51 protein-coding genes (1 of these 51 cut by a window edge) are annotated in these 54,903 nt (G+C 71.0%); 25 read left to right on the top strand and 26 right to left on the bottom strand.

Features of this window, described 5'->3' with window-relative positions; all coding sequences use genetic code 11:
• Positions 1–169: 169 nt before the first annotated feature.
• Together J2X55_RS16505 and J2X55_RS16500 are read right to left on the bottom strand one after the other, a co-directional pair.
• Entirely contained in the window at positions 170–1,249 is a 1,080-nt protein-coding gene (locus J2X55_RS16505; protein ID WP_115918967.1) for a VIT1/CCC1 family protein, read from the bottom strand.
• Between the two features lie 532 nt (positions 1,250–1,781).
• On the bottom strand, positions 1,782–4,031 hold the full coding sequence (locus J2X55_RS16500; protein WP_309824712.1) for a DEAD/DEAH box helicase family protein: 2,250 nt from the start codon (positions 4,029–4,031) through the stop codon (positions 1,782–1,784).
• Positions 4,032–4,303: 272 nt separating this feature from the next.
• Here J2X55_RS16500 and J2X55_RS16495 point away from each other — a divergent pair, with 272 nt between their 5' ends.
• The 3 genes from J2X55_RS16495 to J2X55_RS16485 all read left to right on the top strand — a co-directional run bounded on the left by J2X55_RS16495 (position 4,304) and on the right by J2X55_RS16485 (position 6,304).
• Complete coding sequence (locus J2X55_RS16495; RefSeq protein WP_210112892.1) at positions 4,304–5,164, top strand: SGNH/GDSL hydrolase family protein; 861 nt, start codon at positions 4,304–4,306, stop codon at positions 5,162–5,164.
• Positions 5,165–5,169: 5 nt separating this feature from the next.
• The gene (locus J2X55_RS16490; protein ID WP_309824711.1) at positions 5,170–5,847 is read left to right on the top strand and encodes a hypothetical protein; all 678 of its coding nucleotides are present in this window, start codon (positions 5,170–5,172) and stop codon (positions 5,845–5,847) included.
• Between the two features lie 154 nt (positions 5,848–6,001).
• On the top strand, positions 6,002–6,304 hold the full coding sequence (locus J2X55_RS16485; protein ID WP_309824709.1) for an antibiotic biosynthesis monooxygenase: 303 nt from the start codon (positions 6,002–6,004) through the stop codon (positions 6,302–6,304).
• Positions 6,305–6,338: 34 nt separating this feature from the next.
• On the opposite strand, the gene J2X55_RS16480 is transcribed toward J2X55_RS16485, so the two are convergent.
• Complete coding sequence (locus J2X55_RS16480; RefSeq protein ID WP_309824707.1) at positions 6,339–7,145, bottom strand: RNA methyltransferase; 807 nt, start codon at positions 7,143–7,145, stop codon at positions 6,339–6,341.
• 472 nt (positions 7,146–7,617) lie between these two features.
• Positions 7,618–8,820 carry an amidohydrolase family protein gene (locus tag J2X55_RS16475; RefSeq protein WP_309824705.1) on the bottom strand — a complete coding sequence of 401 codons (1,203 nt, stop codon included), beginning with the start codon at positions 8,818–8,820 and terminating at the stop codon, positions 7,618–7,620.
• A gap of 153 nt (positions 8,821–8,973) precedes the next feature.
• Between J2X55_RS16475 and J2X55_RS16470 the strand changes: the two genes are divergently transcribed.
• A complete protein-coding gene (locus tag J2X55_RS16470; protein ID WP_309824704.1) occupies positions 8,974–9,822 on the top strand; it encodes a Sir2 family NAD-dependent protein deacetylase in 849 nt (282 codons plus the stop codon).
• 119 nt (positions 9,823–9,941) lie between these two features.
• Here the strand turns inward: J2X55_RS16470 and J2X55_RS16465 are convergent, their stop codons facing one another.
• Entirely contained in the window at positions 9,942–10,781 is an 840-nt protein-coding gene (locus J2X55_RS16465; protein ID WP_309824703.1) for a PaaX family transcriptional regulator C-terminal domain-containing protein, read from the bottom strand.
• A gap of 108 nt (positions 10,782–10,889) precedes the next feature.
• Between J2X55_RS16465 and J2X55_RS16460 the strand changes: the two genes are divergently transcribed.
• The 3 genes from J2X55_RS16460 to J2X55_RS16450 all read left to right on the top strand — a co-directional run bounded on the left by J2X55_RS16460 (position 10,890) and on the right by J2X55_RS16450 (position 14,813).
• On the top strand, positions 10,890–12,380 hold the full coding sequence (locus tag J2X55_RS16460; protein WP_115918707.1) for an FAD-dependent monooxygenase: 1,491 nt from the start codon (positions 10,890–10,892) through the stop codon (positions 12,378–12,380).
• Positions 12,377–14,137 (top strand): AMP-binding protein, encoded by a 1,761-nt coding sequence (locus tag J2X55_RS16455; RefSeq protein WP_309824701.1) that lies wholly within the window; start codon positions 12,377–12,379, stop codon positions 14,135–14,137. The genes J2X55_RS16460 and J2X55_RS16455 overlap by 4 nt, the downstream gene beginning before the upstream one ends.
• 64 nt (positions 14,138–14,201) lie before the next feature.
• Positions 14,202–14,813: a flavin reductase family protein gene (locus J2X55_RS16450; RefSeq protein ID WP_115918711.1), complete on the top strand. Its 612-nt coding sequence runs from the start codon at positions 14,202–14,204 to the stop codon at positions 14,811–14,813.
• A 150-nt stretch (positions 14,814–14,963) separates the two neighbouring features.
• Here the strand turns inward: J2X55_RS16450 and J2X55_RS16445 are convergent, their stop codons facing one another.
• The 3 genes from J2X55_RS16445 to J2X55_RS16435 are packed head-to-tail and all read right to left on the bottom strand — an operon-like array spanning position 14,964 to position 17,691.
• Entirely contained in the window at positions 14,964–15,773 is an 810-nt protein-coding gene (locus J2X55_RS16445; RefSeq protein WP_309824697.1) for a maleylpyruvate isomerase family mycothiol-dependent enzyme, read from the bottom strand.
• Positions 15,770–16,594, bottom strand: a complete 825-nt coding sequence (locus tag J2X55_RS16440) for a fumarylacetoacetate hydrolase family protein (protein ID WP_115918715.1) — start codon at positions 16,592–16,594, stop codon at positions 15,770–15,772. Before J2X55_RS16440 ends, J2X55_RS16445 begins: the two co-directional genes overlap by 4 nt.
• Entirely contained in the window at positions 16,591–17,691 is a 1,101-nt protein-coding gene (locus J2X55_RS16435) for a cupin domain-containing protein (protein WP_309824693.1), read from the bottom strand. The genes J2X55_RS16440 and J2X55_RS16435 overlap by 4 nt, the downstream gene beginning before the upstream one ends.
• Positions 17,692–17,888: 197 nt before the next feature.
• Between J2X55_RS16435 and J2X55_RS16430 the strand changes: the two genes are divergently transcribed.
• From J2X55_RS16430 to J2X55_RS16420, 3 genes are all read left to right on the top strand, one after another.
• On the top strand, positions 17,889–18,701 hold the full coding sequence (locus tag J2X55_RS16430) for an alpha/beta hydrolase (protein WP_309824691.1): 813 nt from the start codon (positions 17,889–17,891) through the stop codon (positions 18,699–18,701).
• Between the two features lie 244 nt (positions 18,702–18,945).
• Positions 18,946–19,350 carry a GNAT family N-acetyltransferase gene (locus tag J2X55_RS16425; RefSeq protein ID WP_309824690.1) on the top strand — a complete coding sequence of 135 codons (405 nt, stop codon included), beginning with the start codon at positions 18,946–18,948 and terminating at the stop codon, positions 19,348–19,350.
• 50 nt (positions 19,351–19,400) lie between these two features.
• On the top strand, positions 19,401–19,988 hold the full coding sequence (locus J2X55_RS16420) for a histidine phosphatase family protein (RefSeq protein WP_115918721.1): 588 nt from the start codon (positions 19,401–19,403) through the stop codon (positions 19,986–19,988).
• A 42-nt stretch (positions 19,989–20,030) separates the two neighbouring features.
• Here J2X55_RS16420 and J2X55_RS16415 read toward each other — a convergent pair whose 3' ends face one another.
• Genes J2X55_RS16415 through J2X55_RS16395 form a run of 5 tightly spaced genes read right to left on the bottom strand, consistent with a single transcriptional unit; the run spans position 20,031 to position 26,179 of the window.
• On the bottom strand, positions 20,031–20,855 hold the full coding sequence (locus tag J2X55_RS16415; RefSeq protein WP_309824689.1) for a CoA ester lyase: 825 nt from the start codon (positions 20,853–20,855) through the stop codon (positions 20,031–20,033).
• Positions 20,852–21,319 (bottom strand): MaoC family dehydratase, encoded by a 468-nt coding sequence (locus J2X55_RS16410; protein WP_115918725.1) that lies wholly within the window; start codon positions 21,317–21,319, stop codon positions 20,852–20,854. Before J2X55_RS16410 ends, J2X55_RS16415 begins: the two co-directional genes overlap by 4 nt.
• Positions 21,316–22,491, bottom strand: coding sequence for an acyl-CoA dehydrogenase family protein (locus J2X55_RS16405; RefSeq protein ID WP_309824688.1), 1,176 nt, complete (start codon positions 22,489–22,491; stop codon positions 21,316–21,318). Before J2X55_RS16405 ends, J2X55_RS16410 begins: the two co-directional genes overlap by 4 nt.
• Positions 22,488–24,518, bottom strand: a complete 2,031-nt coding sequence (locus tag J2X55_RS16400) for a biotin carboxylase N-terminal domain-containing protein (protein ID WP_309824716.1) — start codon at positions 24,516–24,518, stop codon at positions 22,488–22,490. Before J2X55_RS16400 ends, J2X55_RS16405 begins: the two co-directional genes overlap by 4 nt.
• Before the next feature lie 14 nt (positions 24,519–24,532).
• Positions 24,533–26,179, bottom strand: coding sequence for a carboxyl transferase domain-containing protein (locus J2X55_RS16395; protein ID WP_309824687.1), 1,647 nt, complete (start codon positions 26,177–26,179; stop codon positions 24,533–24,535).
• A gap of 177 nt (positions 26,180–26,356) precedes the next feature.
• On the opposite strand from J2X55_RS16395, the gene J2X55_RS16390 reads away from it, so the two are divergent.
• Entirely contained in the window at positions 26,357–27,040 is a 684-nt protein-coding gene (locus J2X55_RS16390) for a TetR/AcrR family transcriptional regulator (protein ID WP_309824685.1), read from the top strand.
• Between the two features lie 561 nt (positions 27,041–27,601).
• Here J2X55_RS16390 and J2X55_RS16385 read toward each other — a convergent pair.
• The 3 genes from J2X55_RS16385 to pdhA are packed head-to-tail and all read right to left on the bottom strand — an operon-like array spanning position 27,602 to position 31,241.
• Positions 27,602–29,068, bottom strand: a complete 1,467-nt coding sequence (locus J2X55_RS16385) for a dihydrolipoamide acetyltransferase family protein (RefSeq protein WP_309824683.1) — start codon at positions 29,066–29,068, stop codon at positions 27,602–27,604.
• Entirely contained in the window at positions 29,065–30,108 is a 1,044-nt protein-coding gene (locus J2X55_RS16380; RefSeq protein ID WP_309824682.1) for an alpha-ketoacid dehydrogenase subunit beta, read from the bottom strand. The genes J2X55_RS16385 and J2X55_RS16380 overlap by 4 nt, the downstream gene beginning before the upstream one ends.
• Positions 30,105–31,241, bottom strand: a complete 1,137-nt coding sequence (gene pdhA, locus J2X55_RS16375) for a pyruvate dehydrogenase (acetyl-transferring) E1 component subunit alpha (protein WP_309824681.1) — start codon at positions 31,239–31,241, stop codon at positions 30,105–30,107. Before pdhA ends, J2X55_RS16380 begins: the two co-directional genes overlap by 4 nt.
• Positions 31,242–31,415: 174 nt before the next feature.
• On the opposite strand from pdhA, the gene J2X55_RS16370 reads away from it, so the two are divergent.
• Entirely contained in the window at positions 31,416–31,889 is a 474-nt protein-coding gene (locus J2X55_RS16370) for an Lrp/AsnC family transcriptional regulator (protein WP_056232426.1), read from the top strand.
• A gap of 206 nt (positions 31,890–32,095) precedes the next feature.
• Here J2X55_RS16370 and J2X55_RS16365 read toward each other — a convergent pair whose 3' ends face one another.
• Positions 32,096–33,088: a DMT family transporter gene (locus J2X55_RS16365; protein WP_309824677.1), complete on the bottom strand. Its 993-nt coding sequence runs from the start codon at positions 33,086–33,088 to the stop codon at positions 32,096–32,098.
• 71 nt (positions 33,089–33,159) lie between these two features.
• On the opposite strand from J2X55_RS16365, the gene J2X55_RS16360 reads away from it, so the two are divergent.
• Positions 33,160–33,720: a CGNR zinc finger domain-containing protein gene (locus tag J2X55_RS16360; RefSeq protein ID WP_309824676.1), complete on the top strand. Its 561-nt coding sequence runs from the start codon at positions 33,160–33,162 to the stop codon at positions 33,718–33,720.
• A gap of 1 nt (position 33,721) precedes the next feature.
• Here J2X55_RS16360 and J2X55_RS16355 read toward each other — a convergent pair whose 3' ends face one another.
• Positions 33,722–34,594, bottom strand: a complete 873-nt coding sequence (locus J2X55_RS16355; protein WP_309824674.1) for an alpha/beta hydrolase — start codon at positions 34,592–34,594, stop codon at positions 33,722–33,724.
• Between the two features lie 188 nt (positions 34,595–34,782).
• Between J2X55_RS16355 and J2X55_RS16350 the strand changes: the two genes are divergently transcribed.
• From J2X55_RS16350 to J2X55_RS16335, 4 genes are all read left to right on the top strand, one after another.
• Entirely contained in the window at positions 34,783–35,517 is a 735-nt protein-coding gene (locus tag J2X55_RS16350) for an exonuclease domain-containing protein (RefSeq protein WP_309824673.1), read from the top strand.
• 201 nt (positions 35,518–35,718) lie between these two features.
• The gene (locus J2X55_RS16345; protein WP_309824671.1) at positions 35,719–38,097 is read left to right on the top strand and encodes a M1 family aminopeptidase; all 2,379 of its coding nucleotides are present in this window, start codon (positions 35,719–35,721) and stop codon (positions 38,095–38,097) included.
• 662 nt (positions 38,098–38,759) lie between these two features.
• On the top strand, positions 38,760–40,400 hold the full coding sequence (locus tag J2X55_RS16340) for a DUF222 domain-containing protein (RefSeq protein ID WP_309824667.1): 1,641 nt from the start codon (positions 38,760–38,762) through the stop codon (positions 40,398–40,400).
• A 612-nt stretch (positions 40,401–41,012) separates the two neighbouring features.
• Positions 41,013–41,837, top strand: a complete 825-nt coding sequence (locus J2X55_RS16335; RefSeq protein WP_220338166.1) for a carbon-nitrogen hydrolase family protein — start codon at positions 41,013–41,015, stop codon at positions 41,835–41,837.
• 252 nt (positions 41,838–42,089) lie between these two features.
• Here the strand turns inward: J2X55_RS16335 and J2X55_RS16330 are convergent, their stop codons facing one another.
• From J2X55_RS16330 to glgA, 3 genes are all read right to left on the bottom strand, one after another.
• Positions 42,090–42,341 carry a type B 50S ribosomal protein L31 gene (locus J2X55_RS16330; protein ID WP_013586710.1) on the bottom strand — a complete coding sequence of 84 codons (252 nt, stop codon included), beginning with the start codon at positions 42,339–42,341 and terminating at the stop codon, positions 42,090–42,092.
• A gap of 126 nt (positions 42,342–42,467) precedes the next feature.
• Complete coding sequence (locus tag J2X55_RS16325) at positions 42,468–43,250, bottom strand: ABC transporter ATP-binding protein (protein ID WP_210112915.1); 783 nt, start codon at positions 43,248–43,250, stop codon at positions 42,468–42,470.
• 88 nt (positions 43,251–43,338) lie between these two features.
• On the bottom strand, positions 43,339–44,529 hold the full coding sequence (glgA, locus tag J2X55_RS16320; RefSeq protein WP_115918753.1) for a glycogen synthase: 1,191 nt from the start codon (positions 44,527–44,529) through the stop codon (positions 43,339–43,341).
• Positions 44,530–44,605: 76 nt separating this feature from the next.
• Here glgA and glgC point away from each other — a divergent pair, with 76 nt between their 5' ends.
• The gene (gene glgC, locus J2X55_RS16315; protein ID WP_103209774.1) at positions 44,606–45,850 is read left to right on the top strand and encodes a glucose-1-phosphate adenylyltransferase; all 1,245 of its coding nucleotides are present in this window, start codon (positions 44,606–44,608) and stop codon (positions 45,848–45,850) included.
• 167 nt (positions 45,851–46,017) lie between these two features.
• Here glgC and J2X55_RS16310 read toward each other — a convergent pair whose 3' ends face one another.
• Positions 46,018–46,491, bottom strand: a complete 474-nt coding sequence (locus J2X55_RS16310; RefSeq protein WP_115918755.1) for an S-ribosylhomocysteine lyase — start codon at positions 46,489–46,491, stop codon at positions 46,018–46,020.
• A 166-nt stretch (positions 46,492–46,657) separates the two neighbouring features.
• Complete coding sequence (locus tag J2X55_RS16305) at positions 46,658–47,140, bottom strand: Lrp/AsnC family transcriptional regulator (protein WP_309824665.1); 483 nt, start codon at positions 47,138–47,140, stop codon at positions 46,658–46,660.
• Positions 47,141–47,265: 125 nt separating this feature from the next.
• Here J2X55_RS16305 and J2X55_RS16300 point away from each other — a divergent pair, with 125 nt between their 5' ends.
• The 3 genes from J2X55_RS16300 (at position 47,266) to J2X55_RS16290 (ending at position 49,348) form a co-directional block, all read left to right on the top strand.
• On the top strand, positions 47,266–47,814 hold the full coding sequence (locus J2X55_RS16300) for an alpha/beta hydrolase (protein WP_309824664.1): 549 nt from the start codon (positions 47,266–47,268) through the stop codon (positions 47,812–47,814).
• Positions 47,815–47,910: 96 nt separating this feature from the next.
• The gene (gene serB / locus J2X55_RS16295; protein ID WP_309824663.1) at positions 47,911–48,552 is read left to right on the top strand and encodes a phosphoserine phosphatase SerB; all 642 of its coding nucleotides are present in this window, start codon (positions 47,911–47,913) and stop codon (positions 48,550–48,552) included.
• A gap of 118 nt (positions 48,553–48,670) precedes the next feature.
• Positions 48,671–49,348 carry an alpha/beta hydrolase gene (locus J2X55_RS16290; protein WP_309824662.1) on the top strand — a complete coding sequence of 226 codons (678 nt, stop codon included), beginning with the start codon at positions 48,671–48,673 and terminating at the stop codon, positions 49,346–49,348.
• 76 nt (positions 49,349–49,424) lie between these two features.
• Here the strand turns inward: J2X55_RS16290 and fabG are convergent, their stop codons facing one another.
• Positions 49,425–50,135 carry a 3-oxoacyl-ACP reductase FabG gene (gene fabG / locus J2X55_RS16285; protein ID WP_309824660.1) on the bottom strand — a complete coding sequence of 237 codons (711 nt, stop codon included), beginning with the start codon at positions 50,133–50,135 and terminating at the stop codon, positions 49,425–49,427.
• A 134-nt stretch (positions 50,136–50,269) separates the two neighbouring features.
• Here fabG and J2X55_RS16280 point away from each other — a divergent pair, with 134 nt between their 5' ends.
• The 4 genes from J2X55_RS16280 to J2X55_RS16265 all read left to right on the top strand — a co-directional run bounded on the left by J2X55_RS16280 (position 50,270) and on the right by J2X55_RS16265 (position 52,607).
• The gene (locus J2X55_RS16280) at positions 50,270–50,947 is read left to right on the top strand and encodes a DUF4190 domain-containing protein (RefSeq protein ID WP_309824659.1); all 678 of its coding nucleotides are present in this window, start codon (positions 50,270–50,272) and stop codon (positions 50,945–50,947) included.
• A gap of 113 nt (positions 50,948–51,060) precedes the next feature.
• Complete coding sequence (locus J2X55_RS16275; RefSeq protein ID WP_309824658.1) at positions 51,061–51,426, top strand: DUF3099 domain-containing protein; 366 nt, start codon at positions 51,061–51,063, stop codon at positions 51,424–51,426.
• Complete coding sequence (locus J2X55_RS16270) at positions 51,423–51,629, top strand: hypothetical protein (RefSeq protein WP_115918771.1); 207 nt, start codon at positions 51,423–51,425, stop codon at positions 51,627–51,629. The genes J2X55_RS16275 and J2X55_RS16270 overlap by 4 nt, the downstream gene beginning before the upstream one ends.
• Before the next feature lie 78 nt (positions 51,630–51,707).
• Entirely contained in the window at positions 51,708–52,607 is a 900-nt protein-coding gene (locus tag J2X55_RS16265) for an SURF1 family protein (protein WP_309824657.1), read from the top strand.
• Between the two features lie 90 nt (positions 52,608–52,697).
• Here J2X55_RS16265 and J2X55_RS16260 read toward each other — a convergent pair whose 3' ends face one another.
• Together J2X55_RS16260 and J2X55_RS16255 are read right to left on the bottom strand one after the other, a co-directional pair.
• Positions 52,698–53,135, bottom strand: a complete 438-nt coding sequence (locus J2X55_RS16260) for an HAD family hydrolase (RefSeq protein WP_309824656.1) — start codon at positions 53,133–53,135, stop codon at positions 52,698–52,700.
• A 236-nt stretch (positions 53,136–53,371) separates the two neighbouring features.
• Positions 53,372–54,903, bottom strand: partial view of an ABC-F family ATP-binding cassette domain-containing protein gene (locus J2X55_RS16255; RefSeq protein WP_115918977.1) — the 3' portion only. 67 nt of this gene lie beyond the right edge of the window; 1,532 of the gene's 1,599 nt are visible here — the last part of the coding sequence; its start codon lies beyond the right edge, outside the window; it ends in the stop codon at positions 53,372–53,374.

Genomic DNA, 54,903 nt, shown 5'->3' with positions numbered 1-54,903 from the left:
ACAGCCGACGAGGCGCCAACGCTGAGCCTGCCGCTCGCAACGGCAGCCGGGCTCGCACACGCACACATAAACGCGATCCGCGACCATAAACGCGCTCTCCCCGCGTTTCTGCGCGTCGATCGCGTTTATGCGCAACGAAACGCCTCGATAGGCCCCGCGCGGGGCAGAATTAGGCCGCCGACACCCCGAAGAGCAGGCCCAGCACGTAGGTCACCGCGGCGGCGCCGAAGCCGATCGCGAGCTGACGCAGGCCGCGCTTGAGCGGCGAGGCACCCGAAAGGAGTCCCACCATCGCGCCCGTGCCGAGCAGTGCGACACCCACCAGACCGAGGGCCAGAGCGACCGCCGCGAGACCCGACATCCCGAAGATCCAGGGCAGCACGGGGATGATCGCGCCCGAGGCGAAGAACAGGAAACTCGACAGGGCCGCGCCCCACGCGCTGCCGACGACGTCGTGAGACGACTCGCCCGGGGCCGCCGCGGCGGGTGCGGTGCCGTCCTGGGCAGCGGTGACGACCTCGCGAGCCTTTTCCAGTGCGGCGTCGGGGTCCATCCCGCGGGTGCGGTAGACGAGCGCGAGCTCGTTGGCATCCAGATCGAGATGAGGAAGAGCCGAGTCGGCGAAGTCGCTCTCTTCGGTGGCTTCGAGCAGCTCCCGCTGCGAACGCACCGACACGAACTCGCCGGCGCCCATCGACAGAGCTCCCGCCAGCAGACCCGCGATCCCGCTGAAGAGCACGAAACTCGGGGCGACGCCGGTAGCCCCCACACCCATGACGAGGGCGAGGTTCGAGACGAGTCCGTCGTTCGCACCGAAGACGGCGGCACGGAAGGTTCCCGACAGGCGGCGGCGGCCGCGGGCCGCGAGACCGCGCACGACCTCGTGGTGCACGCGCTCGTCGGCGGCCATGGCGGACGTGGCGTAGGGCTCGTCGGCGTAGGGCGAGCGGGCCTCGGCGTTCTGGGCCAGCGCGAGCACAAAGATCGAGCCGAAACGGCGCGCCATCCAGGCCAGCAGGCGGGTTCCGATGCCGGGCTGCGGCAGGCGCTGCGGCTGTTCGCCGAGCAGATCGATCCAGTGCTGCTCGTGGCGCCCCTCGGCCTCCGCGAGGGCGAGGAGGATCTCACGCTCCTCTCCGCTGCGACGCGAGGCGAGCTCGCGGTACACGCGCGCCTCGGCGCGTTCGTCCACGAGGTAACGCGCCCAGCGGCGGCGATCGCGGGCGGTGGGTGTGGCGGGGGTCGTCACGAGGGCTCCTTCGGGTCGCCCACCACCGTACTGAGGCGGATTCACCCCGTCGGGCGCGTCGACCCACACTGACAGCATTTCGGGGCTCCGAAGAGCGGAATTCCGCGGATGCCGAGACCCCGACGCCAGCATTTCGGGACCGCGAAAGCGGCTCAGCGTCACCGGTGGGCCGGCGAATCGCACCATGCGCGGTGCGGCCGGGGTGATCGACACGGTGCGCCGTGGTGACGCCGCAGCGTACGCAACTCCTGAGTTCCGGGCCCAGCGCCCGCGGCGACGCGGTCCGGACCCGGTCCTCCCGGGGGGCGACGGAAATCACCGACCGGCGGGTCGAGCCGCGCGGCGAGCATTTCAGGAGTTCCGTACACCCGCGGCGGCGAAGTCCGGAGCCCGATCCTCCCGGTGGCGGCGACGGGAATCACCGACCGGCGGGTCGAGCCGCGCGGCGAGCATCTCGGGAGTTCCGTGCACTCGGGGCGGCTCCCCGGGCCGATGCGCTGCCCCGGTGCAGTGCGCCGAGCAAACCCGCGCCTCAGGAATGCACGCGCTTGCGCAGCACGTCGATGCGAGCCTGCAGTTGCGCCACCGTCGCGTGCGACACCGCGGGGCCGCCGCAGATACGCCGGAGCTCGGCGTGCACGAGGCCGTGCGGCTCGCCGCTCTGGCGCGCGTACAGCCCGACCATGGTGTTCAGCAGCTGCCGCTGCTCCTTCAGCGTGCGGTGCAGGGGCGCCGGGAGGCCGCCGTCGTCGACGGAGGCCGGCTCGACGCCGCTCTCCTTCTCGTTCGCCTCCCGGGTGGAACGGTGGCGCGACTGCCGCGTCGCGCGCGACATGAGCACCTCGTGCACCTGCTCGGGTTCGAGAAGGCCCGGGATGCCGAGGAACTCCTCCTCCTCGACGGTTCCCGGAACGGCCAGCTGACCGAACTCCTGCCCGTCGAACATCACGCGGTCGAAGTGCGCGAGAGAGCCGAGGGCCTGATACTCGAACTCCTGCTCGAGCGCGTCGGAGGCTTTGTCCTCGCGCTCGGCGGCATCCATCATGTCTTCTTCGGCGTTCCACTGGTCTTCCGCGTCGCTGTCGCGGTCGAGCGCGTGCTCGCGCTGCGCCTCCATCTCGCCGGCGAGGGCGAGCAGCTGCGGAACGTTGGGGAGGAACACGCTCGCGGTCTCGCCGCGACGGCGCGCACGCACGAAACGGCCGATGGCCTGGGCGAAGAACAACGGGGTCGAAGCGCTCGTGGCGTAGACGCCGACGGCGAGGCGCGGCACGTCCACGCCCTCCGACACCATGCGGACCGCGACCATCCACCGGCTCGTGCCCTTCGAGAACGTCTCGATGCGGCCCGAGGCCTCCGCCTCGTCCGAGAGGACGATGGTCACCTTCTCGCCGCTGATGTCCTCCAGGATCGCGGCGTAGGCGCGCGCGGCGGTCTGGTCCGTCGCGATGACCAGGCCCCCGGCATCCGGGACCGTTTCGCGTACCTCGGTGAGGCGCCGGTCGGCGGAGCGGAGAACCGCGGGGATCCAGTCGCCGTTCGGGTCGAGCGCGGTGCGCCAGGCCTGCGAGGTGATGTCCTTGGTGTTGTCCTGCCCGAGTTGGGCCTCCATCTCTTCGCCGGCCTTGGTGCGCCAGCGCATCTGACCGGCGTAGACGAGGAAGAAGACGGGGCGCACGACGCCGTCCTCGAGGGCGCGCTTGTAGCCGTACGCGTAGTCGGTGCGCGAGAGACGGATGCCCTTCGCGTTCGGGTGGTACTCCACGAACGGGATGGGCGCGGTGTCGCTGCGGAACGGCGTTCCCGACAGCAGCAGTCGACGCGTGGCACGGTTGTACGCCTCGCGCAGGGCGTCGCCCCAGCTGAGCGCGTCTCCGCCGTGGTGCACCTCGTCGAGGATGACCAGGGTTCTGGCATCCATCGTCAGACGCTGGTGCACCTCGGCCTTGACCGCGACCTGCGCGTACGTGACCGCGACGCCGTGGTACTGCCGCGACGGCGTCGCGTGACGGTTGGAGAAGAACGGATCGAGACGGATGCCGACACGCGCGGCCGCCTCGGCCCACTGGGTCTTGAGGTGCTCGGTGGGGGCCACGACGACGATGCGGTCGACGACGCGGCGACGCATGAGTTCGGAGGCGAGGCGGAGGGCGAACGTCGTCTTACCGGCGCCCGGGGTGGCCGCGGCGAGGAAGTCGCGCGGTCCCTTGCCCTCGCCGTCGGGCCCGTCGAGGCCGAAGTACAGGTCGAGCGCCTCGGCCTGCCACGCACGCAGACGCTGCGCCGTTCCCCACGGGGCGCGCTGCGGGAACGACGGCGACAGGTGCTCGGCCGCGAACGAGCCGAAGTGGGGCTCGACACCGTCGAGAGCCGGGTCGGGAATCGCCCCGGGGACCGGTTCGTCGGCGACGGGAGCGGTGGCGTGGGAGGGATCGACGAGCGGAGCCGGGTCGGCGGGGGCGGATGCCGGGGCGCTGGGGGTCGCGTACGCCGCGGGGCCGGGGGTTGCGACCGGGCCGGGGGTCGTGAGCGGGCCGGGCGTCGCGACCGGACCCGGACTCGCGACCGGGCCGGGACTCGCGACCGGACCCGGACTCGCGACCGGGCCGGGGCTCGCGACCGGACCCGGACTCGCGATCGGACCGGGGCTCGCAACGGGGCCGGGACTCGCGACCGGCTCGGGGCTGGCCGCGGGCCCGGGGCTGGCGATGCGGGGCGCCCCGTCGACCGGTGCTGCACCCGCCTGCGGGAGGTTCGGGGTGCGGGCTTCTTCTTCCAGCATCGAACCTCCATCCCTCGCGAGCGCGAACATCAACGATAGGCGCTCCGACCGCCTCACGTCGTCGCCCTGTGGACGGTTCCGCCGCCCCACCGGCGATAAACGCGATTCGCGCGGGGAAACACGAGGACAGAGCGTTTGTGCGCGCGGATTGCGTTTCTGCGCGCGAGCCGGGCACGGAGCCGGACGGACCGACGCCCGGCGGTTCCGGGGTGCGCGAAACCTCACCCTCACCGTGTGGGAGGCCGGGGGTACCGTGGAGGGCGGAGGTTTCGATGACACTCGATCCGCACTCGCCCCGCACCCCGTCCGCATCCGACAACCCCGGCCCGCACCCGTGGCGGCGCTACGTCGCCATCGGCGACTCGTTCACCGAGGGCATCGGCGACCCGCTGCCCGACGGCGGACACCGGGGGTGGGCCGACCGTGTCGCCGAAGTCCTCGGCGCCCAGGTCGACGACTTCGCCTACGCCAATCTCGCGGTGCGCGGCAAACTCATCGCGCAGATCATCGCCGACCAGATCGAACCGGCGCTCGCGCTCAAGCCCGACCTCGTCACCTTCTCGGCGGGCGGCAACGACGTCATCCGTCCCGGCACCGATCCCGACGCCGTCTCACGACAGTTCGAAGACGCCGTCCGACGCCTCCGCCGTGACGGCGCCACCGTCGTCGTCTTCACGGCGGTCGACACGGAGTTCACGCCGGTGTTCCGCGGCATCCGGGGCAAGGTGGCGATCTACAACGAGAACATCCGTGCGATCGCCGACGCCCACGACTGCGTCGTCGCCGACCAGTGGGGTCTGAAAGAGGTGCAGGACATGCGCTTCTTCGACGACGACCGGCTGCACTACAACTCCCTGGGCCACCACGAGGTCGCCCGCATGGTGCTGAGGGCGCTCAACGTACCGAACGAGCTCGAGCCGATGAAGGCCGAGACCCAGGCGATCACGACGTGGCGCGCCGCGCGCGAGAAAGACCTCGTCTGGGCGCGGTCGTACCTCGTCCCGTGGGTGCTCCGCCGCCTACGGCACCAGTCGTCGGGCGATCACATCCAGGCGAAGCGGCCCGAGCCGCTGCCGGTGGTGACGCTCGCCCCGGGTCGGGATGCCGCGGCCTCCCGCGAGACGCAGGTCTGACGCGCGTGGCTTCGCTCCCCGACGCCGTGACGACGCTGCTGCGCGCCGCCGACGCGAACTTGCTGCTGCGGGATGCGGAGGGATTGGTGGAGGTGCTCACCGGATGCGGCTGGACTCCCGACGTCGAGAGCGGGCGGTTCAGCACCGACGGCTGGGACCTACTGTCCTCGGCGTGGCCGCCGAACGTCTCGGTCTTCTTCGACGGAGACGACCACCCGGTGCGCGTGGCTGCCCTGGCGGTCGCCGCGGCGATGAAGGCCGAGCCCCACCGTTGGTCGTTCGATTCCGAGGGACCGGACTGGTCGACCTGGGCCGTCGACGACGCACGTTGGGACGAGGACGAAGTCGATTGGCTGATGTGGGAGGCGGAGGACGTGATGGTGTCCCTGTTCACCGCCGGTGAGACCCCTGCCGGGCCCGGAACGCTTCCCCCGCACCTGCACCTGGCGATCGGACGCGCCGACACCCCTTCCGAGGGACTCCCCCGCGACGATGAGCGCGCGCGGCGCGTGGTGCGCGAGGGCTCCGTGGTCGATCGGTGGTACCTGGCCGGAGAGCGCGAACTCCTTGAAGACGTGATCGAGGCACTCGAGAACGACCCCGACCCGCGGGTGCGCGCCGCCGCGGAGTCGGAGCGCTGGATCCGCGAGCGAGCGATCGACGGTCCCCCTCCCGCGGAGTGACCTCGGCCCCGTCCTTCGGAGCGGTTGTCGCCAGAAGGGGCCCGGGTGTGTTGTGACGCCCGAGCACGCGTCCCGAGAGCGACCTGGAGCCCCACGGCCTCGAGCGCCGCGAGAGCCGACGGTGACCGTGCACGGTCCTCGCTAACCTGCGTCCATGACCTTCGTGAACGCCGGCACGCTCGGCACCGAACCCGGCAGGCGCGACGAGCTCGTCGGCATCCTGACCCGCCGCAATGACGCCCTCCGGGCGCTGGGCTGCGAGCTGTACGAGGTGGGTACGACCGCCGAAGAACCCGACACGGTGTTCGTGGTCGAGGTGTGGCGCGACGCCGAGGCGCACCGGTCCTCGCTTCAGAACCCCGACGTGCGGGCCGCCATCGCCGAGGCCCGACCGCTCTTGAACGGCGAGTTCGGCGGGTTCCGGTTCGAGGTCGCGGGGTCGCCGCTGCGCGACTGAGGGGTTTCCGAGGCCTCGGCGGCGGTGATCGACCTCAGCGCAGCGCGCGACCCAGTTCCCACAGCGCCACGGCGCTCGCGGCGGCGACGTTGAGCGAGTCCACTCCCCCGGCCATCGGGATCGTCACGACGGTGTCGGCGGCGGCGAGCGCGCCGCGGCTCAGGCCGTCGCCCTCGGACCCCATGAGCAGGGCGACGCGCTCGTGCCCCGCGGCGGAGAAGGCATCGAGGCTCACGGCGTCGTCCGACAGGGCCATCGCCGCGAGGTGGAAGCCGGCGTCGTGCAGCAACGGCTTCGCCTCGGACCACTCGGGGAGCCTCGTCCACGGCACCTGGAAGACCGTGCCCATGCTCACCCGGACGCTCCGGCGGTAGAGCGGATCGGCGCAGCGGGGCGTGACGAGCACGGCATCCGCTCCGAGAGCCGCCGCCGACCGGAAAGCCGCGCCGATGTTGGTGTGGTCCACGATGTCTTCGAGGACGACGACGAGCCGCGCCTCGCGGAGGATCTCTTCGACGGATGCCAGAGCCGGACGATGCATCGACGCCAACAGGCCGCGATGCACGGTGTACCCCGTGACCTGCTCGGCGATCTCGGCCGGGACGACGTAGACCTCGGCCTCCTCCCCGACGAGCGCGAGCGCGTCGGCGAGGAACTTGTCCTGCACGAGGACCGAGCGGGGCCGGTGCCCGGCTCGCAGGGCACGGTCGAGCACCTTCGACGATTCGGCGATGTACAGCCCGCCCGCGGGCTCCGACACGCGTCGCAGCGACACGTCGGTGAGGTCGCGGTAGTCCGCCAGGCGCGGATCGTCGGCGGAGTCGAGGGAGATGACGGGCATCGTCCCATCGTGCCAGCATCGCTCCGCGGCTCGGCGCCATGGTCGAGTGTCCACAACACGCCGCTCCCCGCCCGACCCGTGCGGCATGTCGTGGACACTCGACCGGGTGAGGCGGCCCCCAGGGTTGAGTGTCCAAAACACCCGGACGACCCAGAACAGTGTCCGGGTTTCTTGGACACTCGATCGGGTGGGGAGGCACCCCGAGGGTTGAGTGTCCAGAACACGCCGCTCTCCGCCCGACCCGTGCGGCATGTCTCGGACACTCGACCGGGTGAGGAGGCACCCCAAGGGTTGAGTGTCCAAAACACCCGGACGAGTCGAAAAAACGTCCGGGTTTCTTGGACACTCAACAAGAGCACGGAGCGGTTGCGGGCCGCGGGAGCGGTGGCAGGCGCGTGAGCGTGGGAACGCACGGACGGGACGGGATGCCGGGCCCGGCGCTCACACGACGGAATGCCGAGCCCCCGGGCCCTCACGCCACGTGCAGCGCGCGACCCCCGGCGATCACAAGGGCCCGCTCGGGCTGGCGGACGAGCGCGTCGAGGGGGTTCTCGGCATCCACGAGGACGATGTCGGCGCGCGCTCCCTCGACGAGGTCGTGCATCTCTCGGCCCACGGCCCACGCGCCCGCGCTGGTCGCGAGCCGCACGACGCGCAGCAGCTCGTCGTCGTGGACGAGCCCGCCGGCGCGGGCGTACTGCCAGGCGATGCCGAGGGTGTCGCCGGTTCCGAACGGGCTCCAGAGATCCCGGATGCCGTCGGTGCCGAGCCCCAACCGGACGCCGGCGGCGTCGAGTTCGGCGAGCGGGAGCTGGGCGAGGCGCAGAGGGGCGACGGTGGTCAGGGAGACGCCGGCCTCGCCCATCGCCGCGAGCAGATCGCGGCGGCGCGCGGGTTCGAGCTGGGCGACGGCGAAACCGTGGGCGATGTTCACCCGGCCGCCCAGGCCGAGCCGTTGCGTGCGCTCCACGAGCAGTTCGATCTGGAACGCGCCCAGCTCGGCCGGGTCGTGAAGGTGGATGTCGAGGTCGACGCCGGTCTCGGCGGCGAGCGCGGTGAGGGCGTCGATCTGACCCACGGGGTCGCGGTCGATCGTGGCGGGGTCGAGACCCCCGATTCCCGTCACGCTCTCGCGCCCGGCCGCCTCGCGGAGGAGTTCGAGCACGCCGGGGCGGCGCAGCACCCCGTCCTGCGGGAACGCCACGATCTGCACGTCGAGGGCGCCTCCGTACGCGGCGGTGGCTTCGTCGACCGCGTCGATGCCCCGGAGTCCGACGCCGGTGTCGACGTCGACGTGCGTGCGGATCGCCGTCGTGCCGTGACGCACGAGCTCGCGCAGCACGAATGCGGACCGCTCGAGGGAGGGGATACCGAGCGCGTCGCGCTGCTCGCGCTCGTGGCGGATGCGCCCCTCGGTCGACCCCTCACCGCCGTAGGACTGCCAGGGCAGCCCCCACCACGACTTGTCGACGTGTGCGTGGGCGTTCACGAGGCCCGGCAGGGCGAGCAGCCCCCGCCCGTCGAATTCACGGATGCCGATGGGATCGCTCGCGGCGGGAGTGATCGCGGTGATGCGTCCCTCGTCGATGGCGATGTCGACGAGATCGCCGCCCCACGGCCGGACACGGCGGAGGGAGGTGACGTCGAGCATGGCGGGCCGGGGGAAGGAGCTCATCCCCCCAGTATCGACGCGGCCGCGTCTCGGACGACGGGGGTGTGCGGCACCGGGCGGGTCGGGTACGGGCCAGCCGCTCTGCCGAGGGCCCGAGCCCCGTCGGCGCGAGCCGGCGGCGGTGCCCCGCCGTAGACTCGGGAGACGGAGGTGCGCATGACCGACACGACGGGGGAGGCCGAGTTCTCGGCATCCATCGATCGCGCCGTCGACGTGCTGGCGGGCCGCAGAATCGCTGTCCTGACCGGTGCGGGCGTATCGACCGACTCGGGAATCCCCGACTATCGCGGCAAGGGTGCACCCACGCGTACGCCGATGACGGCGCAGCAGTTCCTCTCGAGCGCCGACGCGCGCCGCCGCTACTGGGTGGGCAGCCATCTAGGGTGGAAGGTGTTCGCCGCCGCGCAGCCGAACGACGGGCACCGTGCCCTCGCCGACCTCGAGGCCGCGGGCGTCGCCAACGGCGTGGTGACGCAGAACGTCGACGGTCTGCACGTGCGCGCGGGCAGCGGGCGGGTCGTCGAGTTGCACGGAACGATGCGTCGGGTCGGGTGCCTCCAGTGCGGGCAGGTGTTCGACCGCCGCGATCTCGCCGAGCGCGTCGAGGCCGACAACCCGTGGATCTCACTACCCGAGAACGTCGAGCTCGGTCCCGATGGCGATGTGACCCCGGCTTCGGCCGACGGGTTCGTCGTCCCGGTCTGCTCGGTGTGCGGCGGGACGCTCAAGCCCGACGTGGTCTTCTTCGGCGAGTACATCCCGGTGGAGAAGTTCCGCGAGGCCGAGCAGCTCGTCCACACGAGCGACGCGCTCGTCATCGCCGGTTCGTCGCTCGTGGTCAACTCCGGGATCCGCCTGGTGGAGCGCGCGCGTCGCCGGCGTCTGCCCGTGGTGATCGTCAACCGCGGGGAGACCCGCGCCGATCAGCGTGCGGCGGTCAAGATCGACGGCGGCACGACGCACGTGCTCCGCGCGCTCGCGGAACGGTTGCCGGGCCTCCTCTGACCCCCTCGAGCCCGCGCCCTGGTGCCGCCCTGGGGTCACGCGCGAGCACAGACCTCATCCGTGCGAGAGACACCCCCACCCGATACTGTCTCGCGTGGCGTCCGCGCACACCGGCGGTCTCACCCTTCCCGGGTGAAACCGACCGCGCCGCCATCGAGGAACGCACGGTGTGCCCCGCGCACCGTGAGCCCGGTGAGCTGTTCGATCGCCGCCGTCGCGCGCTCGCGCAAGTCGCCGTGACGCTGCACGAAGACTTCGTGCGCGCGCGGCGCGTTCCATCCGGGCGGCAGCAGAGCGGCCGGGAGATCGGGATCGGTGAAGGGAAACCGGCGATACTCGTCCGTCAGTCGTACGCGAGCCACGAGGGCATCGCGGTCGCTCACGGTGGGGGCGTTCCCGTCATGTCGCTCCACGAACGTGCCGTACAGCGCGTCGAGGGCGTCGAGATCCCACCCGCGCGCGGCGATTGAGCGGTCGCGTCCCAGGTCTCCGCTGCGACTGAGGAACACGTCGGAGCCCACGCCGTGGGCATCCATCAACTCCCGCGCTGCAGCCAGGCGATCGCCCGGGGCGACCCAGATCGCCGGCTGCAACTGGCCGAAGCCGAGCCAGGTGAGGCGCTTTCTCACCTCGTCCCGGGCCGAGCGATCACCCGCGCGCGTGGCGATGAGCGTCCATTGCCCGCTCCAGTCCCCGGAGACGTGGCGGAAGATGCGCTCGCGGCCCTCGTCGAGCAGTTGCCAAGCCTTCCCCGAGAGCACGTAGGTGGTGAGGCGTCCGTCGCGGCGTGTCTCGAACCAGCCATCCGCGCGCAGGCGCGACATGACCACGCGAGTGGTGGCCGGTTCGACATCGAAGAGCTGCATCACATCGCTGAGCCCCCGCAGGGGCACCTCTCCGTCGCCGCAGTAGCGGAAGTAGTCCCCGAAGAGCGTGAAGACCAGGGAACGGGGGCGCATGCGAGAACGTTACCCGACACGAATGTAACGAAGCTATGGCGCAAGACCGATTTATGTTGCATACTCGTTCCGTCGTGACGGTTCGACATCTTCAGCGAGGAGGCTGACATGCGTATCGCGATCATCGGAGGCGGCCCCGGCGGGCTGCTCTTCGCCGCCCTGGCCGCGCGGAACATCCCCGGCGCCCACGTCGATCTGTTCGAGCGCAACCGCGCCGACGAGGCGTTCGGCTTCGGCGTCGTGTTCTCCGACGCGACGCAGAGCGGGGTGGATGCCGCCGACTCGGCCCTGCGCGAAACCCTCGACGCCTCGGGGGTGCGGTGGGATGCCATCCGCGTCACGCTCAAGGGCGAGACGCTGTCGTTCCGCGGCAACGGCATGGGCGCGGTGCTGCGCAAGGACCTGCTCGCCGCCCTTCAACGGCGAGCGGTCGAGGCGGGTGCCGACCTGCACTTCTCTACTGCGCGCCGCGTCGACGAGCTCGACGACTACGACGTGATCGTCGCCGCCGACGGAGCGAACTCCCAGACCCGCGCCACCATCGGCGACGACACCCTCGGGGTGACGTACGAGACGGCCGCGGCGAAGTTCATCTGGTTCGCCACCGACGCCCCCTTCGAGGGGCTCACCTTCCTGCACACCCACGCCGAGGGCCTGCCCGGCGAGGTGCCCGGCGTGTTCGCGGCGCACGCCTATCCGATCGGCGGCGGCCTGTCGACGTTCATCGTCGAGACCGACGAGGACACCTGGCGCGCAGCCGGACTCGACGGGTTCGACCTCACGACCCCGCCGGGTGCGAGCGACGAGGACAGTCAACACCGGCTGGAAGAGATCTTCGCCCCGCTCATCGGCGGCGCGCGACTGATCGGCAACAACTCCCGCTGGGGCAATTTCCGCACCATCCGCGCGCGCAGCTGGCACCACCGCAACGTGGCCCTGCTCGGCGACGCCGTGCACACCGCGCACTTCTCGGTCGGCAGCGGCACGAAGATGTCGCTCGAAGACGCCATCGCCCTCGCCGACGCGCTCGCCGCGCACCCGGACGACGTCGACGCCGCCTTCCTCGCTTATGAGGCCGTGCGCCAGCCCCAGGTGGCCCGCATCCAGGGCGCGGCACGGCCGAGCCTGTCGTGGTGGGAGAACTTCGGGACCTACTTCCACGCGTTCGAGCCGTGGCAGTTCGGTTTTCACTTCTTCTCGCGCGCCCTGCCCGCGGCGAAGATCGCGAGGCGGGATCCGGATGCCGTGCGCCGACCCCTCGATCGGTGGCAGAGCCGCCATGGCGCCTCGCCCCTGGAATCCGCCGTCACGGGGCTGCTCGATCGCCGCGTGCTCGAGCGCGACGCTCTGCCGCCGGTCATCACGGTCGCGGTGGGCGACGGCATCCGTCCCGACGATGCCGTGCGCGAGGCACTGGCATCGCACCGCGATGCCAAAGCGGTGCTCGTCACCGGCGGCAGCGCCCTCGATCGTCAGCTCACGGCCGAGGCCGCGCGACTGCGCCACGGCGTGACGGCGATCATCGACGAACCCGATTGCGACGAGGATCGTGCCATGACCCTGGTGCTGTCGGGCCGCGCGGATGCGGTGCTCCGATGAGAACGCGAGCGGGAACGACGCCCTGGCCCGCTGATGTCGCCGACCGGTACCGCGCCGAGGGCCTGTGGCAGGGCCGCACGCTCGGCGATGCGTTCGCCGAGGCCGCCCGCGATCACGCCGAGCGCATCGCGCTCGTCGACGACGGAGTGGCCCTCACCTACGCCGAGGTGCACGACCGGGTCGAGGCGTGCGCCGCGCGCCTGATCGATGCGGGCCTCGCCCCCGACGACCGGGTCGTGGTGCAACTGCCCAATCACTGGACGTTCGTCGTGCTGACGTTCGCGTGCCTGCGGGCGGGGATCGTGCCGGTGATGGCGCTTCCCGCCCATCGAGAGCACGAACTGCGTCACCTGGTCGCGGCCTCTGAGGCGGTCGCCCTGGTCGCCCCCGACACGCTCCGCGACTTCGATCACCTGGGGCTTGCTCGCACGCTGCGGGCGTCGAGCCCGACGCTGCGCCAGCTGATCGTGCTGGTGAGCGGTGCTGACGCGCGCGGGTCCTGTTCGCCCGACGCCGGCACATCCGACGTCTCCTCGAGCGTCACCGACCAGCCCGGCACCGGCCATCCCGACACCGAACATCCCGACACCGTGAGCCTCACCGCGCTGTGCGCGCCCTCCGACGAGAGAACCCGCGGCCGCACGCTTCCGACTCCGGATGCCGACGACGTAGCCGTGTTCCTGCTGTCGGGCGGAACGACGGGCCTGCCCAAGCTCATCGCCCGCACACACGACGACTACCTGTGCAACATCGTGCTCACCTCTCCCCCCTCGGCCGTCGACCGCGACACCGTGTACCTTGCGACGCTGCCGATGGGCCACAACTTCCCGCTCGCGTGCCCCGGCACCTTAGGCACCCTGCTCGCCGGCGGCACCGTCGTCCCGCTGGGCTCGCCCCGCCCCGAGCGCGCCTTCGCGGCGATCGAGCGACACGGGGTCACCCACACCGCCGCGGTACCCGCCGTCGTCGCCTCGTGGCTGGATCACGCCGGCGCCGTGGGGTTCGACGCCCTGCGGAGCTTGCGCGTGCTGCAGGTGGGCGGAGCGCGCCTCGCCGACGAACTGGCCGAGCGCGTCGTGCGGGGGCTGCCGGGAACGCTGCAGCAGGTGTTCGGCATGGCCGAGGGGCTCATCAACGTCACGCGGCTCGACGACCCGGTCGAGGCGATCGTGGGCACGCAGGGGCGGCCCGTGTCGCCGTTCGACGAGCTGCGCGTGGTCGACGAGACGACGGGGCTCGAGGTCGCGCCGGGCGAGCCCGGCGTGCTGCTCACCCGAGGGCCCTACACCCCGCGCGGATACTACGACGCTCCCGACGTGAACGCCCGCTCCTTCACCCCTGACGGCTTCTACATCACCGGCGACATCGTGCGACAGCGCCCCGACGGCAACCTCGTCGTCGCGGGGCGCAGCAAAGACATGATCAACCGCGGCGGCGAGAACATCTCGGCCGAAGAGGTCGAGAACCTCGTGTACGGGCTGGCGTCGGTGCGACTGGCGGCCGCGGTGGCCATGCCGCACGACACCCTCGGTGAGACGGTGTGCCTGTTCGCCGTGCTGCACGACGGGCATGCGCTCGACCTCGGCTCGGTGCGCGCGCACTTCGACCGCGCGGGGGTCGCGGCGTTCAAGCGTCCCGACCACCTCGTCACGGTCGATGAGCTCCCCCTCACCAAGGTCGGCAAGATCGACAAGAAGGCCCTACGGGAGCGTCTCATAGCCGAGCCCACGGCATCCGAGGGGCGGCTCGTTCGATGATCGTCGACGAAGCGCTGCGCGAGCCGTTCGCAGGCGCACCCACGGCATCCGGAAGGACCACCTGATGTTCATCGACGCCGCCGGCCTCTCCCCCGCCGACACCTACCGCCTGCTGGTGGGTTCTGTCGTGCCGCGGCCCATCGCATGGGTCACGAGCGGACGTGACCCGGTGAATCTGGCCCCCTTCAGCTCGTTCACGTGGGTGAGTCAACATCCGGCGATGCTCGGGTTCACCGTTAACAAGCGCGCGGACGGCCGCAAAGACACGATCCGCAACATCGAGGAGCATGGCGAGTTCGTCGTGAACATCGCCGACGAGACCCTCCTCGGGGCATTGCACGCGAGTTCGGAGTGGATGCCGCCCGACGTCGGCGAGGCCGACCGCCTGGGGCTCGCGATCGCGGAGTCGCGGGTCATCGGCATCCCGGGCCTCGCCGACGCCCCGGTGCGGATGGAATGCCGCTACCACTCCACCACCGCGTTCAGTCCGACCGGTGGCGAGTTCGTCGTGGGCACGGTCGTGGGGTGGACGGTGCGCGACGACATCATGCGGATCGGCTCGACGGGCGCGGCCAGCATCGACACCGAGCTGCTCCGTCCCATCGGGCGCCTGGCCGGTCCGCGCTACACACCACTCGGCGAAGTCGTGGAGCTGCCGGCGGTGCCGGGCGGCTGAACGGGTGGTCTCCTCCGCAAGCTGGCCTACTCTCCCGCCCCGGAGCCGGTGGACTCTCCCACAGAATCGGATGCCGCGGACCCCGGCATCCGATTCTGTTCTCGCGATGCGCCTCCGCGCCACGCACGAAAGACGGATGCTCTCACCCCCTCAGAACCAGCGAGCGATCTCCGGCAGCTCCCCGCCGCCCACGACCCGCAGTCGCCGCGCCCCTCGGCCGGAGAGCCAGCGCGCGAGATCGGCCGCGGCCCCCTCGACGATCGGGCCTCCCTCACCGTACTCCCCGGGCGCCGCCTCGCGGTCGGCGGCCCGCAGCACGACGGCGCCGGGCTCGCTACGGCGCATCCACGCGCGCAGCACATCGGCGATGATCTCGTCGATCATCTCAGGCGGGAAGTCCAGGAACGACCCGCCGTTGTCGAGGTCGACCGCGTGCACCCACACTTCTTTGGCGCGCATCCACGCCGTCTCGCGGGTGGGCACGGTGCGTCCCTGCGCGGTGACGACCTCGGCATCCCACTGTTCGTCGCTGAGATCACGCCACTCGACGTCGAGGTGCACGGCCGCGTGGTCCACGAGGTGCCGGAGCGCTCGAGTGGGCAGGGTCGCCCCTCGTATTATTTCGTCCCTCCGCTGCGTGTCCGAGGCGTACATGCGGTTCTCGACCCCCGTGCGCCCCCACTCGACGAGCCGCGCGACCGCCCGGGCGTTGTAGCCGACGTGGGCGACGAGATGCCTCCGCGTCCAGCCGGGCAGCAGGCTGGGCGCGTCGAGGTCGGCGTCGTCGAGTTGCATGAGACGCCGAGCGAAGTACGCGGTCCCCCGGCGGGCGAGGTCGAGATGCGCGTGGGGGGCGGTGTCGGCGTCGTAACGCGCACCTGCTCCCTGCCGCTCACGCAGCGACTCTTCCTCGGGGGTCAGGACGCGAGCGCCCGGGGCGTCGCGCCCCTCGCTGGTCACGATCCCTCCGCCACGAACCGGTTGCGCAGCGTGCCGATCCCGTCGATCGTGACCTCGACGGCGCTTCCGGATGCCAGATGCTCGCGTGGATCGCGGGCGTGGCCCACGCCTCCCGGGGTCCCCGTGAGGATGACGTCGCCGGGCCGGAGCGTCGTGATGGTCGAGACGTAGCGCACCAGGTCGACCGGGCCGTGGACGAGGTCGTGAATGTCACCGATCTGCTTCTGCACGCCGTCGACGGTCGTGGTCATGCGCGCGTCGGTGGGGATCTCGTCGGGGGTGGCGAGCACGGGCCCGAGCGGTGTGGAGCGCTCCCATATCTTGCCCTGCAACCACTCGCGGGTGCGGAACTGCCAGTCGCGCATCGACACATCGTTCGCGATCGTGTAGCCGGCGATGGCGTCTTCGGCCTGCTCGGCCGAAGCGCGTCGCACGGTGGAGCCGATGACCACGGCGAGCTCGCCCTCCCAGTCGATCTCGGGGCTCTCCGCCGGCAGGGCGATGTCCTCGCCGGCCGCGGCGAGCGTGTCGGCGAACTTGGCGAAGAGCACCGGGTATTCGGGCAGATCGCGCTTCATCTCGAGGATGTGCGCGCGGTAGTTCAGGCCCACGCACACGATCTTGCTCGGCGCCAGGATCAGGGGCGCGTGGTCCACGGCATCCCGGTCGATCACCGGACCCTCGATCGCCCTCACCGCCGACGGGGCCCCGGCGCGCAGCACGTCGCCGACGTCGGCGAAGCGCTCCAGCACGATCGCGCGCTCGCCCTCGATACGGGCGGCGGCGGTGGTCCCACGCCAGTGGATGGTGCTCAATTTCATCGGTCGGTCTCCTCTTCGAACTCGCGGTACAGCCCCAGGCCCTCGAAGATGGGCGTGTCGCTGAAGTGGAACAGGTCCAGGCGCGTCTCGGCCTGGACGCGGAAGCGGCACCAGCTCGGCACGACGAAGATGTCGCCGTGCTCGACGGCGTGCTCGGTGTCGCCCAGCAGCACGCGGCCGGTGCCCTCGAACACCTGGTACACGTTCGAGCCGACCTCTTGGCGCACCGGCGTCGACGCGCCCTCGCGCAGGCGGTGGAACTGCGCGCGGATCGTGGGCATGACATCGCCCCCGGTCGTGGGGTTCGAGAAGCGTACGGCCGCGTGTCCGGGGCCGACGGTCGCCGGCATCCCTTCGCTCTCCAGCAGCAGCTGGCCGGTGAGGGCGGCGTCGGTGTGCTCCCAGCGGTAGGCGCCGATCGGGCTCGAGACGGTGCGGCGCAGTCCCGCCAGCGGCAGCAGCCCCGGGTGGGCCCACAGGCGCTCGGAGCGGGAGAAGTTGGGGGTCGCCTCGTCGGTCACCCGCTCGGAACCGAACTCGAAGAAGCCCGAGTCCATCTGATACGCGAAGGGGATGTCGAGGCCGTCGATCCACGTCATCGACTCGTCGGTCTCGTTGTGGTGGCCGTGGAAGTGCCAGCCGGGGGTGAGCAAGAAGTCGCCGCGGCTCATGCGCACGGGGTCGCCGTTCACGACCGTCCACACTCCCTCTCCCGAGGTGACGAAGCGGAAGGCGTTCTGCGAGTGTCGATGCTCGGGCGCGGTCTCGCGCGGCCCGAGCTGCTGGATCGCCGCCCACAGCGTCGGCGAGATGTACGCGCGCCCGCCCATGCCGGGGTTGGCGAGGCCGATGGCCCGGCGCTCTCCGCCGCGTCCGACGGGAACGAGGTCGCCCGCGCGCTCGGCGAGGGGCTGCAGCGCGCTCCACCGCCACACCCACGGCACCGCCTTGGGGTTCGGGGTCTGGGGCATGAGGTCGTCGAGCTGCGTCCACAGCGGAATGAGGTTGTTCTCTTCGAATCCGCGATACAGGGCGCGCAGCTCGGGGGTGTCCTCGGGCTGCATCCCGTGCTCGAGAGATGTCTGGGTGTCACTCATCGGTCCTCCTCGACGTCGACTCCCGTCCAGGTTGCATGACTAACTCACGGTGCGCAACGCCTTTTTGTCACATATCCCACGAACGGGAAACAAATCTCTTGCGCTGGACGTTGATTTGTTACACGATGTGGGCCACGGGATGCCGCGGCACGGCGTCGCGGTCCCGGCGAGAGCATCGATCTGCAAGGAGGCAGAGCATGTCCGAACTCGAGCACCACGAGACCGCCTCGTCCGACGGAACGCTCATCGCGTATTTCCGTCGCGGCAGCGGGCCGGCTCTCGTCGTCACGCACGGGAGCATCGCGACGAAGGAGCAGTGGATCCCCGCCAGCGAGGCCCTCGCCGAACACGTGACGCTGTACGTGTACGACCGCCGGGGTCGAGGCGGCACGGGCGACGCCGACGACTACTCGCTCGCGCACGAGGTCGCCGACATCGCCGCGATGATGGAGGTCGCCGGGCCCGGCGCGCACCTGCTCGGCCACTCGTTCGGCGCCCTGGCCACCCTCGCCTACGCGCGAGAACACGGGCTCGACGGAGGCACCCTGATCGCCTACGAGCCCCCGCTCGCCGTGCAGGGCGCGGTCGCGGGCGAGCGCTTGGCGGGGTATCGCGAGCGGGTGGATGCCGGAGACCTCGACGGCGCGCTCGAGTACGCGCTCGTGAACTTCGTGCGGGTACCCGCCGAGGCCATTCCCTTCATCCGCGAGACGCCGCTGTGGGGCGCGAGCGTGCCGCTGACCCCCACCTGGGTGCGCGAGCTCGCCGAGATCGATGCCCTCGGCAGCGATCTCTCGCCCTACGCCGAAATCGAGGACCCGACCCACCTCATCGCGGGAACCGCGACCACGGCGTTCCTGTATCAGTCCGCGCACGACCTGGTGAAAGTCATCCCCGACGCCGGGATCACCGACATCGAAGGCGCCGATCACTTTGCGCACCTTGCAGACCCGCAAGGCTTCGCCCGCGTGGTCGTCGCCGCTCTGAACACGGCCGCCGTCCCTCGGTAACGCCGCTTCCCCCGCCCGACCCCCGACGCGCGCCCGGAGCGCGTCGGGGGCCGCACCCGCGGCAGTCGCGACTCGGCGGCTCGCGGGCGCTGAGGCTTGCGAGGGCCGGCGACACGAGCCCTGTGATCAACCCAGGGAGGCGCGAACGGTGACGATCATGACGCTGGTGCGACGCCCGGGCACCCGGTCGAGATCTGCCACCCTCTCGCACTTACCGCCCGTCACACCGGATACCCTCTCGCTCGTGCAGTACTCCTTCGACCTCCCCACGGCATCCGAATTCGCCGTCCTCTACGCCGAGACCGGCTGGGGCACCTGGCCCCTCACCAGCTTCGAGCGTGCTCTGGAGGGCACCTGGGTCACGTGCGCTGCGCGCGACGAAGCGGGACGACTCGTCGGGATGGGCCGATTGATCTCCGACGGCGCCCTGCACGCCTTCGTGACCGAGATGATCGTCGCCCCGGCGGCGCGCGGGGCCGGGGTCGGCGGTGAGATCGTCGACCGACTGGTGGCCGAATCACAGCGACGGGGAGTGCACGACGTGCAGCTGTTCGCGGCCCGTGGCCGGGCGGAGTTCTACGAGCGCCACGGGTTCGTGCGTCGTCCGGCCGACGGCCCCGGTATGGACCTCTCCGCCGACCCTCGCTGACCGTCGCTCGGCCGCACGAGAGCGGCTTCGTCGCCGGTTAGGCTCGAACGGTGACGATCGTGACCCTGGTGCGACATGGCGAGACCGCGTGGAACTACGAGGGACGGATCCAGGGCTCGACCGACATCCCCCTGAACGACACCGGTCGCCTGCAGGCACGGGGCATCGCTCAGACCCTCGCCGACGAGTACGCGGGGCGTGAGGTCGTCGTCGTGTCGAGCGACCTGGGCCGCGCCGCCGAGACCGCCGACATCATCGCGGCGGCCCTCGGCACCACGGTGACGCGCCGCTTCCCGGGTCTGCAGGAGCGCTCGTACGGCGACGCCGAAGGAATGGACGCACCCACCTTCTACAAGACCTACGGCCCGTGGCACGCGGCCGACGTCCCCGGAGCCGAGACCTGGCCGGTCGTGCGCGAGCGCGCGCTCGCCGCGATCGCCGAGGCCGTGGCATCCGCTCCCGAGGGCATCGACGTGATCGCCGTCGCGCACGGGGCGCTCATCCGCGAGGTCATCATGTTCGCCACCGACGGGGAGTTCCCCCGCGAGGGCGAGCGTCTGCCGAACTGCTCGGCGACGACGTTCCGCATCGACGGCGACCACTGGGAGATGCTGGCGTACGCCGGCGTCGCGAGCTGACAGCCCCGACCCCGCGTCGCACGAGAAGCCGGTGGAGCGCCCTCACTCCCCCGCCCGCGCCACCACCGACCGCGCGTGACGCAGAACCGGCTCATCGACCATTCGTCCCTCGTAGCGGAAGACGCCCCGCTCTCCCTCTGCCGCCTCGAGCACTCCCCGCGCCCAGGCGACGAGATCGGCGCTCGGGGCGTACGCCGCGCGGATCGTCGCGACCTGCCCGGGGTGGATGCACGCGGTGGCGGCGAAGCCCGAGGCCGCGGCATCCCGAGCCTCCTCCGCGAGCCCCTCGTGATCGGCGATGTCGACGTGCACGGCGTCGATGGCCCGCTTGCCGAAAGCCCCCGCCGCCAGCAGCACGCGCGCTCGTGCGAGCCGCGCGACGTCGCGGTAGCCGCCGTCGTCGCGTCGGCTCGAGGTGCCGCCGAGGCTCGCGACCAGGTCTTCGGCGCCCCACATGAGTGCCACGACCTGCGGGAGCGCCGCGAGCTGCTCCGCGCGGACGATCCCCCGCGCCGTCTCGCACAGCGCGATCACCTCGACGTGTTCGAGAAGATGCAGGGATGCCGGGTCCTCGGCCTTCGCGACCATCACGCGCCGTACCCGGGTGCGCTCGAGGGCGGCCAGGTCGTGCGCGAAGTCCGGCGTCCCCGGTGCGTTCACCCGCACGATCAGGCGCTCGGGGTCGGGGTCGGCGGCGATCATCGCCTCGCGAGCGGAAGCCTTGGCATCGGGGGACACGGCGTCCTCGAGGTCGAGGATCGCGGCATCCGCCCGCTCGAGCGCCTTGGGCAGACGCTCGGGGCGATCGCCCGGGACGAACAACAACGCGGGGCCGAGGTCGAAAGCGCGCGCCTGTTCGCCGTTCACGCCCGCCCCTCCAGGGCCCACATCAGCACCGTCCGGGTGGCGGTCACCACGACCTCGTCGTTCTGCGAGCGACCGGTGTGCGCCATGACCACCACGCCCTGCCCCGGGCGGGATGCCGAGGGACGCACCGACACGACCTCGGTCTCGGCCGAGAGGGTGTCGCCGACGAACAGCGGGGCGGGAAAGCTCACGTCGGTGAGACCGAGCTGGGCGACGAGCGTGCCCTGGGTCAGCTGCGCCACGGAGAGGCCGACGAGGGTCGACAGCGTCCACATCGAGTTCACGAGCGGCCGGCCGAACGGCTGGGTCGCGGCGTACGCGGCATCGAGGTGAAGCGCCTGCGCGTTCATCGTGAGGGTCGTGAACACGACGTTGTCGGCGTCCGTCACGGTCCGCCCGGGACGGTGCGCGTACCTCTCGCCGACGACGAACTCCTCCAGGTACAGGCCGCGCTGCTCGATCATGCGGCAACGGTACCCGTGAGCCCCAGCGCGCGCGAGATCACCATCAGCTGCACCTCGGTCGTGCCCTCACCGATCTCGAGGATCTTGGAGTCGCGGTAGTGCCGCGCGACGGGGTACTCGTTGATGAAGCCGTTGCCGCCGAACACCTGGGTCGCGTCCCGCGCGTTCGCCATCGCGGCGTCGCTCGCCGTCATCTTCGCCACGGCGGCGTCGACGCTGAAGGGCCTGCCCGCGTCGCACAGGCGCGCGGCGTGCACCCACGCCAGACGCGCGGTGTGCACGCGCGCGTGCATGCGGGCCAGGAGGAACTGCATGCTCTGTCGCGTCGACAGGCGCTCGCCGAAGACGGTGCGGCTGCGGGCGTAGTCGACGGCGGCTTCGAGGCAGCCCTCGGCGGCCCCGGTGGCGAGGGCGGCGATCGCGACGCGGCCTTCGTCGAGAGTGCGCAGGAAGTTTTTGAATCCGTGCCCGCGCTGCCCGAGCAGGTTCGCCTCGGGCACCCGGACGCCGTCGAAGGTGAGGGGGTGGGTGTCGGAGGCGTTCCAGCCGACCTTGTCGTACGCGGGGCCGACGGTGAAACCGGGCGTCCCGTTCGGCACGATGATCGTCGAGATCTCGGGGCGGTCGCCGACGCGGTCGGTCACCGCGGTGACGGTGACGAACCGGGTGATGTCGGTGCCGGAGTTGGTGATGAACTGCTTCGAGCCGTCGATCACCCACTCACCGTCCTCGAGCTTCGCGGTGGTGCGGGTGGCGCCCGCGTCGCTGCCCGCCTCGGCCTCGGTGAGTCCGAATCCGGCGAGAGCGCGACCCGCGACGAGGTCGGGGAGGTATTGCGCTTTCTGATCCTCGGTGCCGTAGCGGTAGATGGGCATGGCGCCCAGGCCGACCCCCGCCTCGAGGGTTATCGCCATCGACTGGTCGACGCGCGCGACGCCCTCGATCGCGACGCACAGGCTCGCAAAGTCGCCGCCCTGCCCGCCGACCTCTTCGGGGAACGGCAGGCCGAAGAGGCCGAGCTCGCCCATCTGCGCGACGAGGTCGAGGGGGAGCTCGTGCGCGCGATCCGCCTCGTACGATCGCGGAGCGATCACCTCGTCGGCGAACTCGCGCACCATCGCGCTCAGTTCGCGCTCGTCGTCGGTGAAGGCCTGCTGGCTGTCGATGCTCACGGGTGGGTCTCCTCGGGGGAAGGGGTGGGGTCGGATGCCGGGATCCCGGCGAGATCGTGCGAGCCCGGGACCATGGGGGTCACCGTCGCGACCACCTCGTCGCGGGTCACCTGCGCACCCGCCGCCGTGCGCAGCCGGACGGCCCCGGCGTGCGGGGCGGTGACGGTGTGCTCCATCTTCATGGCCTCGATCGTGACGAGACGTGCCCCCGCCTCGACGGGGGCACCGTCGGTGACGTGCACCGCCACGACGGTGCCCGGCAACAGCGAGACGAGGTCGGGATCGATCGCTCCGGGGTCTCGGCCGGCGGTGGCCCGGCGGCGCGCCGCGGCGTCCCGCCGCGACACCACTCGGAGGCGGTGCGCTCCGCCGTCGGCGTGCACCCAGTACTGCTGCGGACCGCCCGTCACCCGGGCGTCGACCGCGGCCGGCGCGACCGCGTGCACCTGTCCGGCGTCGTCCTCGAGCCACACCGTGCGAGGGGGCGCCGCTCCCCCGGCACGCCACGCCCCGACGCGACCCCACACGGAATCGTGCGTCGGCACGTCGGACGCCACGACTCGCTGCGCCACCGCGCCGAGTGCATCGGGCGTCGGCTCGACGGCGGGCGGCGTTCCCCGCCGATCCAGGAGCCCCGTGTCCAGGTCTCCCGCGCGCACCGCGGGTTCGGCCAGCAGCGCTCGCAGGTCGGCGATGTTCGTGTCGACGCCGAGCACGACCGTCTCGGCGAGCGCCGCGTCGAGTCGGGCGATCGCCGTCTCGCGGTCGGGGCCGTGCGCGATGACTTTCGCGATCATCGGGTCGTACTGCGAGCCGATCACACTGCCGGTCTCGACGGCGCTGTCGACGCGGGCGGATCCCGGATGCCACAGGCTCACGGTCCCCGTGGCGGGGAGGTACCCGCGCGATGGGGTCTCAGCGTACACGCGCGCCTCGATCGCGTGTCCGTCGAGGCGGATCTCGGGAAGCTCCAGCGGGAAGCCCGCAGCCACCCGGAGCTGTTGCTCGACGAGGTCGATGCCGGTGATCATCTCGGTCACGGGATGCTCGACCTGCAGGCGCGTGTTCATCTCGATGAAGAACGGCTCGTCGAGGCGATCGCCCGCGACTAGGAATTCCACGGTCCCCGCGCCGAGGTAGCCGACGCTCCGGGCGGCGGCGACGGCCGCCTCGCCGAGACGCGCGCGCGTCTCGGCGTCGACGACGGGCGAGGGGGCCTCCTCGATGACCTTCTGGTGCCGTCGCTGCAGCGTGCACTCCCGCTCACCGAGAGAGAGGGTCGTGCCGTGCGCGTCGGCGAGCACCTGCACCTCGATGTGGCGCGGGCGCTGCAGCAGCCGCTCGAGCAGCAGGGTGTCGTCGCCGAAGGCCGCGGCCGCGACCCGGCGGGCGGTGGCGAGCGCGTCGGCGAGGTCGCCCGGGCCGGTGGCGACGGTCATCCCCTTGCCTCCCCCGCCCGCGGAGGGCTTGACCAGCAGCGGGTAGCCCGCGCGTTCGGCTTTCGCCGCGATCTCGTCGTCGCCCAGACCGACGGCGGAGAACCCCGGCACCGTCGGGACCCGGTGTGCGGCGACATGCTCTTTCGCGCGAATCTTGTCCCCCATCACCTCGAGGGCCTCGACTCCGGGGCCGACGAAGACGACCCCGGCCGCCGCGCACGCGCGGGCGAAGCCGGCGTTCTCGCTGAGGAACCCGTAGCCGGGGTGCACGGCGTCCGCCCCCGACGTCACCGCGGAGGCGACCACCGCGTCGACGTCGAGATACGACGGCACACGCACGGCGTGGTCTGCGTCGCGGACGTGCGGTGCATCGGCATCCGCGTCGGTGAAGACGGCGATCGAACGGATGCCGAGTCGCCGGAGCGTCCGGAACACCCGGCGCGCGATCTCGCCGCGGTTCGCGACCAGAACGTTCGAGAACAGGCGGGGCTCACGCGCGGTCGCGACGTCAGCCGGGAACGACGCGCCCGCGCGGGAACGCGGGTCCGCCGTGGAGCGCGACGCCACCGTCGGTGCGACCTCGACCATCTCGCCCACCCCCGTCACATCCGGAAGAGGCCGAAGCCCCGGTCGGCCAGCGGCACACGGCTGACGACGTCGAGCGCGAGGCCGAGCATCGTGCGCGTGTCGACGGGGTCGATCACACCGTCGTCCCAGAGCCGGGCCGTGGCGTAATACGGACTACCCTGCCGCTCATACCTCTCGCGGATGGGCGTCTGGAACGCCTGGTCGTCGGCATCCGTCCACTCCTCTCCGCGGGCGGTGCGCTGCTCGCGCGTGACGGTCGAGAGCACGGATGCCGCTTGCGCCCCACCCATGACCGAGATGCGGCTCGAGGGCCAGGTCCAGAGGAACCGCGGGTCATACGCGCGCCCGCACATCGCGTAGTTGCCGGCGCCGTACGAACCGCCGACGAGCACGGTGAGCTTGGGGACGCGGGTGGAGGCGACCGCGGTGACCATCTTGGCGCCGTCTTTGGCGATGCCTCCCGCCTCGGCATCCCGCCCCACCATGAACCCGGTGATGTTCTGCAGGAAGAGCAGGGGGATGCCGCGCTGGTCGGCGAGCTCGATGAAGTGCGCGGCCTTGAGGGCGGATTCGCTGAAGAGCACACCGTCGTTCGCGATGATCCCCACGGGGTGGCCGTGCAGGCGCGCGAAGGTCGTGATGACGCTCTCGCCGTACAGCGCCTTGAACTCGTGCAGGGAGTCCGCGTCGACGAGGGTGTCGATGATCGCGCGCATGTCGACCGGCTGCGAGATGTCGGCGGGGACGATGTCGTAGAGCTCTTCGGGGTCGCGTGCGGGGTCCGTCACGGTCTCGACCGACCAGACCGGCGCCGGGGTGGGCGGCAGGGTGCGCACGATGTCGCGGACGATCTCGAGAGCGTGCTCGTCGTCGTCGGCGAGGTGGTCGACGACCCCCGAGCGACGGGCGTGCAGGTCGCCGCCGCCGAGCTGCTCGGCGGTGACGTCTTCGCCGATCGCGGCCTTCACCAGGGGCGGACCGCCGAGGAAGACGGTGCCCTGGCCGCGCACGATCACGCTCTCGTCGCTCATCGCCGGAACGTACGCGCCACCCGCGGTGCACGACCCCAGGACGGCGGCGATCTGCGGGATGCCGAGAGCCGACAGCTGCGCCTGGTTGCGGAAGATGCGGCCGAAGTGGTCGCGGTCGGGGAACACCTCGTCCTGCATCGGCAGGAAAGCCCCGCCCGAGTCGACGAGGTAGACGCAGGGCAGGCGGTTCTCGCGCGCGATCTCCTGCGCGCGCAGGTGCTTCTTGACGGTGAGGGGGAAGTACGCCCCGCCCTTGACCGTGGCGTCGTTGGCGAGCACCATCACGTGACGACCGTGCACGAGACCGATCCCCGCGACGACTCCGGCGCCGGGCGCTGCGCCGTCGTAGAGCCCGTGGGCGGCGAGGGGGGCGATCTCGAGGAACGGACTGCCCTCGTCGAGCAGACGCTCGACCCGCTGTCGCGCGAGGAGCTTGCCGCGGGCCGTGTGACGTTCGCGGGCGGTGTCCGACCCTCCGCGCGCGGCGCGGGCCAGGGTGGCGCGCAGCTCGTCGGCGAGGGCGCGTTGGGTGGGCGTGGTGGCGGGGGTGTCCGGTCCCGCGGCGCCGTCGGCGGGCGGCGCGGCGGCGGAAGCATCCGACGCTGTCTCGGTGACCGGTGCTGTGCTCATGGCGGCTCCGTTTCGGTGCCACCTCGTCGTCGGCACCGTCGTTCCCGCGGGGTCGTTCCCGCGGGCTGGGGTTTCAGTTAATGTTGACTAACTGAGATGCCAGGCTAGCCCGAGCGGATGCCGATGACAAGAGTTTCGACAGACACTGTCGACCCGTCGCCGACGGGTGCCGAGGGCGTGAGCTCCGCCCGACCCACCGGCACGGCGCGCGACCGCGCCAAGGCCGACCGCCGCGCGGCCCTGCTCGCCGCTGCGGCGACTCTGTTCGCTGAGCGCGGCTTCGACGGCGTGACCCTCGGCGACATCGGCGAGGCGGCCGGGGTGAGCGGCCCCGCCGTGTACCGGCACGTCGCGAGCAAGCAGGCACTGCTCGGCGCCATCCTCGTCGACGTCAGCGAGCGGTTGCTGCAGGGTGGCCGCGCGGTTCTCGAGGATCCCCCGGCGTCGGGCGACGCACGGCCCGGCCCCGACGCCTCCTCCGCGGCGGCTGAGAACCACCGCACCGGAACCGACGACCGCACCACGGACGACCCGGACACCGTCCTGCGCGCCCTCGTCGACTTCCACGTCGCGTTCGCGCTCGCCGAGGCCGACGTGATCCGCGTGCAGGACCGTGACCTCGACCGCCTCGCCCCCGACGATCGTCGCACGGTCCGCGACCTGCAGAACGCGTACGTCGCTGTCTGGACGGCGGCTCTCGCAGCAATGGATCCGGATGCCGAGTCCCCGGCCGAACGCCGTGTGCGCGCCCTCGCGTGCTTCGGCTTGATCAACTCGACACCGCACAGCGTGCGGGGCGTGCCCACGTCACGTGTGCGCCCCACCCTGACCCGCATGGCCCTCGCAGCGCTGACGGCCTGAGCCACGGCATCCGCCCGTCCTGAAGCAGCTCCGCGGCCCGTCGAGTGTCCAAGAAACCCGGACGCCCTCGCGTCCTGTCCGGGTGTTCTGGACACTCAACGCGCAAACGCACGTCCACGCCCCCAGCATCCGGCCCGGGTGTTCTGGACACTCAACGCACAAACGCACGCCCACGCCCACGCTCACGCCCACGCCCACGCCCACGCCCACGCCCACGGGAGCGTCCCCGCGAGTGTCCAAAGCACGCCGCACGCGGACCGGGGCCTACGGCATGTCCTGGACGCTCGACGCGCCCGTCCCCGCCGGCACACCTCACCCCGCCCGCCGGTCGTGAGTGTCCAAGAAACCCGGACGCCCCCGGCATCGCGTCCGGGTGTTCTGGACACTCAACGCACAAACCCACGCCCACGGGAGTGTCCACGCGAGCGTCCAAAACACGCCGCACGCAGACCGGAACCCAAGGCATGTCCTGGACACTCAACGCACCCGCGCGCGCCGGAGGTGCCGAGGGCGACCACTCCCCCGGCACCCGGTCCGCGACACCGGAACCCGACCGCCGACTCAGCGCAGCAGCATCGCCCGCCCGGGCTCGCGGAGCACACCGGCGACGTCGGTGAGGAAGCGGGCCGCCTCGGCCCCGTCGACAAGCCGGTGGTCGAACGAGAGGCTGAGGGTCAGCACGTCGCGCAGCGCGATCTCGCCCTGGTGTTCCCACGGCGTCGTGCGCAGAGCGCCCACGGCGAGGATCCCGGCCTCACCGGGGTTGAGGATCGGGGTCCCGGCATCCACCCCGAACACGCCCACGTTGGTGATCGAGAACGTGCCGCCGGTCATGGCGGCGGGCGTCGTGCGCCCGGCGCGCGCGGTGGTGGCGAGGTCGGCGATCGCGTCGGCGAGGTCGACGAGGTCGAGGCGGTCGGCATCCGCGATCACGGGCACCACGAGACCGCGGTCGGTCGCGGCCGCGATGCCGAGGTTCACGTAGTGGTGCTCGATGATCTCGCCCGCCGCTTCGTCCCACCGGGCGTTCAGTGCGGGCGTCCTCCCGAGAGCCAGACACACGGCTTTCGCGACGATTGCCAGCAGTCCGATCTTGTGCCCGTCGAGGGCGCGGTCGGTCTTGAGGGATGCCAGCAACTCGGTCGTCGCGGTCACGTCCAGTGTGAGGAAGGTCGTCGCGTGCGGAGCGGTGAACGCACTCTGCACCATCGCCGCGGCGGTGTACTTGCGCACTCCTCGGATCGGCGTGCGGGTGACGCGGTCTCCCCCTGATGCGGGGACACCCGCGGGCGGGGTCGCCGGCGGTGCCGACGCAACCTGCTCGGCGTACTCCTCGACGTGCACGCGGGTGATCAGCTCGCCCGGGTGGGCGGCCGCGACGAGGGCGAGGTCGATTCCGTGGTCTTTCGCGAACTTGCGCACGGGCGGTGTGGACCGCGGTCGCTCGAGCGGAAGGTCGATGGGGCCGGTGCGCACGATGTCGTGCGGGGCGGCCTCGCGGACGGCGTGGTCGGTGTCGAGGGCGACGGTTCCCGCTCCGCGGGCCCGGCGACGCGGCCTGCTGCCCGACGTCGGCGCGGCGCCGTAGCCGACGAGGTTGGGCGTCGCGCGACCGGTCTCCCCCGCCGCCGTCGTGCGGACGTCGTCGGCGACACGCCGTTCCTCGAGGTCCGACGACGGCCCGTCGGCACGCGACTCAGCGAGACGGTCTGCCGGGCCGGTCCCCGTCCGCGTGCCCCCACCGTCGACCCGTGTCCTTTCCGTAGGCGCCGGGCTCTCGGCATCCGCCCCCTCGACCGCGAACGACACGAGGGGCGACCCGACCTCGACGATGTCTCCGGCGGCGGCGTGCAGCCCTTGCACGATGCCCGCGTAGGGCGAGGGGATCTCGACGATCGCCTTGGCCGTCTCGACCTCGGCGATGGTCTGGTTGAGGGTGACGGTGTCGCCCTCGGACACGTGCCACTGCACGATCTCGGCCTCGGGCAGCCCCTCGCCGAGATCGGGAAGTCGGAATTCGCTGATCATCGGACGCCCCCTCCGACGGTCGACGCGCTCGCGCTCCCCGGCGCTCCGCCCGCCGCACCGCGCTCGAGCACACGGTCCACCGCGTGCAGGATCCGGTCCAGATCCGGCACGTGATGCTTCTCGAGCTTCGAGGGGGGATAGGGGATGTCGTGCCCGGTCACGCGCTGCGGCGCGGTCTCGAGGTAGTGGAAGCACTGCTCGGTGATGCTCGCGACGAGTTCGGCCCCCATCCCCGCCTCGCGCGCGGCCTCGTGGGTGACGACGACCCGTCCGGTCTTGCGGACGGATGCCGCGACGGTGTTCATGTCGACCGGCGACAGCGAACGCAGATCGACGACCTCGAGCGAGATCCCCTCGTCCTCCGCGGCGAGCGCGGCGTCGAGGGCCGTGCGCACCTGGGCGCCGTATGTGACGATCGTCGCGTCGGTGCCCTCGCGGGCGACGCGGGCGAGGTGCAGGGGCGGGGCGTCGGCCAGGTCGGCATCCAGATCGACCTCGCCCTTGGAGTGGTACAGGCGCTTCGGCTCGAAGAAGATGACCGGGTCGTCGGAGGCGATGGCCTGTTGCAGCATGACGTACGCGTCCTGCGGATTCGAGGCCGCGACCACGCGCAGACCGGCGGTGTGCACGAAGTACGCCTCGGGCGATTCGGAGTGGTGCTCGGCCGCGCCCACACCGCCGGCCCACGGGATGCGGATGACGAGCGGCATCCGGATCCGGCCGCTGCTGCGGTAGTGCAGCTTCGCGACCTGGCAGACGATCTGGTCGAACGCGGGGTAGACGAACCCGTCGAACTGGATTTCGACGACGGGTCGATAACCGCGCAGGGCGAGACCCACCGCGGTGCCGACGATGCCGGCCTCGGCGAGCGGGGTGTCGACGACGCGCTGCGCACCGAACCGCTGCTGCAAGCCGTCGGTCACGCGGAAGACGCCGCCGAGCTTTCCGATGTCCTCGCCCATGAGGAGGACCCTGTCGTCGGTGTCTAGCGCCCTCGCGAGCCCCGCATTGATCGCGGAACCGAGGGTGAGGGAAGTCATCGCGAACCCTCCCCGTCGAAACCGGCCAGGTACTCGACGTACTCCGCCCTCTGCTGCGCGAGTCCGGCGTGCGGTTCCGCGTACACGTGGTCGAAGATCGTCTCGGGTGCTCGGGTCGTCGCGCCGATGCACGCCGCGCGCACCTCGGCGGCGAGTGCGTCGGCCGCGCGAGCGACCTCGGCCATGCCGGAATCGTCGAGCATCCCCTCGGCGCGCAGGTACGCCTCGAGCCGTGCGATCGGGTCGCGCTGCGCCCAATGCTCGACCTCGGCCGCGTCACGGTACCGCGTGGGGTCGTCGCTCGTGGTGTGCGGACCCATGCGGTAGGTCACGGCCTCGATGAACGAGGGCCCCTCACCGCGGCGCGCGCGATCGAGCGCCCAGCGCATCGCGGCGACGCAGGCGAGGGCGTCGTTCCCGTCGATGCGGAGACTCGGGATGCCGAACCCCGGCGCCCGGCCCGCGATGGGGTACTTCGCCTGGACGGTGACGGGTTCGCTGATCGCCCACTGGTTGTTCGAGCAGACGAAGACCACCGGGGCCCGGAACGACGAGGCGAACACCATCGCCTCGTTGACGTCGCCCTGGCTGGTCGCACCGTCACCGTAATATGCGACGGCGACGTCGGTGGACCCGTCTCGCTGGGCGCCCATGGCCCAGCCGGTGGCGTGCAGGGACTGCGCTCCGATGATGATCTGGGGAGGAGCGGCGTTGATGGTGGTGTGGTCGTAGGCCGAGTGCTCCTCGCCGCGCCACGCGAGCACGTAGTCGGCGGGCTGGGCCCCGCGGCCCAGCAGGACGCCGTGCTCGCGGTAGCTCGGGAAGACGAAGTCGCCGGGGGCGAGGGCGTGGGCCGTCCCCACCTGCACAGCCTCCTGGCCGCGGCACGGCGCCCACAGCGCGAGCTGACCCTGGCGCTGCAGGGCGACGCCTTCGGCATCCAGTCTGCGGGTGAGGACCATGTCGCGGTGAAGGGCGCGCAGCTCGTGCGGCGAGAGATCCGCGACCCAGGGGTCGAGGGTGTCATCGGCCGTCCGCGAACCGTCGGGCTCGAGAAGACGGAGCACGTCATCGAGGGCGTCGTGGCCGTCGGCGCTTCCCGGGGAAGAGCCTCGCGTCTGGGTGTACGTCATCGTCATCCCTCCAGTGCGGCCCCGGCTCCTCGTGAGAGCGGGGGCGTACGGATGCCGGCAGCACCGCCGACGGGGCCGACCGTACGCGCGGAATGCACCCCGCTCAAGACCTCGCCGTCATATTGAGCATCGTGCCCACCCCGGCCGCCCTCCGCGCTGCTAATGTTTCGCACCATGAGCAAGCTCGACGCGGTCGACCTCGACCTCCTCCGCGCCCTGTCCGCCGATCCGCGCGCCACCGTCGTCGCGCTCGCCGAGAAACTCGGACTCTCCCGCAACACCGTCCAGGCGCGCATGAGCCGCCTGGAACGCGGGGGCGTCTTCCTCTCGTACGAACGCACCCTGTCGGCGGAAGCCCTCGGCTTCCCGATCGAGGCGTTCCTTCAGGTGACGGTGCGCCAGGCCGAGCTCCCGGCGATTCGCGCCGAGCTGGCCAAGGTGCCCGAGGTTCTGCAGGCGCACGGCCTGAGCGGGCAGGTCGACTTGCTCGTGCGCGTGGCGTGCCGCGACACCCAGCACCTCTTCGACACCGACGCGCGCATCCTCGCGATCGAGGGCGTCGAGCGCACCGAGACCTCGCTCGTGATGGGCGAGGTCATCGGCTATCGCGTCGGGCCGCTGATGCAGCTGGCTCGCGAGGAGATCTAGCCGGCCACCTCGAGGCTCGACCCCGCGGGCCGCTTCCACACATCTGCCCCGCGCCTTCGTGGCCCCGTGGCCACACCCAACGCCCCGGGGCTACACCTGACGCCCCACGACACGGCCATCGTCCGCGCCCCCGCACCCGACGTCAGCCCCGCCCTCAGCCACCGCACGCGACGGGACCACCGACCTCGTGCCGCCGAAACCCCGCCTTACGGCGCCGGCACCACCGGGATGCTCGCTGTCTCGGTCTTCTGCTCGGTCGGGCTGCCGGCGTCCATCCGTACGAGGACCACGCCCACGAGGATCAGCGCGCCGCCCGCGAACTGGATCGGCGCGGGCGTCTCACCGAGCAGCAGCCACGCGAAGCCGAGCGCGAACAACACCTCGCTGAGCCCGACGAACGACGCGAGCCGCGAACCGATCAGCGGCACGGCGATCACCCCGAGCGCGTAGCCCACGGTGGTCGCCACGGCCCCCACCCAGAGCAGGGGCAGGATGCCGGGGAGCTCGAGCCCCGCGAGCGACACGGTGATCGAAGGGGCGGCGAAGGGCAGCGCTCCGGTGAGCACCAGCACCCCCATGAGCAGCGTCCCGGTGAGCAGGCCACCGGCCGCGAGGGCGAGCGGCGGGAGGTCGTCGCCCGCGCGTCCGGCGATGACGAAGTACGCCGCCGCGCACACCGCGGCGCACAGCGCGAAGATCGTGCCGAGCAGGTCGAAGCGCGCCCCGCTGATGTCGACGACGAGCACGAGGCCCGCCATGGCGACGACGGATCCGACGAGCACGGCCTTCGACGGCGACCGGCGGGTGCGCACCCACACGGCGATGACGATGAGCACCGGCGCGATGTACTGGATGAGCAGCGCGACGGCCACCGGCATGCGTTGCATCGCGGCGAAGTAGAACAGCTGGCACCCGGCGACGGCGGTGAGCCCGAACGAGACGATCAGCAGTCCGTGCCGGCGCACGAATCCGCGCTGGCGACGGATCGCCCGCACGAGCGCGGGCGAGAGCAGCAGCGCCGCGAGCCCCATGCGCACGAGCAGCACCGCTCCGAGCGACCATCCGCCGTCGAGCAGGGGTTTCACGAACGGACCGCTCGATGAAAACGCCAGGGCCGAGGCGACGGCGATCGCGAGGCCGGTGACGGCGCTGGAGCCGCGGTGGGTGGGACGCGGGAGGGTCACGGAGGACGTGGTCATGCGGGCCTGCTGTCACGAGTGAAGGGGGTTTACACTCGTGACAGTACGGCCTCTACCTGTCAGGAGTCAACGTGGTCTTCATCCGTGACACCGAACTCGTGCTGCGCGCCGCCGTCGAGCTCGTCAACACCCTGCCCGACACCGACACGAGCGGCGTCGACGGCCTCGTCGAGGGTTCCGATCTCGAGGCCTTCACCGCGCGCCACGGGTACACCGGCTCGCGTACGCGCGACGCCCGCGAGCTCGTCGCCGTCCGCGGCATCCGCCCCCGCCTCCACGAGCTGTGGAGCACCGACCGCGATGGAGCGGTGCCCCGGGTGAACGCGATGCTCGCCGACGGGCGGGCCCTCCCCCAGCTCGTGCGCCACGACGACATGGACTGGCACATCCACGCGAGCGACCCCGGCGAGCCCCTCGCGATGCGCATCCTCGTCGAGACCGCGATGGCGTTCGTCGACGTCATCCGAGCCGACGAGTACGACCGCGTGCGCGTGTGCGACGCCGACGACTGCAACGGCGTCTACGTCGACTTCTCGAAGAACGGCTCGAAGCGATACTGCGACGCGGGCAACTGCGGCAACCGCATGAACGTGAACGCGTACCGCCGGCGCAAGGCCGACGCGCCGGCGTGATCTAGCCCGCGAACTCCCGGATCGCGGATGCCGCGGCCTCGGGCGTCTCGTAGTGGATCAGGTGCCCGACCTCGGGGATCTCGATCAGCCGCGCGTCCGGGAACAGCGTCGCCAGGTGGCGCTCGGCCTCGATGGGCGTGATGTCGTCCTTCTCGGCCGCGATGAGCAGCGTGGGCTGCGCGATGCGCGGAGCGAACGCGCGCACGTCGTGCGAGACGCTCGTGACGAAGGCCTCGTGCAGCACGTCGCGATCGGCGAAGCGCGAGAAGTATTCGTCGTGCTGCTCGTGCACGAAACGGCGCAGGTCGGGGTCGCGGGTCTTGGCCATGGCGTTGCTCATGACGCGCACGATGAGGCCGTTGCGCAGCAGCCCGTCGCCGAGGGCGCGCGGGAGCTTCGCCCCGGCGAGGTAGTAGAACACGGCGAGGCGGGTCAGGATGCCGCGCGGCCCCTCGAGCGCGGGCGCTCCGATGGGGTTGACGAGGATGAGCTTCGGCGTCGAGAGTCCGCCCGCCACCGCTGCGGACGCCACGATCGAGCCGAACGAGTGGCCGAGCACGACGGCATCCGGAGCGACCTCCTCGACGAACGCCCGCAGCCACCCGGCGTAGGTGTCGAGATCGTGGGGACGACCGACGAACGGCGCGCTCTCGCCGAACCCGGGAAGGTCGGGAGAGATGACCCGGATGCCGGGAAGATGCGCCACCACCGGATCGAGCCCGTGGTGCTCACCGCGGAAGCCGTGCACCGCGACGATCGTCGTCTCGGCGTCGTCGTCGCCGTACACCCAGTACGCCGTCGTCCCCCCGAGAACGCCGGCCTCGCGCCGAACGACGGGGATCTGAGCGAGGCGTTCGGCGTAGGGGTTCGGCATGCATCGAGTCTACGAGGGGGTACACGACCGCTGTGCGGGGCCTCGTGGAGACCTCGCCCGCCGTTCGAGCCACCCGCCCTGGGGCCCGGCGCTCGTCGGACACCCGCACCCACCCGAGCGCCCTCCGTCGTCCGCCCCGCTCTGCGCGCCTCGACGGCGATGTCGGAGGCCCGCTCTACCGTGAGCGCATGACCACGTGGCAGGCCGAGCCGCTCCCCCTCTTCCAAACGCCCGAGTGGGCGCGCCTCGTCGGCGTGTTCGACCTCGAGACGACCGGCGTCGATGTCGAGAACGACCGCATCGTCACGGCCCACGTGGGCGTCCTCGACGCCGACGGCCACGTCGTCGACGCGCGCGACTGGCTCGCCGACCCCGGCGTCGAGATCCCGGCGGGGGCCTCCGCCATCCACGGCATCTCCACCGAGCGCGCCCGCGCGGACGGCGCTCCCGCCCCGCGCGTCGTGGCAGAGGTCGTCGACGCTCTCGCGGCGCTGTTCGCCGCCGGCATCCCGGTGGTCGCCTACAACGCGCCCTTCGACTTCTCGATGCTGAAGAACGAGGCCGTGCGCCACGGCGTGACCCCCATCGCCGCGCCCGCCCCCGTCATCGATCCGCTCGTGGTCGACAAGACCTTCGACCGGTACCGGCGCGGCAAGCGCACGCTGTCGGTCGTCGCCGAGCACTACTCCGTGCCCCTCGAATCCGCTCACGAAGCCTGCGCCGACGCCGTCGCCGCCGGACGCCTCGCCCTGGCCCTCGCCGAGAAGTTCGGCCCGTGGCTGCCCTCGACCCTCGACGAGCTCCACACCCGCCAGATCGGGTGGGCGCGCGCGCAAGCCGCGAGCCTCACGGAGTACTTCGTCCAGATCGGGCGCCTGGATGCCACGGCTCCGGCGATCGACGGAGCCTGGCCGATCCGCTGATCCTCGGCATCCGCGCCTCTGCCGCGTGGAGGCCGCCGGTCGCCGTCGGCGCCTCGACCTCGCCCCTATGCATCTTCTGTGACGAATGCCGTCGGTGATCGACACGCTACCGAAACGTGCCGCCCCTACGGTGGCGGCAACCCTCCCGGCGGCGACCTTTCGATCGACGCTGCCGCATCTTCTGAACGGACGACAGAACCCATGCGCCTGGATCCCACAACCACCCCCTCCCACCCTCGCGGTGCGCGCCGCCCGCTCCTGACCCTCGGCACCGCCGCTCTGGTGATGGGACTGCTCTCGTCGTCCGTTGCACCTGCGCTCGCGGCCGACCCCGTCGACGGTGCCCGCACCTCGGGCGACGCGATGTTCCCGAACGTCGGCAACGGCGGCTACGACGCCCTCGACTACGACATCGACCTCGCGTGGACGCCCGACGCGGTGCAGACCGGGTCGGTCGTGGCGGGCTCCATCGTCGCCACCTCGACGATGACCGCCCGCGCCGCGGAGCCGCTGCGCAGCTTCTCCCTCGACTTCGAGGGCCTCGAGGTCGACTCCGTCACCGTCGACGGCAGCCCCGCCGCCTGGCAGCGCGACAGCGACGCCGGCGCCATCCGCCACAAGCTCATCATCACACCCGCCTCCCCGGTCAGCGGCGAGTTCCGCGTGACGGTCGCGTACCACGGGGTCCCCCAGGCTCACGTCGACGCCGACGGCTCGTACGAGGGATGGAACGCCACGACCGACGGGGCGACGATGCTCGGTCAACCGATCGGCAACATGACCGGATTCCCGCACAACAACACCCCGGGTGACAAAGCGACCTACTCGATCTCGCTCGACGTCCCCACGACCCTGAGCGACTCGGCGGGTCAGGGGTCCGCTCCGGCTGCCGCGGTCAGCAACGGCGAGCTGCTCTCGAAGACGCCGTCGGCCGACGGCACCCGCACGACGTGGGCGTGGCAGCAGACCGAGCAGATGGCATCCGAACTGCTCATCATCTCGATCGGGCGCTACGACGTCATCGAGTCGACCGTGACGCTCAGCGACGGCGGCACGATTCCGGCCTGGTCGTTCGTCGACTCGACCTCCACGACCGCCAACAAGGCGACGGTGACCAACGCCGTGGATCAACTCGGCCCGATCATCCGCAACCTCGAGTCGATCTACGGACCCTACCCGGGGCGCAGCGCGGGAGTGGTCGTCGACCGCGTCCCGCGCGGGATCAACTACGCGCTCGAGACGCAGGACCGCTCGTTCTTCCCCACGCGGATCGGCTTCAGCACCCTCGTGCACGAGCTCGCCCACCAGTGGTACGGGAACAACGTCTCCCCGACGACCTGGACCGACATCTGGGTCGCCGAGGGTATGGCCACGTGGTCCGAGAGCTTCTACGCCGGCAGCGACGGGTTCGGCGCAGGTACCCCCTCACGCGAGGACCGCTTCGACTCGTGGAACAGCACACCCGCGAGCGACGACGAATGGAGCATCGCCCCGGGCGCCCAGACCGACCCCGCCTCCCTCTACGGCTACCAGACCTACGAGCGCTCGTCGCAGTTCTGGGCGGCCCTGCGGGTGGCGATCGGTGACGACGCGTTCTTCGACGTCATCGAGCAGTGGCAGACCCGCAACGCCGGCACGAGCACGACCGGGGCCGACCTTCTCGCGCTCGCCGGGGAGCTCTCCGGCCGCGACCTGCGGGCGTTCTACCAGGACTGGATCCTGGATGCCGACAAGCCCGCGTGGCCCGACCAGTTCACTCTCGCGCTGACGTCGTCGGCCACCGCACCGCTCGAGCGAGGAGAATCCGCGCGCTACACGCTCACGGCCGAGAACACCGGGCTCGTTCCGCTCGCCTCCTCGACCGCGACGCTCGATGTCAGCGGCATCCTGGACCGCGCCTCGATCGACGCGGCCACCCTGCCCGCCGGCGTCGCCCTGACCGGAGACGAGTTGGTCTGGACCATCCCCGCGACCGATCCCGGCCGCACCACCACGACGACGTTCGAGGCGACGGTCTCCGACGACGCCTCGGGCGGTTCCCTCGTCACCGCCGCCGCCACGAGCCTCGGCGGAACCTGCACGTCGTGCGCGAGCACCCTCGACGTGCAGGAGTACCCGGTCGACGCGCAAGCGCCGGTCATCACGGGCGAGACCGCCGTGGGCTCGACGCTCACCGCGACCACCCCCGGGTGGACCGACGGCACCTCGTTCACGTATTCGTGGGCGGTCGAGGGGACCTCGATCCCGGATGCCACCACCTCGACGTTCGGGATCCCCCCTGGCGCTGAGGGGCGCACGGTGACGGTCACCGTCACGGGCGGTCGCGCCGGATACCTCGATCAGACCCGCACGAGCGCCCCCTTCGGTCCGGTGGTCGCGGCGGCGGCTCCGTCACCCTCGGCTTCGCCGTCGGCATCGGCTCCGGCCGCGCCGCGCGCCCCCGGACAGCTCGGGGCGACCGGCTCGGAAGCGCCGATCACGGCGGCGCTGTGGGCCGCGGCGGCGCTGATCGGCGGCGCGGTGCTGTCGGTGGTCGCGGTGCGCCGTCGGCGGGTTGCGCGAGGTGAGGATTCGGTCTGACCGCTTCGGCGAGGACGCCCCCGCTCCCGGGTTGTCGGGGGTGGGGGCGTCTTCCGTCCGAGCAGTGCTGAGGGTCGTTCGGGGCGGAGGCGTCGCCTCTTCGAGCCACCTGCGCATCGCCCGGGGCGTCATCTGCCGAACCACCCCGCGGTTCGCTCGCGTCGCGGTCGGCCGCGCTGCGCCGGGTCGGGTGTCTCGGAGCCGCTGTCACTCGGTCTGCGAAGACGGCCACGGTGAGCATCCCCGTCGGGAGAACCGAGGGCGATGACTCCTCTGCGCCGGACCGGCACCGGGCACTGCGCGAGCCCGCGTTGGGCGCCGGGGAGCCCGGTATGCGTCAGGACGCTGATGAACGGGGACGCGCGTTCTGGGCGGGCGCGTGACCGTGGAACCATCATGTGACCTCACGTCTCCCGCAGGCCGTGTCGTCTCCATCAGCTCATTCCCCTCGGTACGTTCCATCTCCCTGAGATCTGCTCAGGCCGTCGACGTGCCGTCGCTTGGCATCCGCCCTGGCACACCGGCATCCCAGGACACTTTCCGTGCCCACGAATCGCTCGTCGACGTCGCCGAACTCGCTTGCTCAACACGCGTAACAGGGCGATTCACCGTGCGCCTGCCCCGCGGGGGCCAATGTCGGAGGTCGGCGATAACGTTCTGCCATGACCCGCACCGCACACTCCGAAGACCGGTCGACGCCGGTGTTCCGGGAGTGCGACGGGGCGCCCTGGCCGAGCGACGACGAGCTCGAGCTCGAAGCCGAATGGGCAGCTTTTCGCGAGAGCCGCGACGTCGAATGGTGGGCGGACGATGACCTCCCGCCCACGAGCTCCGTGGCCTTTTCTTCTGCGCAGGGCGTGCCGCCGCACGTGCCGAACCGGCTGCATGCCGTCGATGGCGACGGAGCCTGGGAGTGGGACGACATCACCGACCCGCTCGGCGGCGAAGCTGCATCGGTCGCCGACCTCGACGCCCGCCTGGGACATCTCGAATGCGTCGTCACCGATCGGCAGCGGGCGACCGCCGACGAATACCGCCTGATTCTGGCGATCCTCGACGACGCCGCCTTCGATCCGACGCCGTGGGTCGGGCCTGACCCCACTCTCGATCGCGCCTGGCACGACGCCCGAGACCGCACGCCCGGCGCCGTCCGACGCGACCGGGTCGATCTCGCCGAACGCGCCGCCGTCGCCGAGATCGCCGTTCGCCTCCACCTCTCCGAACAGACCGTGCGCACGAGGGCCGCCCACGCGCGGACGCTGTCCGACGGGTGCCCGCAGCTCTGGAAGGCCTTCGCCGAGGGACGCCTGTCCGAGAAGCACGCCGTCGACGCAGCCCGTCTGGCCTCGACTCTTCCCGCCGGCGATGCCGACGCCTTCCACCGCTTCGACGACGCAGCGTGCCCGCAGGCAGTGGCCCTGCCCCCCGCGAAGTTCGCCGTCACCGCCCGCGCCATTCGCGAGCGCGTCCACGCCGAGTCGATCGAGGCACGCCACCGCCGGGCCGCACACGACCGCGGCGTGTGGATGCGAGCCGAGCTCGACGGCATGGCGTCGCTGCACGCCCTGCTGCCCGCCGACCGCGCCCGCGCCGTGATGTCGCGTCTCGATCAGGCAGCCCGGCACCTGCGCACGGCGCCCGACGAAGAGCGAACGCTTGCGCAGCTCCGTGCCGATGCCTTCGCCGACCTGGTGACGATGACGGACGACCCACCCCAACCGACGCTGCCGCCGTCTGCGGCACCCAGCGCAACCGTTCTCCCCCCTTCACGGGCCGACGCGGCGGTCCCCGCCCTTCCCCCGCCAGCCGCCCCGCGCACTTTCCGCTCGGCGCCCCCGGCGACCGTCGTCGTCACGATCCCCGCGCTGACGCTTCTCGGCCACGACACCCAGCCAGCCACGCTCGAGGGGTACGGACCAATCGACCTCGACACGGCCCGGCGCCTGGCCGGCACCGCGACGTCGTGGATCCGGCTCCTCACCCACCCCGTCACCGGCGCGCCGCTCGTGCTCGACCGCAAGACGTACCGCGTGCCCGTCGCCCTCCGGCGGTGGCTCGGTGTCACCTCCCCGACCTGTGTCTTCCCCGGCTGCGGTCGCGCCGCGCGCGACTGTGACATCGACCACCTCATTGCGTGGGCCGACGGCGGGACGACGGACGACGACAACCTCGACCCGAAATGCCGACATCACCATCGCCTGCGTCATGAGAGCCGGTGGGACGTCGATTGCGAGGCGGACCGCGGCACTGCATGGATCTCACCCCTTGGTGGGAGGTACGGCACAGATCCACCACCGTTCTAGGACCGAAGCCGGAACGACTCTGTGAAGAAACGAGATGCCCCGCGGTAACGCTGCGTGGGGAACGTAGCGCACCCTCGGGGCTTGTGCCGCGCCGCCCACCCCGGCACCGGCATCGACTCCGGACCCGCGCCGCCGTGCTTGTCCCGACCTCGCCGCCCCACTTTGACGGCCCGCCGTGATGGTCCTGGATGGTACTCCCACCCCCTGCGCCCGCACGGGTCTCGGACCTGCCCCTGCGCCCGGGCCAAGGTCTCGGACTTGTCCCGGCCTGCGCGCCCCGGCCGACGCCCGCGTTCTCACCCGCCCCCGCGGACCACCACCACTCCCGGCTCAAGCCCCATCCCGGCCCACGCCCGAGTCCCTGCCCCTGCCCCTGGCCTTAGCCCTGCCCCGGCCCACGCCCGAGTCCCTGCCCCTGCCCCTGGCCCTGGCCCTGGCCCTGGCCCTGGCCTTAGCCCTGCCCCGGCCCACGCCCGAGTCCTTGCCCCTGGCCCTGCCCCTGCCCTGCCCCTGCCCTGCCCCTGCCCTGCCCCTGCCCTGCCCCTGCCCTGCCCCTGCCCTGCCCCTGCCCCCTGCCCCTGCCCCTGCCCCTGCCCCTGCCAGACTGTTCGCGTGACCGTTCGTATCGCCACCGTCCAGGCCGAAGCCGTTCCCGGCGCCGTCGAAGTCAACGTCGCGCGCGCCGCGCAGTTCGTCACCGAGACGGCCGACGCCGGAGGAGAACTCGTCCTCTTCCCCGAGGCCTTCCTCACCGGCTACGACGAGACCGCCTTCCGCGGCCCGTTGCCGAACCTCGAAGACCTCGCGTGGCTCGCTCCCCTGCAAGCCGCGGTCGACGAGACCGGCATCATCGCCGTGGTGAACACCGCGCTCGAGGATGGCCTCCACCGAACGCTGACCGACGTTCTGCTGGCTCCGGGCGCGCCGCCCCTCCCCGCCTACGCGAAGCAGCACCTGCACGCCCCCGAGCGCAGCATTTTTGTCTCCGGCGAGCGGGGATACTCGTTCCGTATCCGCGACGTCGAGTTCGCGCTGTCGGTCTGTTACGACGCGAACTTCCCCGAGCACGCCGCGGCAGCGTCCGAGGCCGGAGCCACCGTCTACCTCAACAGCGGCGCCTACTTCCCCGGCGGCGACCGACGTCGAGATCTCCACCTCGCCGCGCGCGCTCTCGACAACGGCATCTACGTCGTCTACAGCGGCCTCATCGGCGCCCCGAGCGATTTCATCGGCGGCTCGGCCGTCTTCGACCCCCTCGGGCGCCGCATCGCGTCCGTCGACGAGCGCGAGGGGCTGGCCATCGCCGATATCGACCCCGCCGTCGTCGAGGACGTCCGCCGAGACCAGCGGATGTGGACGGACCGCCGAGAAAACTTGGGCACTTTCGAGCGGTCGGGCGAGCTCAGGGGGCGAGCCGCACGAGCGACCGGCGTCTGAACCGGCCCGCACAGCCCACCGGACAAGAATCGCTCGCCCTCAGCGTCGGAATTGCCGCCGCCCGTCAGCCACTGACCGCACCACCCGCCCGTCACGCAGACCGCACCCGGTTCACCGGTCGGCGCCGCTGAACCGCCCCAGACACCGCCGCGCGCTGCCGACACCAGCGGAGTTCCCGACCTCATCGTGGGCATACGCGAAAGCCCCCCGTCCCGAAGGACGAGGGGCTTTCGCTGCGGGAACCGCTGCGGATCAACGACCGCCGAAGTTCTTGAAGCGCTGGTTGAACTTCTCGACGCGACCGGCCGAGTCCATGATGCGCTGCTTGCCCGTGTAGAACGGGTGCGAAGCCGACGAGATCTCCACGTCGATGACGGGGTACTCCACACCGTCGAGCTCGATCGTCTTGTCGCTGGACACGGTCGAACGGGTGAGGAACGTGTCGCCCGAACCGAGGTCGCGGAACACGACGGCCTTGTACGTGGGGTGGATGTCAGTCTTCATGGGAGGTCCTTTGAGAAGTGGTGTCCTGGATTCTGCCAGGACGTCAAAGTCTGCGGCGCCGATGGCACCAACGAGAGAGTCTACCAGGCCCCGACCTGAGCCGCGGTCACCGGGAAACCCCGCAGCTCAGGAAGCGCGAGCCGCCCAGCGGCCCGCTTCGTGCGTGAGCGTGATGTCGATCCCGAACGTCTTCGAGAGGTTGTCCGCCGTGAGGGCCTCGTCGAGGGGACCGGATGCCACGACCTGACCGTCGCGCAGCAGCAGCACGTGCGTGAAGCCGACGGGGATCTCCTCGACGTGGTGCGTCACCATCACCATCGCCGGCGTGGTGGGAGCCTGCGCGTAGCCCGACAGCAGCGAGAGGAGTTCTTCGCGCGCCCCGAGGTCGAGGCTCGCCGTGGGCTCGTCGAGCAGCAGCAGCTCGGGGTCGGTCATGACCGCGCGGGCGATCTGCACGCGCTTCTGCTCGCCATCGCTCAGCGTGCCGAAGGTGCGGTCGGCGAGGTGGTCGAGCTTCCATTCGGCCAGCACGCGCAGCGCGCGACGCTCGTCGATGTCGTCGTAGTCTTCGCGCCAACGCCCCACGACCGAGAAGGCCGCCGTCAGCACGACGTCGAGAACGGTCTCCTCCGGCGGCACGCGACGGGCCATCGCCGACGACGCGAAACCGATGCGCGGGCGCAGCTCGAACACGTCCGTACGACCGAGACGCTCACCGAGGATCGTCACCGCACCCGACGTGGGGTGCAGCAACGTGTCGGCGAGCTGCAGAACCGTTGTCTTCCCCGCGCCGTTCGGGCCGAGGACGACCCAGCGCTGGTCATCCGACACCGTCCAGTCGAGGTGGGACACGATGTCCCGCGCGTTCCGGCGGACGACGACGTCGGAGAACTCGAGAACCTGGGGCATGGCTCCAGCCTACTGTCCGAGACAGAGAGAACCGGATGCCACGCGGCCCTGTGGAGAGTGGGGGGCAGACCGGAGGAAGAACCCCGCCCTACTTCCCCGCGACCTCCGCGTACAGTGCCGCGGTCGTCTCGGCGATGGCCGCCCAGCTGAAGTCCTCGACCGCGCGCTGACGCCCGGCCTGTCCGTAGGCCCGGGCCTTCTCGGCATCCATCGACACCTCCGTCAGCACGCGGGCTAGGTCGGCGACGAAACGCTCGGGATCCACGGGCGTTCCGGTGCCGTCCTGCACCTGGTCGATCGGCACGAGGCGTCCGGTGACACCGTCCACGACGACCTCGGGGATCCCGCCCGTCGCCGTTCCGACGACCGCGGCGCCGCACGCCATGGCCTCGAGGTTGACGATACCCAGCGGCTCGTACACCGAGGGGCACACGAACGTCGTCGCAGCCGTGAGAATCGCGCAGAGCTCGTGCCGCGGCAGCAGCCGCTCGATCCACACGACTCCGTCGCGGGTGGCCTGCAGGCCCCGGACGAGCTCCTGCACCTCGGCCATGATCTGCGGGGTGTCAGGTGCCCCCGCGCACAGGATCAGCTGCACCTCGGGCGGCAGCTGCTCGGCCGCGCGCAACAGGTAGGGCAGACCCTTCTGCCGCGTGATGCGCCCGACGAACACGATGGACGGCCGATCGGGGTCGATCCCCTGCGACCGCAGGAAGTCGTCGTCCGACACCGGATGCCAGGACTCGGTGTCGATGCCGTTGTAGATGACCCGCACCTTGTCGGGGTCGAGCGACGGGTAGCTGCGCAGGATGTCGTCACGCATTCCCGAACTCACCGCGACGACGGCCGCCGCACCCTCGTACGCGGTCTTCTCGATGTAGCTCGATACCGCGTAGCCGCCGCCGAGCTGCTCGGCCTTCCACGGCCGGAGCGGCTCGAGGCTGTGCGCGGTGACCACGTGCGGGATGCCGTGCAGAAGGGATGCCAGGTGACCGGCGAAGTTCGCGTACCAGGTGTGCGAGTGCACGACGTCGGCGCCCGCGATGTCCGAGACGATCGCCAGATCGGTGCCCAGGGTTTGGATCGCGCCGTTCGCCGACGCGAGCTCTTCGGGAACGCCGTACGAGGTCGTGTCCGCCTCCTCGCGCGACGCGCCGAACGCACGGACCTGCACCTCGGTGCCCTCGGCGCGCAGCGCCTTCACCAGTTCGGTGGCGTGGACCCCGGCTCCGCCGTAGATCTCCGGCGGATACTCCTTGGTCACGATGTCGACGCGCATGAGACGAACCGTAGTACAGCGCGGGACGCGCCGTGAACGTGTTCCCGCTCGCTTGCCTGAGCCCTAGGGTGGTGCCATGCCTGCAGCGCCGAAGGTCTTCGGAATCATCCTCGCCGGCGGCGAGGGAAAGCGACTCATGCCGTTGACGGCTGACCGCGCCAAACCCGCCGTGCCCTTCGGGGGTCAGTACCGCCTCATCGACTTCGCGATCTCGAATCTCATCAATTCGGGCCTGCGTCAGCTCGTCGTGCTGACGCAGTACAAGTCGCACAGCCTCGACCGCCACATCTCGCAGACGTGGCGCATGTCGCCCATGCTCGGCGCGTACGTGGCCTCGGTCCCCGCGCAGCAGCGACTCGGAAAGCGCTGGTTCTCCGGCTCCGCCGACGCGATCCTGCAGTCGATGAACCTCATCCGCGACGAGAAGCCCGACATCGTCGTCGTCATCGGCGCCGACCACGTGTACCGCATGGACTTCAAGCAGATGCTCGACGCCCACATCGCCTCCGACGCGCGGGCGACGGTCGCCGGCATCCGCCAACCGATCTCGCTCGCGAACCAGTTCGGCGTCATCGACACCGACCCGACCGACCCCACCAAGATCCGCGCCTTCCTCGAGAAGCCGCAGAACCCCGAGGGGTTGGCCGACGCTCCGCACGAGGTGCTCGCGTCGATGGGCAACTACATCTTCGATGCCGACGCCCTGGTCGAGGCCGTCACCCACGACGGCGAGCTGCCGACCTCGGCGCACGACATGGGCGGCGACATCGTCCCCTACTTCGTGAACCGCGGCGAGGCGGCCGTCTACGACTTCAACCGCAACGACGTGCCCGGCTCGACGCCGCGCGACCAGTCGTACTGGCGCGACGTGGGCACGATCGAGTCGTTCTACGACGCGCACATGGACCTGATCTCGACCCTGCCCGTGTTCAACCTCTACAACAACGACTGGCCGATCTACTCGCAGACGTTCAACGCCCCGCCGGCGAAGTTCGTCCGCGACTCGGTCGGGCGCATCGGCAACGCGATCGACTCGATCGTCTCGCTCGGTTCCGTCCTCTCGGGCACCCACCTCGAGCGCAGCGTCGTCGGCCCGTGGGCCCTCGCCGGAGGGGGCTCGACCATCACCGACTCGGTGCTCTTCGACAGCGTGCAGGTCGGCGCGGGAGCGCGGATCCACCGCGCGATCCTCGACAAGAACGTCGTCCTCGAGCCCGGCGCCACCATCGGCGTCGACCGCGAGCGCGACCTCGCCCGCGGCTTCACCGTCACCGAGACCGGAATCACCGTCGTCGGCAAGGACGTGCACGTCCACGCGTGACCCCCGAGGCCGATGACCTCGGATGCGAGAGGGGCGGTGACCGAACTGGTCACCGCCCCTCTTCTGCATCGGGAGGGGGGTTCAGACCCCCACGCGCTCGAAGGCGTCACGCAAGATCCGCGATGAGGCGGGTTGGGCGAGACGCGCTCGCGCGGAGAAGCCCTCTCTCAGACCCCCACGCGCTCGAACGCGTCGCGTGAGATGCCCTTGGCGAGAACGGCCTTCGACCATTCCTTCGCCGTGTGCAGGCTGTGGTCGCGGTAGTTGCCGCAGCTGAACGCGTCGGTCCCCGGGACGTCGTCCCACTCGACGTCTTCGGCGATCGCGCGCAGCGAGTCGGCGATGGCGTCGACGAGGGCCGCGACCTCGGGCTCGCCCCACATGATCACGTGGAAGCCGGTGCGGCAGCCGAACGGCGAGATGTCGATGAGACCGTCGATGCGGTCGCGCACGAGGCTCGCGAGCAGGTGCTCGATGGTGTGGAGCCCGGCGGTGGGGATCTCCTGCTCGTTCGGCTGTACGAGTCGCAGGTCGAAGTTCGAGATGACGTCGCCGCGCGGCCCCGACTCGGTGCCGATGAGGCGTACGTACGGCGCCAGGACCGCCGTGTGGTCCAGGGTGAAACTTTCGACGTCGGCCATGAGGAGGTCCCTTCTGAGGAAGCGGGGGTACCGCACGAGCCTACGCGGGGTGCGTCCCGCGATGACCCCGCGTGACGCCATGCGAGGCGTGTAGCGTCATCCGCCCAGGGAGCAGCGTGGGGTGCCGTAACGCCCCGGCGGACCCCACGCGACGGCCCCGCGACTCTCACGGCCGCGTCGAGCTGGTGCCGGCCATCGCGTCGTCGACGTCTGCCGGCCTGAGGGGCTTGGCAGGGTATTCGCGCAAGACGAGCGCGGTGGTGACGGGGCCGTAGCGCGCGAGGGAGTCGACGATCCTCTCCAGTCGAGCGGCGTCGGCGCAGTGGACGTCGAAGATGAGGCAGTCCTCTCCCGTCACGCGCAGGGTCGAGGCGATCTCGTTCGTCTGCGAGGCGAGCTGCAGGGCGGGGCCGAGCTGCGCGTGCGTCGTGCGCAAGCGGACGACGGCTCGGATGTTCAGACCCACCGAGCCCGCGTGCACGATGGCGCGGTAGCCGGAGATGACGCCCGATTTCTCGAGACGTGAGATGCGGGCGCTGGCAGCGGGTTGCGACAAGCCGACCCGTCGGCCGACCTCCGCACCGGTGAGTCGCCCGTCGTCTTGGAGCAGTTCGAGGATCTGGCGATCGATTCGGTCCAATGGTTCCATCGACTTTCGCTCCTCCTTCTTAGCGATCGCTTGCTGTGCGTGCGCATCCGCGATGATCCCATCATGCTCGAACGCGAAGCCTTGCCGAAGGGCCCGAACAGCGAGAGAAGCAGAGGTGGAGCGTGGTGGGTTACGTCATCGTCCCCGGGATCGGCGGGTCGGACGACTCGCATTGGCAGACACGGTGGGAGCAGCAGTGGGGCGACGAGAGGGCGGTCCGCATCGAGCCGGGGTCGTGGTCTCAGCCCGACCTCCCGGACTGGGTCGGAGCGATCGCGCGAGCGGTCGAGGTCGTGCGGTCACGCCACGGCGATGTCGTGCTGATCGCGCACAGCCTCGGATGCTGGGCGGCAGCGCAGTGGTTGCAGCAGGCGAACCACCCGCATCCCCGAGGGGCGCTCCTCGTCGCCCCGCCGGATCCGACGGGTGCGGCGTTTCCCGCCGACGCCGCCCCCACCTTCGTGAGCGTCGTCGCACGTCCGTTGCCCTGCCCGAGTGTGGTCGTGGCCAGCACGAACGATCCGTACTGCGACGTTCCGACGGCGGAGAAGCTCGCACGGAGCTGGGGCAGCGATCTTGAGGTGGCCGGCGCACTCGGCCACCTGAATTCCGCCAGCGCCCTCGGAGAGTGGCCCGCGGGTCGGAGGGTGCTCGATCAGCTGAGCGCCCGGTGAGCTGTATTTCGGTTGCCAATCCGGCGCCGCGCCGCGGCGAGCGGAACAGTCGGGCGCCGACGAAAGCGTGTTCCTCGAACCGCTAGCGTTGAGCGCGTGCCTGCGACCGCCCGTTTCCTCGTCGTTCTCGACGCCGACTCCACGTTGATCCGCAACGAGGTCATCGAGCTCCTCGCCGATGAGGCCGATCGCGGCGCCGAGGTGGCCGCCGCCACCGAGGCCGCGATGCGCGGCGAGGTCGACTTCGCCACGAGCCTCCGCTCACGGGTGCAGGCGCTCACGGGTGTGTCGACCGACGCATTCGCGCGCGCCATCGCGCGCATCGAGCCCACCCCGGGCGTGCGCGAACTCATCGCCGCCGTGCACGAGCGCGGCGGGGTCGTGGGCGTCGTGTCGGGTGGGTTCCACGAGGTGCTCGACACCGTGGCGCCCGACCTGGGCGTCGACCTGTGGCGCGCGAACCGGCTCGCGGCCGTCGACGGAGTTCTCACGGGAGAGGTCGACGGAGAGATCGTGGATGCCGCGGCCAAGGCCGACACGCTCCGTCGCTGGGCTGCCGAGCTCGGTGTTCCCCTCCCCCTCACCTTCGCGATCGGAGACGGCGCGAACGATCTCGAGATGATGGCGACCGCGGGCCTGGGTCTGGCATTCAACGCCAAGCCCGCCGTGCGCCGGCGCGCGGATCTCGTGGTCGGCCCCGTCGACCTCGCGCAGGTCATCGCCCTCCTCCCCCGCTGACGGGGCGCCCCGGGCTGACGACCGCCCAGGACGATCCCTCCGGCGACGGCCTGCCGCCCCACCGAGCCGACGCGCCGGTCCCCTTCCCGATGTCCGAGGTCCGTTCTACCCTCGCCGCATGGACGTCATCCTGGTTCCCGGTCTCTGGCTCGACGCGTCGTCGTGGGACGACATCACCCCCGCTCTCGAGGCGGCCGGCCATCGCCCTCACCCGTTGACTCTGCCCGGACCAGCCGTGGGCGATCTGGTCGTCGACGACTGGGTCGATGCGGTCGTCGCACAGATCGACCGCATCGGTGGCCGGGTAATCCTCGTCGGGCACTCCGGTGGCGGCAACGTCGTCTGGGGTGCGGCAGACCGTCGGCCCGACCAGGTCGCGCGCGTCATCCTCGTCGACACGATCGTGCCGCATCCGGGCGCGATGATCTCGGAGTTCCCCGTCGAAGACGGCGTCGTTCCCTTTCCCGGGTGGGATTTCTTCGACGAAGACGATGTCGCCGATATCGACGACCACACGCGTCGACGCACCGCGCAGCACGTCGTCGACGTGCCCGGCCGCGTACCGAGCTCACCGATCTCGCTGAACGACGAGAGACGCTTCACCGTGCCCGTGACGATCCTGTCGGGGCAGCTCGATGCGGACTCCCTGCCGCGCGTGCTCGCCGAATGGGGTGCGTACGCCGAGGAGGTCGGCCGGATCGTCGACCTCGAGGTCGTCAGGCTCGGCTCGGGTCACTGGCCGCAGTTCTCGCAGCCCGAACGGTTGGCCGAGAGCCTGGTCGCCGCGGTGCGCTGACGCTGCGCCGCGATCGACGGGGCGATGGCGGCGCGAGAGGTTTTCGAGTTTCCGGGGTGAGCCGGACTCCCCGACCTCAGTGCCCCATGCCGAGACCGCCGTCGACCGGGATCACGGCGCCCGAGATGTATGCGGCGTCGTCACCGGCGAGCCACGTCACAACCCCGGCGACCTCGTCGGGCGAGGCGAAACGCCCGGCGGGGATGTTCTTCTTGTAGTCGGTCTGGGTGTCGGCAGGCAGCTCCGCCGTCATGTCCGTCTCGATGAAGCCCGGTGCGACGACGTTCGCCGTGATTCCGCGGCCGCCGAGTTCGCGCGTGAGGGAGCGGGCGAAGCCGACGAGAGCGCTCTTCGATGCGGCGTAGTTGATCTGACCCGCGGAGCCGTACAGCCCCACGACGCTCGAGATGAGGATGACGCGACCCCAGCGGGCCTTCAGCATGCCCTTCGAGGCGCGCTTGACGACGCGGAACGCGCCGCCGAGGTTTGTGTTCACGACGCTGTCGAAGTCGTCCTCGCTCATCCGGAGCAGCAGAGTGTCCTTCGTGACGCCGGCATTCGCCACGACCACGGCGATCGGTCCGAGTTCGGCCTCCACGCGGGTGAACGCCGCGTCCACGGCAGCGGCGTCGGTCACGTCCGCACGCACGGTCAGCGTTCCTTCCGGCCCCTCGCCGGAGCGGGCGGTCACGGCGACCTTCCATCCCTCGGCGACGAAGCGCTCGGCGATGGCACGACCGATGCCCCGGTTTCCTCCGGTGACGACGACGACGCGGTCCTGGGACATGGTGAGACTCCTGCGCTTGCGGTGACGGAACCGCCCTAGCCTACCGAGGCCGCTCCCCGGCCCCGCCCGGCGAGGTTTGACAGGGGGTCTGCGCCGCTGGAACGCTGGAGGAACGCGCGACGAAAGGGGCTCCCGTGAGCGACGACCGCACCACCGACCCGCAGCACCCCGACCACACGGCGAACGGCGGCGACCAGCCGTCCTCGCCGTACGCTCCGCAGAGCGAGACACCCCCTGCTCCCCCGTACGAGGCAGACGGGCCGTCCGCTTCTGCGGCGCCGTCCGACGACAGCGCCGCACCGTTCGCAAGCGACGCGCCCGCAGCCCCGGCATCCGGCACGCCCGCACCCCCGGCCTACGGAACACCCGCATCCGAGGCCCCCGCCTACGGAACGCCCGCGCCCGACGCGGGTGCCGCCTCCGGCGCGCCCGCTTACGGCGCTCCGGCGTACGGTCAGCCCACGACCTCGACCTACGGGCAGCCGGCGTACGGCACCCCGAACGCGGCCTACGGCTACGGCGGCGCCTACGCCGCCCCCGCGCGCACCAACGTGCTCGCGATCATCTCGCTCGTGGCATCCCTCGTCGGTTTCGTGCTGATCCTGCCGGTGGTGGGCTCGATCGCCGGTGTCATCACGGGCCACATCTCGCTCAAGCAGATCAAGGAACGGGGCGAGCGCGGCCGCGGCATGGCCCTCGCCGGCGTCATCATCGGTTACGTCACCCTGGCCTTCGTGATCCTGTTCGCGATCGGGATCGGAATCCTCATCGCCAACAGCGCCGCCACGAGTTACTCGCGTTACGGCGCCTGACGATCGCGGTCCTGCCGCCGGGTGCTCGGGTGCCCGGCGGCTTGTCACGACGTCGAAGAGTCGCCGCACGGGCGCGCCCTGTGCGATCCCCACGGGCGTACCCTGATAGCACTGTGAAGACATCGCACACCGCTCAGTCCGCGACGTCGCTCCCCAAGGCGCCGAGGGAGGACGCCGACTCCCGTTTCGCCAAGTACATGGTGATGATGGGGATCCGCATCGCCTGCTTCATCGCCATGGCCGTCGTCACGCCGTACGGCTGGTACACCTTCGTGTTCGCCGCCGGAGCGATCTTCCTGCCCTACCTCGCGGTCATCGTGGCCAATGTCGGTGCCGACCAGGGCTCCACCGAAGCGATCAACCCCGAGCGCGCGATCGAGGCTCCGTCCACCGCTCCCGCGCCCGCCGCCGCGGGTCCCGTCGTCATCCGCATCGCCGAGACGCCGCGCCTCGACCCGCCGCGCGACGACCGCTCGTGACGGACGAGCCCGCCGAGTGCTCGCGGGCCGGATGCCGAGACACCGCCGTTTGGGCGATCCACTGGCGCAATCCGCGCATCCACACGGCCGATCGTCGCAAGACCTGGGTCGCGTGCGACGAGCACGTCGCCTACCTGCGCGAGTTCCTCAGCGCCCGCGATTTCCCCGTCGAGGTCGCCGCCCTGTCGAGTGAGCGCGCGTGACCGCCTCCGCGACCGACGTACCCTGGAAGACGTGGTCGTGACGGTCGGAGTCAACGTGCGCAGCGGGTGGTGCGCACGATGAGCGCGCGCGAAATGCCCGCGGCCGGGCGGTGGGCCATCTACGTCGGTGTCGCGATCCTGTTCGCGATCGCCTGCGGCTTCCTGTCGAACTGGCAGTTCTCACGCAACGCCGAGCGCAGCGAGCAACTGCAGCTCGTCGCCGACAACTACGACGCCACCCCCGTCCCCCTCGGCGACCTCCTCGCTCCCGGCGCCGAGCTGAACCCCGGCGACGAATGGCGCCCCGTACGCATGCAGGGGCGGTACCTCTCCGACGAGCAGCTGCTGGTCCGCAACCGCGCGCACGGCGGTTCGGCGGCGTTCGAACAGCTCGTGCCGTTCCGACTCGACGACGGTCGCACCTTCCTCGTCGACCGCGGGTGGCTCGCACCCGGCAACCAGCAGTCGGAGCCCGACGACATCCCCGCACCTCCCTCCGGGGACGTGACGGTCGAGGTGCGCCTGCGCCCCGAAGAGGCCGCACCGACCTCGGGCCGTACCGCCGAAGCCGGTCAGGTACCGACCATCAACCTCGGGCTGGTCGAGCAACAGACCGGTCCCATCGAGCAGGGCGCCTACGGGCTCCTCATGTCGGAGTCCCCCGCCCCCGCAAGCGCCCCCGCCCAGGTCGATCCGCCGAGCAACGACCCCGGCCCGTACCTCTCGTACGCGGTGCAGTGGATCCTGTTCGCCGTGATGGGCTTCGGCTTCCTCACCTACGTGATCGTCAACGAACGCAAGCTCCGGCGCGAAGAAGACGACGACGACGAGGGCGACGAGGTCGTCGAACAGCTCCCGGTACCCGAGAAGGCCCACGCTGAGCGCCGCCGCGTCGACCCGGTCGCCCTGCACCGCTCGCGCAAGCGCCCGAAGGACCGTGACGCCGACGACGAGGACGCCCTGCTCGACGCCCGCTGAGCACGGGAGAAGGCGAGGGATGCCGAGACGCGTCGCATTCGGCGACTCCCACGTCACAGCTCGACGTGGGAAGAACCTTCCACCCGAGCTTCAGAACCCGCGCTGCACCAGTTCGCTGACGTCGGCCAGGGACGTGATCCGAAGATCAGCCAAGGCGGCCTCGTCCCTCAGCGCGTGCAGATGCCCCCACGGCCCTCGGCGCAAGAAGGCCGTCCGCATCCCCAGGTCGCGTGCGGGCAGGATGTCGTTGTCCAGACGGTCGCCGACGTAGAGCACCTGCTCGGGCGATGACGCACACGCCGCCAAGACCTTCTCGAAGAATTCTCGCGACGGCTTCGCCGCGCCCCAGTCAGCGGAGGAACCGACGAAGTCGGCCGCGAAGCCGAGGTCAGCGAGTTGCCGAACTGCGCCCCTCGGTTGATTCCCCGCGATTCCCACGATGTAGCCAGCCTCGCGCGCCGACTGCAGGCACTCGAAGGCATCGGGATAGAGGTCGACGAGCTGGATCCGGGCGGGTCTTCGGGGCATTCACACACAGGACATCCCAGACGCGCCGATGATCCTCGTCTCGCTCGATCAGCCCTCCCAGCACTCCCATGACGGACAACGGGGTCGCGCCGATCTCGTGAGCCCAGGTGCTCCACAATCGTGTTTCGTCCACCAGCGTCTCGCCGACGTCGAAGACGATCGCTCTGACGTCATCCGGAATGCGTTGACCGGTCATTCCGCGATGCTGGCATGCCCAGTCGACAAGCGCGACCTGCTTACGCCAGCGTGATCAGATCCGCGTAGTCGCGGCCCCAGATGTCTTCGACGCCGTCCGGGAGGATCAGCACGCGCTCGGGGTTCAGCGCCTCGACGGCGCCCTCATCGTGCGAGACGAGCACGACAGCGCCCTCGTAGTGCGACAGGGCGCCGAGGATCTCTTCACGCGAGGCGGGGTCGAGGTTGTTGGTGGGCTCGTCGAGCAGCAGCATGTTGGCCGACGAGACCACGAGCGTCGCGAGCGACAGACGCGTCTTCTCGCCACCGGACAGCACCCCGGCGGGCTTCAGCACGTCGTCGCCGACGAAGAGGAACGACCCGAGCACCTTGCGCGCCTCGGTCGCCGTGATGTGCGGGGCCGACGACATCATGTTCTCGAGCACCGAACGGTTGACGTCGAGGTTCTCGTGCTCCTGGGCGTAATAGCCGATCTTGAGGCCGTGGCCGGGCTCGAGCTGCCCGGTGTCGGGCTGGTCGACGCCGGCGAGGATGCGCAGCAGCGTCGTCTTCCCCGCACCGTTCAGCCCGAGGATGACCACGCGCGAACCGCGGTCGATGGCGAGGTCGACATCGGTGAAGATCTCGAGCGAACCGTACGACTTCGACAGACCGGAGGCCATGAGCGGCGTCTTGCCGCAGGGCGCGGGCTTGGGGAACCGCAGCTTCGCGACACGCTCTTCGGCACGCACCTCGTCGAGACCCGAGAGCATCTTCTCGGCGCGCGCGACCATCTGGTGCGCGGCCGCGGCCTTCGAGGCCTTGGCACCGAAGCGCGCCGCTTGCAGCTGCAGGGCCGTGGCCTTCTTCTCGACGTTGACGCGCTCCTTCTTGCGGCGCTCCTCGTCGGCCACCCGCTGACGCAGGTAGTTCTTCCAGTTCATGTTGTAGACGTCGATGACCTGGCGATTGGCATCCAGGTAGAAGACGCGGTTGACGGTCTCGCCGACCAGCTCGACGTCGTGCGAGATCACGATGAGCCCGCCCTTGTAGCCCTTGAGGAACTCGCGCAGCCACACGACGCTGTCGGCGTCGAGGTGGTTGGTCGGCTCGTCGAGGATCATCGTCTGCGCGTCGGAGAAGAGGATGCGCGCGAGCTCGATGCGGCGCCGCTGACCACCCGAGAGGGTCTTCAGCGGCTGATCGAGGATGCGGTCGGGAAGAGAGAGGTTGTGAGCGATGGATGCCGCTTCGGCCTCGGCCGCGTATCCACCGGCAGCCTCGAAGCGCTCCGTGAGGTTGGCATACTTCTTCATCGCCTTCGCGGCGACGGCGGGGTCGTCGTCACCCATCGCCATCGACGCCTCGTGCATCCCGAGGGCGAGCGAGCCCAGACCGCGGGCGTCGAGGATGCGCGTACGCGCGAGCATCTCGGGGTCTCCCGAGCGCGGGTCCTGCGGCAGGTAACCCAGCTCACCCGAACGATCGACGCCGCCGTTCGCGGGCAACAGGTCGCCGGCGAGCACCTTGGTCAGCGTCGTCTTGCCGGCACCGTTGCGCCCGACGAGGCCGATCTTGTCGCCGTCGGAGACGC

Origin of the sequence: Microbacterium sp. 1154, assembly GCF_031455375.1 — a bacterium.
In the GTDB taxonomy this organism is placed as follows: Bacteria; Actinomycetota; Actinomycetes; order Actinomycetales; family Microbacteriaceae; genus Microbacterium.
Note: the sequence above shows the minus strand (reverse complement) of the source record. Positions and strands in the feature narration are given on the sequence as shown.

Bases quoted from the DNA above. Each gene is read 5' to 3' on its own strand.
- J2X55_RS16395 (WP_309824687.1), bottom strand. From the start codon at position 26,179: ATGAGCACAGCACCGGTCACCGAGACAGCGTCGGATGCTTCCGCCGCC.
- J2X55_RS16310 (WP_115918755.1), bottom strand. From the start codon at position 46,491: ATGGCCGACGTCGAAAGTTTCACCCTGGACCACACGGCGGTCCTGGCG.
- J2X55_RS16455 (WP_309824701.1), top strand. From the start codon at position 12,377: ATGAGAACGCGAGCGGGAACGACGCCCTGGCCCGCTGATGTCGCCGAC.
- J2X55_RS16435 (WP_309824693.1), bottom strand. From the start codon at position 17,691: ATGAGTGACACCCAGACATCTCTCGAGCACGGGATGCAGCCCGAGGAC.
- J2X55_RS16370 (WP_056232426.1), top strand. From the start codon at position 31,416: ATGAGCAAGCTCGACGCGGTCGACCTCGACCTCCTCCGCGCCCTGTCC.
- J2X55_RS16380 (WP_309824682.1), bottom strand. From the start codon at position 30,108: ATGACTTCCCTCACCCTCGGTTCCGCGATCAATGCGGGGCTCGCGAGG.
- J2X55_RS16450 (WP_115918711.1), top strand. From the start codon at position 14,202: ATGTTCATCGACGCCGCCGGCCTCTCCCCCGCCGACACCTACCGCCTG.
- J2X55_RS16365 (WP_309824677.1), bottom strand. From the start codon at position 33,088: ATGACCACGTCCTCCGTGACCCTCCCGCGTCCCACCCACCGCGGCTCC.
- J2X55_RS16260 (WP_309824656.1), bottom strand. From the start codon at position 53,135: ATGCCCCGAAGACCCGCCCGGATCCAGCTCGTCGACCTCTATCCCGAT.
- J2X55_RS16290 (WP_309824662.1), top strand. From the start codon at position 48,671: ATGGACGTCATCCTGGTTCCCGGTCTCTGGCTCGACGCGTCGTCGTGG.
- J2X55_RS16470 (WP_309824704.1), top strand. From the start codon at position 8,974: ATGACCGACACGACGGGGGAGGCCGAGTTCTCGGCATCCATCGATCGC.
- J2X55_RS16430 (WP_309824691.1), top strand. From the start codon at position 17,889: ATGTCCGAACTCGAGCACCACGAGACCGCCTCGTCCGACGGAACGCTC.
- J2X55_RS16400 (WP_309824716.1), bottom strand. From the start codon at position 24,518: ATGGTCGAGGTCGCACCGACGGTGGCGTCGCGCTCCACGGCGGACCCG.
- J2X55_RS16355 (WP_309824674.1), bottom strand. From the start codon at position 34,594: ATGCCGAACCCCTACGCCGAACGCCTCGCTCAGATCCCCGTCGTTCGG.
- J2X55_RS16385 (WP_309824683.1), bottom strand. From the start codon at position 29,068: ATGATCAGCGAATTCCGACTTCCCGATCTCGGCGAGGGGCTGCCCGAG.
- J2X55_RS16340 (WP_309824667.1), top strand. From the start codon at position 38,760: ATGACCCGCACCGCACACTCCGAAGACCGGTCGACGCCGGTGTTCCGG.
- glgA (WP_115918753.1), bottom strand. From the start codon at position 44,529: ATGCGCGTCGACATCGTGACCAAGGAGTATCCGCCGGAGATCTACGGC.
- J2X55_RS16265 (WP_309824657.1), top strand. From the start codon at position 51,708: ATGAGCGCGCGCGAAATGCCCGCGGCCGGGCGGTGGGCCATCTACGTC.
- glgC (WP_103209774.1), top strand. From the start codon at position 44,606: ATGCCTGCAGCGCCGAAGGTCTTCGGAATCATCCTCGCCGGCGGCGAG.
- J2X55_RS16480 (WP_309824707.1), bottom strand. From the start codon at position 7,145: ATGCCCGTCATCTCCCTCGACTCCGCCGACGATCCGCGCCTGGCGGAC.
- J2X55_RS16475 (WP_309824705.1), bottom strand. From the start codon at position 8,820: ATGAGCTCCTTCCCCCGGCCCGCCATGCTCGACGTCACCTCCCTCCGC.
- J2X55_RS16465 (WP_309824703.1), bottom strand. From the start codon at position 10,781: ATGCGCCCCCGTTCCCTGGTCTTCACGCTCTTCGGGGACTACTTCCGC.
- J2X55_RS16485 (WP_309824709.1), top strand. From the start codon at position 6,002: ATGACCTTCGTGAACGCCGGCACGCTCGGCACCGAACCCGGCAGGCGC.
- J2X55_RS16305 (WP_309824665.1), bottom strand. From the start codon at position 47,140: ATGGAACCATTGGACCGAATCGATCGCCAGATCCTCGAACTGCTCCAA.
- J2X55_RS16500 (WP_309824712.1), bottom strand. From the start codon at position 4,031: ATGCTGGAAGAAGAAGCCCGCACCCCGAACCTCCCGCAGGCGGGTGCA.
- J2X55_RS16325 (WP_210112915.1), bottom strand. From the start codon at position 43,250: ATGCCCCAGGTTCTCGAGTTCTCCGACGTCGTCGTCCGCCGGAACGCG.
- fabG (WP_309824660.1), bottom strand. From the start codon at position 50,135: ATGTCCCAGGACCGCGTCGTCGTCGTCACCGGAGGAAACCGGGGCATC.
- pdhA (WP_309824681.1), bottom strand. From the start codon at position 31,241: ATGACGTACACCCAGACGCGAGGCTCTTCCCCGGGAAGCGCCGACGGC.
- J2X55_RS16440 (WP_115918715.1), bottom strand. From the start codon at position 16,594: ATGAAATTGAGCACCATCCACTGGCGTGGGACCACCGCCGCCGCCCGT.
- J2X55_RS16330 (WP_013586710.1), bottom strand. From the start codon at position 42,341: ATGAAGACTGACATCCACCCCACGTACAAGGCCGTCGTGTTCCGCGAC.
- J2X55_RS16495 (WP_210112892.1), top strand. From the start codon at position 4,304: ATGACACTCGATCCGCACTCGCCCCGCACCCCGTCCGCATCCGACAAC.
- J2X55_RS16345 (WP_309824671.1), top strand. From the start codon at position 35,719: ATGCGCCTGGATCCCACAACCACCCCCTCCCACCCTCGCGGTGCGCGC.
- J2X55_RS16460 (WP_115918707.1), top strand. From the start codon at position 10,890: ATGCGTATCGCGATCATCGGAGGCGGCCCCGGCGGGCTGCTCTTCGCC.
- J2X55_RS16350 (WP_309824673.1), top strand. From the start codon at position 34,783: ATGACCACGTGGCAGGCCGAGCCGCTCCCCCTCTTCCAAACGCCCGAG.
- J2X55_RS16410 (WP_115918725.1), bottom strand. From the start codon at position 21,319: ATGATCGAGCAGCGCGGCCTGTACCTGGAGGAGTTCGTCGTCGGCGAG.